Origin of the sequence: Nonlabens dokdonensis, assembly GCF_002162835.1 — a bacterium.
GTDB classification, from domain to species: Bacteria; Bacteroidota; Bacteroidia; order Flavobacteriales; family Flavobacteriaceae; genus Nonlabens; species Nonlabens dokdonensis_B.
Map to the genome: position 1 here is coordinate 1 of NZ_MAAX01000128.1, position 57,671 is coordinate 57,671.

52 protein-coding genes (1 of these 52 running past the window's edge) are annotated in these 57,671 nt (G+C 35.6%); 16 read left to right on the plus strand and 36 right to left on the minus strand.

Translation table 11 applies throughout. The annotated features are described in order from the left end of the window. The 3 genes from A9Q93_RS08535 to tsaB form a co-directional block, all read left to right on the plus strand. Nucleotides 1-225 (plus strand): TolC family protein (locus A9Q93_RS08535; RefSeq protein WP_303686971.1); only part of this gene is annotated, 225 nt, incomplete at its 5' end. A 4-nt stretch (nucleotides 226-229) separates the two neighbouring features. Beyond that, nucleotides 230-1,528 carry an efflux RND transporter periplasmic adaptor subunit gene (locus tag A9Q93_RS08540; RefSeq protein WP_303686972.1) on the plus strand — a complete coding sequence of 433 codons (1,299 nt, stop codon included), beginning with the start codon at nucleotides 230-232 and terminating at the stop codon, nucleotides 1,526-1,528. Further along, entirely contained in the window at nucleotides 1,528-2,211 is a 684-nt protein-coding gene (tsaB, locus tag A9Q93_RS08545) for a tRNA (adenosine(37)-N6)-threonylcarbamoyltransferase complex dimerization subunit type 1 TsaB (protein ID WP_303686973.1), read from the plus strand. Before A9Q93_RS08540 ends, tsaB begins: the two co-directional genes overlap by 1 nt. On the opposite strand, the gene A9Q93_RS08550 is transcribed toward tsaB, so the two are convergent. From A9Q93_RS08550 to A9Q93_RS08560, 3 genes are read right to left on the minus strand one after another with little or no spacing between them, the layout of a single operon-like run. Further along, nucleotides 2,208-2,912 carry a hypothetical protein gene (locus A9Q93_RS08550; RefSeq protein WP_303686974.1) on the minus strand — a complete coding sequence of 235 codons (705 nt, stop codon included), beginning with the start codon at nucleotides 2,910-2,912 and terminating at the stop codon, nucleotides 2,208-2,210. The two genes, tsaB and A9Q93_RS08550, sit on opposite strands and share 4 nt — an antisense overlap. 41 nt (nucleotides 2,913-2,953) lie before the next feature. Next, on the minus strand, nucleotides 2,954-3,154 hold the full coding sequence (locus tag A9Q93_RS08555) for a dodecin family protein (protein ID WP_303686975.1): 201 nt from the start codon (nucleotides 3,152-3,154) through the stop codon (nucleotides 2,954-2,956). 42 nt (nucleotides 3,155-3,196) lie between these two features. Further along, nucleotides 3,197-4,108 (minus strand): NifU family protein, encoded by a 912-nt coding sequence (locus tag A9Q93_RS08560; protein ID WP_303686976.1) that lies wholly within the window; start codon nucleotides 4,106-4,108, stop codon nucleotides 3,197-3,199. A gap of 342 nt (nucleotides 4,109-4,450) precedes the next feature. Between A9Q93_RS08560 and A9Q93_RS08565 the strand changes: the two genes are divergently transcribed. From A9Q93_RS08565 to A9Q93_RS08575, 3 genes are all read left to right on the plus strand, one after another. Beyond that, nucleotides 4,451-5,452, plus strand: a complete 1,002-nt coding sequence (locus A9Q93_RS08565) for a type IX secretion system membrane protein PorP/SprF (RefSeq protein ID WP_303686977.1) — start codon at nucleotides 4,451-4,453, stop codon at nucleotides 5,450-5,452. Nucleotides 5,453-5,574: 122 nt separating this feature from the next. Next, the gene (locus A9Q93_RS08570; RefSeq protein ID WP_303686978.1) at nucleotides 5,575-6,111 is read left to right on the plus strand and encodes an RNA methyltransferase; all 537 of its coding nucleotides are present in this window, start codon (nucleotides 5,575-5,577) and stop codon (nucleotides 6,109-6,111) included. An 87-nt stretch (nucleotides 6,112-6,198) separates the two neighbouring features. After that, complete coding sequence (locus A9Q93_RS08575) at nucleotides 6,199-9,513, plus strand: T9SS type B sorting domain-containing protein (RefSeq protein WP_303686979.1); 3,315 nt, start codon at nucleotides 6,199-6,201, stop codon at nucleotides 9,511-9,513. Between the two features lie 101 nt (nucleotides 9,514-9,614). On the opposite strand, the gene A9Q93_RS08580 is transcribed toward A9Q93_RS08575, so the two are convergent. The 5 genes from A9Q93_RS08580 to A9Q93_RS08600 all read right to left on the minus strand — a co-directional run bounded on the left by A9Q93_RS08580 (nucleotide 9,615) and on the right by A9Q93_RS08600 (nucleotide 16,166). Then, nucleotides 9,615-11,393, minus strand: a complete 1,779-nt coding sequence (locus tag A9Q93_RS08580) for a DNA mismatch repair protein MutS (protein WP_303686980.1) — start codon at nucleotides 11,391-11,393, stop codon at nucleotides 9,615-9,617. A 23-nt stretch (nucleotides 11,394-11,416) separates the two neighbouring features. After that, nucleotides 11,417-11,785, minus strand: coding sequence for an MmcQ/YjbR family DNA-binding protein (locus A9Q93_RS08585; protein ID WP_303686981.1), 369 nt, complete (start codon nucleotides 11,783-11,785; stop codon nucleotides 11,417-11,419). Beyond that, on the minus strand, nucleotides 11,785-12,405 hold the full coding sequence (locus A9Q93_RS08590; RefSeq protein ID WP_303686982.1) for a DUF4230 domain-containing protein: 621 nt from the start codon (nucleotides 12,403-12,405) through the stop codon (nucleotides 11,785-11,787). Before A9Q93_RS08590 ends, A9Q93_RS08585 begins: the two co-directional genes overlap by 1 nt. A 9-nt stretch (nucleotides 12,406-12,414) precedes the next feature. Continuing rightward, nucleotides 12,415-13,233, minus strand: a complete 819-nt coding sequence (locus A9Q93_RS08595) for a cyclase family protein (protein WP_303686983.1) — start codon at nucleotides 13,231-13,233, stop codon at nucleotides 12,415-12,417. A gap of 80 nt (nucleotides 13,234-13,313) precedes the next feature. Next, nucleotides 13,314-16,166, minus strand: a complete 2,853-nt coding sequence (locus tag A9Q93_RS08600; protein WP_303686984.1) for a glycosyl hydrolase — start codon at nucleotides 16,164-16,166, stop codon at nucleotides 13,314-13,316. 177 nt (nucleotides 16,167-16,343) lie between these two features. On the opposite strand from A9Q93_RS08600, the gene A9Q93_RS08605 reads away from it, so the two are divergent. Then, entirely contained in the window at nucleotides 16,344-17,138 is a 795-nt protein-coding gene (locus A9Q93_RS08605; RefSeq protein WP_303686985.1) for a DUF6503 family protein, read from the plus strand. Nucleotides 17,139-17,348: 210 nt separating this feature from the next. After that, nucleotides 17,349-17,705, plus strand: a complete 357-nt coding sequence (locus A9Q93_RS08610; RefSeq protein ID WP_303686986.1) for a hypothetical protein — start codon at nucleotides 17,349-17,351, stop codon at nucleotides 17,703-17,705. Here A9Q93_RS08610 and A9Q93_RS08615 read toward each other — a convergent pair. From A9Q93_RS08615 to mutY, 6 genes are all read right to left on the minus strand, one after another. After that, nucleotides 17,702-18,601, minus strand: a complete 900-nt coding sequence (locus A9Q93_RS08615) for a DMT family transporter (protein ID WP_303686987.1) — start codon at nucleotides 18,599-18,601, stop codon at nucleotides 17,702-17,704. The genes A9Q93_RS08610 and A9Q93_RS08615 overlap by 4 nt on opposite strands. A 115-nt stretch (nucleotides 18,602-18,716) precedes the next feature. Continuing rightward, the gene (locus A9Q93_RS08620; RefSeq protein ID WP_303686988.1) at nucleotides 18,717-19,259 is read right to left on the minus strand and encodes a hypothetical protein; all 543 of its coding nucleotides are present in this window, start codon (nucleotides 19,257-19,259) and stop codon (nucleotides 18,717-18,719) included. 75 nt (nucleotides 19,260-19,334) lie between these two features. Then, nucleotides 19,335-19,904: a gliding motility lipoprotein GldD gene (gene gldD / locus A9Q93_RS08625; RefSeq protein WP_303686989.1), complete on the minus strand. Its 570-nt coding sequence runs from the start codon at nucleotides 19,902-19,904 to the stop codon at nucleotides 19,335-19,337. Beyond that, a complete protein-coding gene (locus tag A9Q93_RS08630; protein WP_303686990.1) occupies nucleotides 19,889-21,217 on the minus strand; it encodes a gliding motility-associated protein GldE in 1,329 nt (442 codons plus the stop codon). The genes gldD and A9Q93_RS08630 overlap by 16 nt, the downstream gene beginning before the upstream one ends. A gap of 19 nt (nucleotides 21,218-21,236) precedes the next feature. Further along, nucleotides 21,237-21,734, minus strand: coding sequence for a single-stranded DNA-binding protein (locus tag A9Q93_RS08635; RefSeq protein WP_303686991.1), 498 nt, complete (start codon nucleotides 21,732-21,734; stop codon nucleotides 21,237-21,239). 108 nt (nucleotides 21,735-21,842) lie between these two features. Beyond that, nucleotides 21,843-22,886, minus strand: coding sequence for an A/G-specific adenine glycosylase (gene mutY / locus A9Q93_RS08640; RefSeq protein WP_303686992.1), 1,044 nt, complete (start codon nucleotides 22,884-22,886; stop codon nucleotides 21,843-21,845). Nucleotides 22,887-23,009: 123 nt separating this feature from the next. Here mutY and A9Q93_RS08645 point away from each other — a divergent pair, with 123 nt between their 5' ends. Then, complete coding sequence (locus A9Q93_RS08645) at nucleotides 23,010-23,300, plus strand: HU family DNA-binding protein (protein ID WP_041567018.1); 291 nt, start codon at nucleotides 23,010-23,012, stop codon at nucleotides 23,298-23,300. A gap of 265 nt (nucleotides 23,301-23,565) precedes the next feature. Beyond that, a complete protein-coding gene (locus A9Q93_RS08650; protein WP_303686993.1) occupies nucleotides 23,566-25,107 on the plus strand; it encodes a ribonuclease E/G in 1,542 nt (513 codons plus the stop codon). 117 nt (nucleotides 25,108-25,224) lie between these two features. Here the strand turns inward: A9Q93_RS08650 and A9Q93_RS08655 are convergent, their stop codons facing one another. Next, nucleotides 25,225-26,016, minus strand: coding sequence for a hypothetical protein (locus A9Q93_RS08655; RefSeq protein WP_303686994.1), 792 nt, complete (start codon nucleotides 26,014-26,016; stop codon nucleotides 25,225-25,227). A 113-nt stretch (nucleotides 26,017-26,129) separates the two neighbouring features. On the opposite strand from A9Q93_RS08655, the gene A9Q93_RS08660 reads away from it, so the two are divergent. Next, nucleotides 26,130-26,639: an acyl-CoA thioesterase gene (locus A9Q93_RS08660; protein ID WP_303686995.1), complete on the plus strand. Its 510-nt coding sequence runs from the start codon at nucleotides 26,130-26,132 to the stop codon at nucleotides 26,637-26,639. Between the two features lie 264 nt (nucleotides 26,640-26,903). On the opposite strand, the gene A9Q93_RS08665 is transcribed toward A9Q93_RS08660, so the two are convergent. From A9Q93_RS08665 to A9Q93_RS08735, 15 genes are all read right to left on the minus strand, one after another. Beyond that, nucleotides 26,904-28,109, minus strand: coding sequence for a murein hydrolase activator EnvC (locus A9Q93_RS08665; RefSeq protein ID WP_303686996.1), 1,206 nt, complete (start codon nucleotides 28,107-28,109; stop codon nucleotides 26,904-26,906). Continuing rightward, a complete protein-coding gene (locus A9Q93_RS08670) occupies nucleotides 28,110-28,865 on the minus strand; it encodes a DUF4292 domain-containing protein (RefSeq protein ID WP_303686997.1) in 756 nt (251 codons plus the stop codon). It lies immediately after the preceding gene. Further along, nucleotides 28,865-30,238, minus strand: coding sequence for a lipopolysaccharide assembly protein LapB (locus tag A9Q93_RS08675; protein WP_303686998.1), 1,374 nt, complete (start codon nucleotides 30,236-30,238; stop codon nucleotides 28,865-28,867). Before A9Q93_RS08675 ends, A9Q93_RS08670 begins: the two co-directional genes overlap by 1 nt. A 19-nt stretch (nucleotides 30,239-30,257) precedes the next feature. Continuing rightward, a complete protein-coding gene (locus tag A9Q93_RS08680) occupies nucleotides 30,258-31,274 on the minus strand; it encodes a sugar phosphate nucleotidyltransferase (protein ID WP_303686999.1) in 1,017 nt (338 codons plus the stop codon). A gap of 197 nt (nucleotides 31,275-31,471) precedes the next feature. Next, a complete protein-coding gene (gene dut, locus A9Q93_RS08685) occupies nucleotides 31,472-31,906 on the minus strand; it encodes a dUTP diphosphatase (RefSeq protein WP_303687000.1) in 435 nt (144 codons plus the stop codon). After that, nucleotides 31,903-33,369 (minus strand): lipopolysaccharide biosynthesis protein, encoded by a 1,467-nt coding sequence (locus A9Q93_RS08690; RefSeq protein ID WP_303687001.1) that lies wholly within the window; start codon nucleotides 33,367-33,369, stop codon nucleotides 31,903-31,905. The genes dut and A9Q93_RS08690 overlap by 4 nt, the downstream gene beginning before the upstream one ends. Before the next feature lie 275 nt (nucleotides 33,370-33,644). After that, nucleotides 33,645-34,139: a hypothetical protein gene (locus A9Q93_RS08695; RefSeq protein ID WP_303687002.1), complete on the minus strand. Its 495-nt coding sequence runs from the start codon at nucleotides 34,137-34,139 to the stop codon at nucleotides 33,645-33,647. 54 nt (nucleotides 34,140-34,193) lie between these two features. Beyond that, nucleotides 34,194-35,330 (minus strand): methionine aminotransferase, encoded by a 1,137-nt coding sequence (locus A9Q93_RS08700; RefSeq protein WP_303687003.1) that lies wholly within the window; start codon nucleotides 35,328-35,330, stop codon nucleotides 34,194-34,196. A 115-nt stretch (nucleotides 35,331-35,445) separates the two neighbouring features. Next, complete coding sequence (locus A9Q93_RS08705; protein WP_303687004.1) at nucleotides 35,446-36,192, minus strand: succinate dehydrogenase/fumarate reductase iron-sulfur subunit; 747 nt, start codon at nucleotides 36,190-36,192, stop codon at nucleotides 35,446-35,448. 55 nt (nucleotides 36,193-36,247) lie between these two features. Then, on the minus strand, nucleotides 36,248-38,251 hold the full coding sequence (locus A9Q93_RS08710) for a fumarate reductase/succinate dehydrogenase flavoprotein subunit (protein WP_303687005.1): 2,004 nt from the start codon (nucleotides 38,249-38,251) through the stop codon (nucleotides 36,248-36,250). Nucleotides 38,252-38,263: 12 nt separating this feature from the next. Then, a complete protein-coding gene (locus A9Q93_RS08715; RefSeq protein ID WP_303687006.1) occupies nucleotides 38,264-38,926 on the minus strand; it encodes a succinate dehydrogenase cytochrome b subunit in 663 nt (220 codons plus the stop codon). Nucleotides 38,927-39,202: 276 nt separating this feature from the next. Further along, nucleotides 39,203-40,186, minus strand: coding sequence for a PKD domain-containing protein (locus A9Q93_RS08720; RefSeq protein ID WP_303687007.1), 984 nt, complete (start codon nucleotides 40,184-40,186; stop codon nucleotides 39,203-39,205). 10 nt (nucleotides 40,187-40,196) lie between these two features. Next, nucleotides 40,197-41,753: a hypothetical protein gene (locus A9Q93_RS08725; protein WP_303687008.1), complete on the minus strand. Its 1,557-nt coding sequence runs from the start codon at nucleotides 41,751-41,753 to the stop codon at nucleotides 40,197-40,199. Nucleotides 41,754-41,767: 14 nt separating this feature from the next. Beyond that, nucleotides 41,768-43,225, minus strand: coding sequence for a RagB/SusD family nutrient uptake outer membrane protein (locus A9Q93_RS08730; RefSeq protein ID WP_303687009.1), 1,458 nt, complete (start codon nucleotides 43,223-43,225; stop codon nucleotides 41,768-41,770). A 12-nt stretch (nucleotides 43,226-43,237) separates the two neighbouring features. Continuing rightward, nucleotides 43,238-46,264, minus strand: a complete 3,027-nt coding sequence (locus tag A9Q93_RS08735) for a TonB-dependent receptor (RefSeq protein ID WP_303687010.1) — start codon at nucleotides 46,262-46,264, stop codon at nucleotides 43,238-43,240. A gap of 438 nt (nucleotides 46,265-46,702) precedes the next feature. Between A9Q93_RS08735 and A9Q93_RS08740 the strand changes: the two genes are divergently transcribed. The 5 genes from A9Q93_RS08740 to rsmI all read left to right on the plus strand — a co-directional run bounded on the left by A9Q93_RS08740 (nucleotide 46,703) and on the right by rsmI (nucleotide 52,784). Beyond that, the gene (locus tag A9Q93_RS08740) at nucleotides 46,703-47,413 is read left to right on the plus strand and encodes a hypothetical protein (protein ID WP_303687011.1); all 711 of its coding nucleotides are present in this window, start codon (nucleotides 46,703-46,705) and stop codon (nucleotides 47,411-47,413) included. 86 nt (nucleotides 47,414-47,499) lie between these two features. Then, complete coding sequence (locus A9Q93_RS08745; protein ID WP_303687012.1) at nucleotides 47,500-49,107, plus strand: hypothetical protein; 1,608 nt, start codon at nucleotides 47,500-47,502, stop codon at nucleotides 49,105-49,107. An 8-nt stretch (nucleotides 49,108-49,115) separates the two neighbouring features. Then, nucleotides 49,116-50,492 carry a LysM peptidoglycan-binding domain-containing protein gene (locus A9Q93_RS08750; protein WP_303687013.1) on the plus strand — a complete coding sequence of 459 codons (1,377 nt, stop codon included), beginning with the start codon at nucleotides 49,116-49,118 and terminating at the stop codon, nucleotides 50,490-50,492. After that, entirely contained in the window at nucleotides 50,489-51,955 is a 1,467-nt protein-coding gene (locus A9Q93_RS08755; RefSeq protein ID WP_303687014.1) for an MBOAT family protein, read from the plus strand. The genes A9Q93_RS08750 and A9Q93_RS08755 overlap by 4 nt, the downstream gene beginning before the upstream one ends. Nucleotides 51,956-52,100: 145 nt before the next feature. Next, entirely contained in the window at nucleotides 52,101-52,784 is a 684-nt protein-coding gene (gene rsmI, locus A9Q93_RS08760) for a 16S rRNA (cytidine(1402)-2'-O)-methyltransferase (protein ID WP_303687015.1), read from the plus strand. An 83-nt stretch (nucleotides 52,785-52,867) separates the two neighbouring features. Here rsmI and A9Q93_RS08765 read toward each other — a convergent pair whose 3' ends face one another. The 6 genes from A9Q93_RS08765 to pnuC all read right to left on the minus strand — a co-directional run. Then, nucleotides 52,868-53,629 carry an exodeoxyribonuclease III gene (locus A9Q93_RS08765; protein ID WP_303687016.1) on the minus strand — a complete coding sequence of 254 codons (762 nt, stop codon included), beginning with the start codon at nucleotides 53,627-53,629 and terminating at the stop codon, nucleotides 52,868-52,870. A gap of 226 nt (nucleotides 53,630-53,855) precedes the next feature. Beyond that, the gene (locus A9Q93_RS08770) at nucleotides 53,856-54,935 is read right to left on the minus strand and encodes an isoaspartyl peptidase/L-asparaginase family protein (RefSeq protein ID WP_303687017.1); all 1,080 of its coding nucleotides are present in this window, start codon (nucleotides 54,933-54,935) and stop codon (nucleotides 53,856-53,858) included. A gap of 51 nt (nucleotides 54,936-54,986) precedes the next feature. Then, nucleotides 54,987-55,385 (minus strand): alternative ribosome rescue aminoacyl-tRNA hydrolase ArfB, encoded by a 399-nt coding sequence (gene arfB / locus A9Q93_RS08775; protein WP_303687018.1) that lies wholly within the window; start codon nucleotides 55,383-55,385, stop codon nucleotides 54,987-54,989. Further along, on the minus strand, nucleotides 55,382-56,938 hold the full coding sequence (locus tag A9Q93_RS08780) for a DUF4301 family protein (protein ID WP_303687019.1): 1,557 nt from the start codon (nucleotides 56,936-56,938) through the stop codon (nucleotides 55,382-55,384). The genes arfB and A9Q93_RS08780 overlap by 4 nt, the downstream gene beginning before the upstream one ends. Continuing rightward, a complete protein-coding gene (locus A9Q93_RS08785) occupies nucleotides 56,935-57,495 on the minus strand; it encodes an ATP-binding protein (protein ID WP_303687020.1) in 561 nt (186 codons plus the stop codon). The genes A9Q93_RS08780 and A9Q93_RS08785 overlap by 4 nt, the downstream gene beginning before the upstream one ends. Beyond that, nucleotides 57,456-57,671 carry the 3' portion of a nicotinamide riboside transporter PnuC gene (gene pnuC / locus A9Q93_RS08790; RefSeq protein WP_303687021.1) on the minus strand. The gene runs 414 nt beyond the window's last position, so only the last 216 of its 630 coding nucleotides appear in the window; the start codon falls outside the window, past its right edge; its stop codon occupies nucleotides 57,456-57,458. Before pnuC ends, A9Q93_RS08785 begins: the two co-directional genes overlap by 40 nt.

The following is a 57,671-nucleotide window of genomic DNA, read 5'->3' on the forward strand; positions in this document are numbered from 1 at the left end:
TCATATGAAGCAGCAAAAACATCTCTAGAGTCACAAGAACTAGCTTATGAGTATGCTAGGGAAAGATATAATGTAGGTCTTACTAACGCATTTGATTTTAGCCAGAGCAAATTAAGATACGACAATACTAAGATTTCTTTAAATCAAGCCAAATACGATTACATTTTTAGACTTAAAGTTCTTGAGCTGTTTTTTGGTATTGACCCTAAAGACCTAAAACTTTAATACCATGAAAAAAGCTATACTTATCATAGTAATTCTTGCTGTTCTAGCCGTATTAGCCTTTATAGGCTTTAAAATGTTTGCTGGTCAAGGAGAAAAAGGAATCACAGTAGAGGTAATGGAAGTTACAACTCTAGATGTGACAGAAACCGTGAGTGCTACAGGTAAAATTAAGCCTGAAGTAGAAGTTAGTATATCGCCTGAGGTTCCTGGTGAAATTATAGAACTTCCTATTAGAGAAGGACAAGCTGTACAAAAAGGAGATCTTCTAGCAAAGATCAATCCCGATCTACTTCAGTCTAGTGTAAGTAGATCTCGCGCCGGACTTGCTAATACTAAAGCTGGATTTGAACAAGCAAAGGCTACTCTAGTAGAAGCAAAAGCAAATTATCAAAGAGCCGCAAAGCTTTTTGAAAAAGGTGTAATCTCTAGAGCAGAGTTTGATACTACGACCGCAGCTTATGAAAGAGCAAAAGCAGCAGAGAGATCGGCATATTTTTCAGTACAAAGCGCTGGCGCAACAGTTAATGAAGCAACTGACAACTTAGGTCGTACAAGTATTTTTGCTCCTATGACTGGTACTATTTCTTTACTCGCAGTTGAACTAGGTGAACGAGTGGTAGGTACACAGCAAATGGCAGGAACTGAGTTATTGCGTGTTGCAGACTTGTCACAGATGGAAGTAGAAGTAGATGTAAATGAAAACGACATCGTTAAAATAGAAGTAGGTGATAAAGCTATCGTTGAAGTTGACGCCTATTTAAAAAGACAATTTGAAGGAGAAGTAACTGAAATTGCAAATACAGCTACTGGTACTCTAAGCGCAGACCAAGTAACTAATTTTAAGGTAAAAGTTAGAATCTTACCAGATAGTTATAAGGAGCTAGTTCAAGGAAAAAGCGAGAATTACAGTCCTTTTAAGCCTGGTATGACCGCAACAGTAGACATCATTACAAGAGAAAAAAAAGATGCCATAGCTATACCTATAAGCGCAATAGTAGTTAAAAACGATACTTTAGAATCTACAAGTAGATCTGCTCGCAATAACGCAAACTCAAATGATGAAAAATTTGAATGCGTGTATCTAGAAGAAAACGGTAAGGCAAAATTGAGAGTGGTCTCCACCGGTATTCAAGATGATAAAAACATCGTAATAACATCTGGCCTAGAAAAAGGTGATAAAGTCATTACCGGTCCTTATAGAACAGTTACAAAAACTTTGAAGTCTGGGAAAGCAGTGACTTCTAAAAGTGAAAAGGATGATGAGTTAGATACTTCAGAAGATATAAACGAAGAAGAGAAATAATGTCTTTAATTTTATGTGTAGAAACGACTTCTACAAATTGTTCTGTAGCTCTAGCCAGTGAAAGCGGCAGTTACCGTAATAAATTAGGTGTTGTGAATTGTCTTGATTTACTAGAAGATAATAGCGATGGATATAGTCACGGAGAACGATTGCATATTTACATTAAAGAAATTTTATCACGCAATAATTTCTCAGAGAAAGATTTAGATGCAGTTGCGGTTAGTGAAGGTCCTGGTTCTTATACTGGATTGAGAATAGGTGTAGCGGCTGTAAAAGGTCTTTGTTTTGTTTTAGATATACCTATGATTGCTATTAGTACGCTAGAATCTTTGAGCAAACAAAATACAATCACAGATAATTTAACCGTTCCCATGCTAGATGCTCGAAGAATGGAAGTGTATGCAGCGGTTTTTGATAAAGAAACTCAATTACTACCAGCAACTGCCGTAGTACTAGAAGAAGGTAGTTTTTCCCGCTTTCGCGAAAGCGAGACCATCACATTTATAGGAACTGGTGTAAATAAGTTTAAAGAACTAATCCAAGAGGAGAAACACAGCTACATCACCTCAAATCCTACATCTTTAACCATGTGTGATATTGCGATTAAAAAATACAAAAAAAGCGACATCGTTGACGTCGCTTACTTTGAACCTTTTTATTTAAAAGAATTTAGAACCGGTTAACTTTTTAAATCTAAGTACTTTCCTACCAAAGCGATAAGTCCCTTATAATCATCTTTGAATTTTATTTTATTCTCCTTAATGTACTCTTTGAGAATAGATTGATCTGATTTAGGAAAAGCCTTAACACTTCTTTTCTTATGGTTATCTAACTCTGTAGAAAATTCATCACTCGTAAAATAGATGGTGCTACTGCTTTTAATTCGAGCTTTTTGAGTTTCTGCTACATATGAGTTTTTTTGTTGAGGTAACACCACATCTTTATCATGGTTAACAAGCAGTAAAGTATTCTCATCAAAAACTTTTACTATTTCATAATAAGTAGCGGGCATATTAGGTAAATTTAAGTACTGCAGGAGTTTACCATTAAGCCTCACAATTAATTTCTCATCTTTAGGTAGCATTTTTAAAGTTTCTACGTCATTTACCTCACTAAATTCAATGCGTTGATGTAAGATATTATAACGCATGAAGAAAGACTGCTCATCTTTCCCATTCAAAACTATTGTGCCTAACTGAAGTTCATCATCCATAAATGGACTGCCATCATAGTTGCTACGATCGAGTTTAATGTTAGTAGATAATTTTTTATAAAAATTAGTTTCTAAATTATTGCCATTATTTCTATACAAGGAAAAATTACCTTGGGCAGATAATGTAAAACATGCAAGCAAAACAAGAATTGCTGGAATAAAATTTTTCATAATTAAGAATTTAAAGAATTAATTACTCTAATGAAATAACTTTATTTCACCTCAAATGTAATTTTCACATTTACTCTATACTCAGAAACCTTGCCATCTTTTACTTGAGCACTTTGCTCATTAACATATACAGATCTAATATTCTTAACACTCTTAGAGGCATGCTCTACAGCATTGTTTGTCGCATCTTCCCAACTTTTTTCACTGTTTGCTAATATCTCGATTACTTTTAAAACTGCCATAACTTATAAATTTAGAATTATCAATCTTAAAAGATACGGATTTTAGCCATTAAGAGCAACAACGCGATCTATTTTACCTGGAATCATGTCTTTAAGCATAGTCTCTATTCCATTTCTCAAGGTCATAGTGGAAGATGGGCAGCCGCTGCATGCACCTTGTAAAATGACACGTACTTCACCATTACTTTCTTCATAACCTTCAAAAACAATATTACCGCCATCACTAGCTACGGCTGGTTTAATGTACTCGTCAAGAATCTCTACAATCTTTTTTGAAACATCGTCTAAATTTTCAAATTTAGGAAGATCAACAGTTTCCCCTTTCTCTTTAACAATTGCAGCACTCTCCAGCTTACTTTCTCCTATCGTAGCGCCGTTTTCAAGAGCCTCTCGTATAAAGGAACGTACCTCATGGGTCACTTCATCCCAAGAGACAACATCGTGTTTCTGGATTGAAATGTAGTTTTCATCTACATAAATTTCTTTAATGAATGGAAAGCTGTATAAGGATCTAGGTAATGTATCTGTTTCAGTATCATTTATGCTTTTAAATTCCTTGCTATTCACGGTAAGCTTTTTATTAGCTACAAACTTCATTGCGTTAGGATTAGGAGTAGCCTCTGCATAAACCGTTACTGGCACTTTCTTTTTAGTGTCATCTGTTTTTACTAATTCTTCACCACTGTTCAAATATGTTGCAATTTGATCAGCAACCTCAGTCTTAACATCGTCCCAAGAAACGATATCGTAACGCTCTATAGCAATAAAATTTTGAGCTAAGTAAACTGTCTTTACAAATGGCAGATAAAATAATTGTTGCGCAAGAGGTGAAGGCTTTGCCTCATCAATGTTCTTGAACTCATAACTATGATTTTTAACCAGAAAATGGTTGCTTTCAAATTTTATAATCGCCTCGTTACTAGTAGGTATAATTGTTATCTCGTGCTTTTTCATACTTCGTTTAATAATGGTGCAAAGATAAGTCTAGAAATAAGGAACTGCACCTATTAAGTGTATTGATAATAACAATCAGAACTGAGTAAAAATTGATTACTCAGCTTTCTCTTCTTTTTTTGATTGTTAAATTATAATTGCTAGCTAACATAATTCGGATTAATTAATTTACTCTAACAAAAATTTATATATTTGAAACCTTTCGTACAAAAAGTAGGTTTTATTTATTTAAAATCTTTGATTTTCCAAAACTATCATAGGTTTTAAAGGGTTTAAAGAAGATATAAATCAAATAAAACAAATCATTAGGTTTGTGCGTTAAGAAGATACATAAAACTTAACATGAAAAAACTATTCATTTTACTAGCTGTTGTTTTTAGTAGTCAGCTAGCCGTTGCTCAAGAAGGTGTCCCAGTTTATATAGACTACTTGACAGATAACTATTATTTGATTCACCCATCAATGGCAGGAGCTGCAGCTTGTGGAAAGGTAAGAGGTACTGTTAGACAGCAATGGTTTGATCAAGAAGACGCACCTAATTTGCAAACGTTAAGTTTCAACACAGGAGTAGGAGAAAATAGTGGTGTAGGTGCTATCTTATTTAATGATAAAAACGGTTACCATTCTCAAACTGGAGCCTACCTTAGTTATGCTTACCACCTTCAAGTAGGCGGTGGTTATGAAGATTTAAATAGATTATCATTTGGTATTAATGCAGGTATGGTACAAAGCAGGTTAGATGAATCTGACTTTGACCTGACTGACTTCGACCCTATTATCACTGGTGTTTTAAGAAGTGATTCTTACTTTAATGTAGATATAGGAATGTCTTATTTCTACAAGGAGTTTTATGCCCACTTTACAGTAAAAAATGCTATTTTTCAAAATCGTGAAATTTATTCAGAAGGATTTGAAAGTACTAACCAGCGCCGTTATGTAGCAACGTTAGGTTATTTATTTGCACCGCGCAACAGCGACTGGCAGTTTGAACCATCAGTACTTTATCAACGTACAGATCGCACTGCAGAGCAATTTATGGACGTTAATGCAAAGGCTTATTACGACCTTAACGATAACAGCGTTCTATACATGGGACTATCCTATCGTCAGAGTTTTGATGGTGCTGAATATCTGGATGGCGATAGCGTTCAAGAACAAAATTTATCACTTCTTTCTCCATTATTTGGTATTAAATATAACGAGTTCACTTTCGGTTATAATTATAGTTATCAATTTGGTGATATTCGCTTTGCAAATGGTGGTTTCCACCAGATTACTTTAGGAATAGACTTCTTATGTAGAAAAGATAGATGGAGCTGTAACTGTCCAGCAGTTAATTTATAATATAATATTACTTTTATTTACTTAAGGAAAGGGCAGCTGTAGAGTTGTCCTTTTTTGTTTCGCTTTCGCGAAAGCGAAATACACAACAATTTTATAAGTAATTTTAAAATCAATTACTAGTCATGCGCAAACTACTCAATGAAGAATTAACACGTCTCACAAACGATGAGTTTAAAAAAAGTGATAAAACACCACTAGTCATTGTGCTGGATAACGTACGTAGTTTAAACAACATAGGATCTGTATTCAGAAGTGCAGATGCCTACTTAATAGAAAAAATTTACTTGTGTGGTATCACTGCCCAACCGCCACATAAGGATATAAGAAAGACTGCTCTAGGAGCTACTGAAACAATAGAATGGCAATATGTAGAAGATACCTTAGAACTAGTTCATAACCTAAATAGTGAAGGCTATTTAACATGTGCTATAGAACAAGCTGAAAACTCTAAATCTCTTCATAATTTTATCCCTGCCAAAAATCAAAAAGTCGCCATAATCCTAGGTAATGAAGTAAAAGGAGTGCAACAAGAAGTAGTTAACGCTTGTAAAGAAACCATTGAATTAGAACAGTACGGCACAAAACATAGTCTCAACATATCTGTATGTGCAGGAATTGTCATGTACGACCTATTTCATAAACTCTACTCTAGTTCATAAATCGTTAAGCTTATAGATAATTGTTAATTAAAGAATAATCTGCATACCATAACATATTCAAGTCTTATTTTTAAGGAAAGTATGGTAATGAATAAATACTTGTTTATCATTTTGGCATTCTTATTTACGCAAATAAGTGTATCACAAATCAGCACGAGCAATTCTACGTTTACAGTTGAAGAGCTTATTGATGGGGTTTTGTTTGAAGGTGGATGTACACCTATTAATAACATTTTATCAAGTACCGGAGTAGGACCAGATAGAAATGGAATAGCTTATTTTGAAAGTAACGGAACTACATTTCCTATAGAAAATGGGATCATTCTTTCCACAGGAAACGCCCTGAGAGCAAACGGACCAAATGACCTTGCAGACAGCAGCGATAATATTCTCTCAGGCAACGATCTAGACTTAGAAATGATTATGGCAGCGGCTGGCTCTCCCTTAAATTCAGTTGATGCTACATGGATTTCATTTGACTTTACACCAGTAGGTAATTTCATTTCTTTTGACTATTTATTTGCTAGTGAGGAATATAATGGTTTTTTTGAATGTTCTTTTGCAGATGCTTTTGCATTTATCTTAACAGATAATGTGACCGGTGATATAGTAAATCTAGCTACTCTTCCGGGCAGTAGCACACCGGTTCAAGTAATAACAGTGCGCAATCCTCCACCTGCTGCCTGTTCACCTATGAATCCCTCATTTTTTGGTCAATACAACTTAGATGCTAATGTATTTGGATCCCCAAATTTAGGATCGTCGGCCGCTGCGAGTCCTATCCAATTTAATGGTCAGACAGATGTGTTAACTGCCTCTAGCGCAGTGGTACCTAATAGAAGCTACAACATTAAACTTGTCATTGCAGACGCGCGTGATTCTGAGTACGACTCTGCGGTTTTTATAGAAGGTGGTAGTTTTGATATAAGCGTAGATCTAGGTGGTAGCAGAGTTATTTCTAGAGGTAATCCTTTGTGCGCAGGAGAGGTTTATACGTTAGATGCCACATTGCCCACGCTGCCAGGTACGACTCTCACTTATTCATGGAGAAGATCAGACTCAATAATAGTGGGAAACTCAGGAACTGTAATACCTGGAGCCACTGGTCCTCTTTTAGATGTTACTGAAAATGGTTTTTATGCGGTTGACATCACCTTTTCCACTGGTTGTGTTGCAAGTACGGTTGTCAATCTTGAGTTTGTTGAATTACCAAGCGCTAGTCCTCCAGACGCAATTTCTTGCGATCCAAATGGTCCTGGCTCTTTTGACCTTACTATTATTGAAAATTTTATGTTAGCCGGTTTAAATGCTACTGAGTATAATGTTTCTTTTTATGAGAGTGAAATAGATGCGCAAAACCAAACTAACGTGATTCCTACGGTCTCTAATTATCAAGGTCTAAGCAATCCTCAAACACTTTATGTGAGAGTTCAAGACAATACTTTTGATTGCGTGGTTATCTATCCTTTCCAGTTGATAGTAGATGATGTGTTTGCTGCTCCAGTACAAGATGTGGTTGCTTGTGATAATGATACTGATGGAATAACAGCAATTACCTTAGCAGATTTTGATTCTCAAGTCGCGCCAGGATATACTCCTGGAACCGTAACCGTAAGCTACTATGCTACACAAAATGATGCAAATACGGACACCAATCCTTTAGGAACGACTTATACAAACACTACATCACCAGAAACTATATTTGCTCGTGTAGTGGCAACTAATGATACTGGATGTTTTGACACTACTAGTATCAATATATCAGTTTTTGCTGAGCCTAACATCGCACAAAACCCAAGTGACTTAACCTTATGTGATGAGAACAATACTGGAGATGGAATAGAGACATTTGATCTTACCTCAGTGGAAAATCAAATAATAGGATCTCAAGACTTTACAGATGTAAGTATTAGTTATCACCTTTCACAAGAAGATGCAAATACAGGCACTGCACCTATTAGCAATCCTACAGCTTATCAGAACGCTCCAGGTAGGAGTCAAAGTATTTATGTACGATTAGAAAACATTATTACTGGATGTTTCAACTCCTCAGCAGTATTTGACCTCAACGTTGAAGAGATTCCTCTCGTAAATAATCCAATGGTTTATGACTTATGTGATGATAACGTTTTAGATGGAAATACAATCTTCGACCTAAACTCTAGAGTAAATGAAATCACTGGCGGCGCTACTAATGTGACTACATATTTCTATTCCTCACAAGCTGATGCTACGGCAAGAACAAATGAGATCAATGGCTTATTTACTAATACTTCAAATCCGCAAACGATCTTTGTAATCATAGAAAATAACAATACGGGCTGTACTAATTCAACAACTCTTGAGCTTGAAGTAAGAGATGCTCCTATTGCAAATACAGCTCCTGCACTTACAGTTTGTGACGAAAATAATACTGGAGACTTTTTAGAAGTTTTTGATCTCACAATCAATGAAGCTACAATTTTAAACGGACAAACTGGAATTAACGTTACTTACCACAGTTCACAGCAAGATGCAGACAGTGATGTGAATCCTATAAATAACACCACCAGTTTTGAAAACAACACTACTCCACAAACTCTTTACGTGAGACTAGAAAATAGTACCGGCTGTTTTGATACTACAACTTTTGATCTCGTGGTTAATGAAATTGCAGTACCACAGCTTTTTGATTTATATTATTTATGCTTAAACAATGATGGTAGTGTTTTAACCGTTGCAGATTCGCCACCTACATTGGACACTGGTGTTGACTCAACAAGTCTAGATTTTACTTGGGAACTTGATGGCGTCATTATTAACGGTGAGACCAATGCAAATTTAACGGCTACTCAGGTAGGAATGTATACTATTACAGTTACTGATCCAGCTACAGGATGTTCAAATTCTCAAACTACTGAAGTAAGACAACTAGGGCCACCAGATCGTTTTGGTGCTGAAGTTGTCACAAAATATTTTGAAGAAAGGCATAGAATAGAAGCATTTGCTGAAGGCCCAGCAGATCAGTACATCTTCAGGTTGGACGACGGCCCATGGCAATTTAATGGCGACTTTAATAACGTCACTCCAGGACCACATATTATAGTGATTCAAGATGCAGAAGGCTGCGCGATGGTAGAAATACCTTTAAATGTAATAGGATATCCATTGTTTTTCACTCCTAATAATGATGGCTTTCATGATACTTGGAACATCATAGGTGTCAATAACGATCCTAGCACTATAATTTACATCTTTGACCGTTTTGGAAAATTATTAAAACAAATAAATCCTAGTGGAGCCGGATGGGATGGTACTTATAATGGACAGCCATTACCTTCTTCTGACTATTGGTTTAAAGTAGAGTACATTGAAAATAATGTTCCTAAAAGTTTCGGAGGACATTTTGCTTTGAAGAGATAAGATTAGAATTATGATGTTCTCGCTTTCGCGAAAGCGGAATAGATAAAACTAAAACCACACGGTTAATCTTATAGATTTATATTCTCAGAATTGAAAAGATTCTACTGATCTACTATCCCCATTTTTCTTAATAAGAAACTCGCATTCATATTAGTCGCAATGCCATCTTTGAATTTATAATCAAAGGTCAACTCATCATTTGTGATGTCTGCATCAAAAAAATAGTTAGAAATAGTATCGTATTCATTTGTGACCTCAGTAAGGCTTAGGTCGTGAGTGGCGATAATTCCTGTGGCGTGCTTTCTGGATAGTTTTTCTATCAATTTACGAGAGCCATTTGCTTTGTCTTGGCTATTAGTTCCTTTAAGAATTTCATCAAGAACTATAAAATACCGATCGGTTTCTATTTTATCTACAATGTATTTAAGACGTTTCAACTCACTAAAGAAGTAGGATTCATCATCTGTTAATGAGTCACTAGTTCTCATGCTTGTGATGAGTTTTATAGGACTATATGTTACATTTTGCGCACTAACTGGTAAACCGGCATTAGAAAGTACGATCTTCATCGATACAGTTCTAAGAAAGGTACTTTTACCAGCCATGTTTGCTCCAGTAATAATAAAAAACTCTCCAGATTTTATAGAGATATCATTACCTATAGATTTACTAGGGTCGAGTAACGGATGGTGCGCGTCAGCAACTTTCAATTGAAAGTCACCTTCAATAATTTTAGGATAAGTATAATCTGGATGATTAAAGGCATAATTACCTAAGGAGCTTAACGCATCTATTTCTGCAGCGGCTTGTAACCAATTTTCTATATGTGTCGCATTTTCTTGCAGCCAGTTTTCAATCGTATGTACTTGTTTTAAATCCCAAAGTCCCAAACCGTTTGCAAGCACGCCAAAAAGCATGTTATTTCTTTGATCTAGTCTTCCTATTGCTCTAGCAAGATTGTGAAACCGCTCTGATGCAGGAGCTCCTTTTGTTGTGATTTGCGATTTCAACTGCACAAGTAAATCACTTTCAAAAGTTTCTTTTTCAATCGCAAAAATTAACTGACTATACTGACTGAAGAACAATTCTAGATTGCTTATGTTACTAGAAAAAGCCGTGACTTGTTTGATATATTTTCCAGTAATTCCAAGACCTATGAAAAATACTGCTGCAGGAATATAACCGGTCACTAGATCATAGAAGTACAATGTAAAAGTTGCTATACTCAAACCTAACCATAACCAGCACAACCAAGAAAATAATTTAGGCACAAAAGGCTTATAATCTTTTACCCAATCTAGCATGGCCTCAGGATCACGCTCGTTGTCCAATAAAGTTGCTGTAGCCCAAAACTCTTGTCTGAAATCTACTTTCTTTGAAAGCTCTTTTATTGCCTCTTGTTTCTTTTCAATATCTATAATGTTATTGCCGTTAAGTTTTCGCGCAAGCGAGATCACACCATCTTTTGTAACACTTCTATTCAAATACTGAAACATAGAACCTATACCAAAAAGATCAATATCACGACTGTATTCATGATCATCTTCTAGAAATTCTTTACCAGTAGGAAAGCCATGAAAATCTCGATCTAGAATCTGTAATTCTTTACCGTTAATATCACGTAAGGCTATTTGAAAATCACGTTTGCGTTTTAAATTTTCATGTCTTGAAACTAGAAAAAGGAAGAAGCCAAAAATTACAAATGCTGCAAGAAGAGCATACTGCCAGTAATCAAATAAAAAATATACTATTACACAACCACCTATGAAGACCAAAAAACGAAAGGTGCTAGATAAACGCAATTGATTTTGAAGTCTATTGCTTGAATCTGTAAATTGAGCAATACGCTCATTATAAAAGTTGTGAAGTTTTGATTGCAATATTTTTAATTTTTATATTAAAACTAGAGATTCTTTAAGGTCTCTTTATCTTTTTTAGTCAATTTAGACACTACAAGATCATAGCTATGATTAATCCAGTGCTGTAACTCTTTAGATGGCATATCTCGATCTGTATAAATCGTATTCCAGTGTTTTTTATTAGAGTGAAAACCTCCTATCACTGTTCCATCGTATTTTTCACGCAATTGAATGGCTTGTTCTGGATCACATTTTAAATTGATAGTTTTTTCTCCTCGTTCCCATTTCTCTAAGCCAGCTAGGCAAAACATCTTATTCATCACTTTAAAAACGAGCGTTACCTCATCAAAAGGAAATTCTTCTGTAACTCCTTTTTTAGAAAGGCAATAGTCTCTAAGCTCGTCTATTTCCATTAGGAATTTAATTTCTTCTTCTCTACTGGTTGATCTAGGACTAATGCATTGTAATCTAGTTTCCATCCTATGGTCGCAGCAAGTCCTTCCATCATTTTGATTGCCATTATAGCTTCTTTTTTGGCTTGTTCCATAAGACCACTTTCTGGAACTTTATCAATGATGTGCTGCTTAGCATTGCGTGTTACTTCGGTAAGATCATCACTGGTGAAATAGTTTGCCCAACCTTCAGATTTATCATAATAACTGAAGTCTGTTTCTATACTTAAAATTTGTGGCTGCGGGAAGTTTCTAAGCGTGATCGTTTTTGCATCTGGATCACTATCCATTTCTATTTTAGTAAGATCAAAGCCTATATGAGCTTTTGCTTTGATCAAGATAATGGCTTTCTTTTTTCCTAAGAGAAAGTTGGCAATTTTATCTTTCACATTTTGATAATGGTAAATTTCAGAAAAATCGCCTTCTACGGTAATAAATTTACATACCGAGCGTATTTTTTCCATTAGGACCACACTCTGCTCCTGACGGTTTTCTTTTTTACCACCTTTGAAAAAAAACTTGAAAATAAAAAATGAAGCAATAGCACCTAAAGCTAGTCCAAGAAAAAATAATAAATCCATAGGCCAAATTTACAATATCTCGTAGAGAATAGGACGTGATGGTGAGGCATCATTTTCAATAGGTGCTACCTGAAGATCCAGCATGTATAAGCCATCTTTGATCACCTCAGGCACGTAAATAAACTCAGTTATTGTAGCATCAAGTCTTTGCGCTCCTTCAAAATTCCAGAAAGCCTTATGTGCCAGTAATTCACCATTATCTTTCTCTTTATCCACACTAGGTAAGTCTATAAGAAAATGTTTGATTCCGCTTTCGCGAAAGCGTAACATCAAGCCGGCATCTACATACGGCGGATTTGTATTAGAATATCTTTTTTGTTTCTTACTCTCAGGATTAGGCATCGTACGTAAAATAACCGCTGTTACACCATCTTTTAAACTGGCAGTGACGGATTCATTAATAACTAAATCACCGTCCATTTCTTGTGGCGTCACACTCATCAATTGGGCTTTAAAAAACGTACCATTCAGCGCATTGTTGACACTATGAAATTCTTCAGAAATATGACCTATACATTCTGTATGTGTACAATGGCTATGCGGATTAAAATTTACATCATTAAAGTTAGTCGAGCCGCCCAATTTTACATTCCCAACATAACCATCTACTTCTACGTGCTTTATTTGCGGTTGATCGATATACCACGCTCCTACTCCAGCGTTGTTTTGAACCGCAATACTGATATCATGAGGTTTTGAAAGATCTATAGCAACTTGCTCGTCTTCTAGTTGGATGGTTGTTTTCATAAAAGATAATTCTTCTTGTTGCGGTTGTTTTTCACCACAACTCAGTATCAAAAGTGCAAGAACTAAAAAGTAGTGTTTCATATTGATGCTTAGGTTAACAGGACTTATTCATAAGGGTAGAATTAATTCTGCCCTTATGAAATATAATAGTTCAAAAAAAATTACTCCACTACCAGCTCCTGAGAAGCCGTTCCACCACTTCCAGTTAATTTTACTGTATAAGTTCCTTTAGGCAAGTAGTATTTACCGTTATCTGCTTTTTTAGGCCTGTTTTCTTTATCAAAACGTTTTAAAGCATACTCACCTACACTACCATCATAAGTATAAAAGTTCAATCCTACACTTGCTGTCATTCCATTTTCATAAATGGTTTTCCCATCTTCATTAAGGACTTCTACTTTTACTTTTCCAGCGATTGGAGTGTAAAAAGTCAACTCAATTTTAGGCTCTCGTCCTTCACTCCACATAAATCCTTGCGATCCGTATCTAGAAGAGGCTCTCATTTTATCGACTTTCGCAAGAGCGAAATTATCATCTTCACCTAATAATTCTAATGCATCCAGATTTGCTGTGTAAATGGAACGACCATGTGTTCCTATCAATAGATCATTTGCCTCAGGCTGTATTTTCATATCATGTACAGCAACAGGTGGCATTCCATTGTTTAGAAGATTCCACGTACTTCCTGAATCAGTACTGATGTAGCTTGCGTTATCTGTTCCCAAAAACAAGATATTTTCTTTCTTAGGATGTTCAATAATCACATTCACTGGTGAAGTAGGAATAGAATTGCCGATGTTAGCCCAAGTCTTACCATAGTCGGTACTTTTAAACACGTAAGGTGCAAAATCGTCAAAACGATATCCATTTAAAGTTACATAAACAGTCGCTTGATCGTGTTGGGAAGCTACCACACGGCTTACCCAAAGGTTTACTGGCCAGTTGCCTTTAATCTTATTCCAGCTTGCACCACCGTCTTTTGTAATTTGAACTAATCCATCGTCAGATCCTGTGTAAATCAAACCAAATTGAAATGGAGATTCACTAATGCTAGTAAGGGTTCCATAAGCTACATTTCCTTCTTTACCACCTTGAGTAAGGTCTGGAGAAATGGCTGTCCAGTCGTCTCCTTGATTCATCGAGCGGTGTAATTTATTACCTCCTAAATACAGGATGTCTTGATTGTGTGAACTCAATAATATAGGAGTTTGCCAATTAAAGCGGTAAGGAGATTCTCCTAATTCGTGTTTTGGCTGGATATAAGTTCCATCTTCGGTGTCGCGATTAATTCTATAATAATTACCAAATTGATAACCGGTATAAACGATATCGCTATTTCTAGAATCTATTTGTATTTGCATTCCATCGCCACCCATAATAGATTCCCATGGATACTGACCTTGTTGATGCCATGATCTATCTTCTCTAGCATTGTGTGCACCTACCCAAACGCCATTATCTTGCAAGCCTCCATAAACGTTATATGGTTTTTCCATATCATAATTAATGGCATAAAATTGTCCTACACTAGGCGAGTTATTTTTGATCCAGGTCTCACCATCATCATAAGATATGTTCAATCCACCATCGTTACCGTTAATTATATGGCCTCTCTTGTTTGGGTTGATCCATAACGCATGATGATCTGCATGGACATTTTCTTTTGAAATGCTCTTCCAGGTTTTACCGCCATCGTCAGATTTAATGATCGGTACACCCATAACATAAACGTGATTTACATCGCTAGGATCTACTCGTACTTGAGCAAAGTAATAACCGTAGCTGTAAAAAACACCATCAATTTGATCTTCATGAGTTTTTTTCCAAGTTTTTCCACCATCGTTAGAGCGATAGAGTTCGGCTCCTTTTACAGGTGTATCAAAAAGTTGAGTATTAGCATTCTCAAGGTATTTTGCAACATCCATAGGTGTTGCGTCACCGGCACGCACCATGTTTTTTACATTTTGCGCTCTATATTTTTCTTGAAAACCGTTTTGCTTCAGGAAGATGTTCAATTTTTTGTCATCAAGTTTTAAGAAGTCCTCTTTAGACATGGACTTAAAATCCTCTTTTGAAAGTTCCTTGTTTTTTCCCGCTTTCGCGAAAGCGGAATCATCATCTTTCTTAGGTCTTCTAAATTGTGAATCGTGGACAGCGTAAACGGTATTGGCATCGTAAACAGCAAGTCCTATACGTCCTACTCCACTACCGACTGGAAAGCCGCTAGATTTTGTAGTGATTTTGGCCCAAGTTTGTCCCGCATCAGTACTTTTATAAATAGCACTTGCTTCTCCATCTCCATCAAAATTCCATGCTTTGCGATCTTTTTCCCAACTTGCTGTGTACATCACATTAAAGTCTTCTGGAGCAACAGCTAGGTCTATAAATCCAGCCATGTTAGTCGCAAAAAGTGTTTTATTCCAAGTTGTCCCACCATCTTTAGTAGTGTAAATCCCTCTTGAATCACTCAAAGAGTACAATGGTCCTGTTACGGCTACTACGACATGGTCTATATTTTTAGGATTTATTAAAATACGTCCTATGTGATGAGAGTCTGTAAGCATAGGCTCACTCCATGTTTTACCCCAATCCGTTGATTTAAGCAAACCTATTCCAGCATAGCTACTACGACTAGAATTATTTTCTCCAGTTCCTGCCCAGATAGTTTTTGAATCCCAATCTACTGCAATATCTCCTAAATTTATAGTACTTGCGTTATCCATAATAGGTGTGAAACTGGTACCGTTATTATTTGAATGCCACAATCCACCGCTGGCGTAGGCAACAAGCATTTCAGTAGGATCATTAGGATTCACATCTACATCTACCACACGACCAGACATTACTGTAGGTCCTATGTTTTTAAATTCTAGATTTTTAAATGGCGATGATTGCGCCATTTGTTCCATTTGTGAAAGCCCATTTTGAACTTTTGTCGTAGGAGTTGCTTTAGGATTTTGGGCAAAGGAAATCAAAAAAGAACTTAAAAATAGAATAGAAAGAAATTGTTTCATAGCTTAATTTTATTGGCGTTTAAAGATAAGCGTTAGATCTTGAACTTAAAATTTTTACAACTGATTCTGTAGATTACTAATTGCAACGATGGGTAAAGGTAAAATGTTCAAGTTCTTAGGTATTATTAATAATCTAGCCTTGAACAGTCGCTGTATATTTACATTTAAAATTGAAATATGAAAAATTTATTTATTGCTTTTGCCTGTATTTTAGTAATCACATCGTGCAAGACGGAGAACGACAGCCCTTCAATAGAGGTACCTTCCACTGAAGCTAAGATCTCAGCAATGGACACATCTAGATATCCAGAAAGTCTATTAGACGTTATCAACGCTCATGGCGGACTTCAAAACTGGAAAGAAATGAAAAGTTTGACCTATAATATGGATGATCAAAGTACGATTACAGATCTCAAATCAAGAGATATTAAAGTAGAAACACCAGATTACAGTATAGGTTCTATTGATGGAAAAGTATGGATCGCTCAAGACAGTACTTATTTTCCTAAAGAACGTGCTCGATTCTATCACAATTTGATGTTTTATTTTTATGCCATGCCGTTTTTACTGGCAGATGATGGAATAGTTTATAGTGATGCGGCACCATTAGAAAAAGGTGACTTAGTTTATCCAGGAATTAAAATAGGTTATGAAGCAAATGTAGGCGACGCTCCAGATGACAATTACATCATGTACTACCATCCTGAAACTAAAAAAATGGAATGGCTTGCTTACACAGTAACTTATGGCCAAGGTAAAAAGTCTAATCAATACAGTTACATTAAATACAATAAATGGCAAGAAGTTAATGATTTACTGCTTCCAGAAGAATTGATGTGGTATAATGTAGAAAATAATAGACCTACCACCGCAAAAGGTAATTCTAGAGTTTTTTCAAAGGTAGACATTGATCGTGGTGGACTAGATAAAAGAACTTTTGCGATTCCAGCAAATGGAATTTATGTAGACTAAATAAAAAAGTCCATCGGTAAATGGATCGATGGACTTATCAAAAATATATCCCTAATAATTTTTGACTAATAGTCAAATTTAGAAATCCTATTTCAAATATTAAATACCCATTATAGGGTATATTATTAACTTGCTGTTCCGCTTTCGCGAAAGCGGAATAAATAATATGATCTAGGAACGAGAACAATTTTCTAGAAGTATCTTTGCACTATGACTAGAGACGAGCAATTAAAAGAAAGATGGATAAAAACTGTCGCCTTTTTTCAATCCAAATTTGCAGATGGAGATGAAATGGATCTGGATGCAATTTTATTTATCATAGGAGTTCAAGAACTAGGACAATTGCATCGTAAATTCAAGAAAGATGAGAAATTACAATTGATGCATATCGCAATTTGCCGTGTTTTAGAACCTTATGGCTATTATGAATTTTCTCATTTTGATGATGATAAATGGCCTCATTTTACGGTAAAGGAAAAACTTCCATCACTTAAGGCTGGAGAACAATCATTATTGATGAAAGAAGCCATTGTAAATTATATGGTCACTAATGAGGTCATTGATTAGGCCTTTTTCTTTTCCCTAGTAACAAGTACGACCGCAAAAATGATCACAGCAGTAGCGATTCCTTGCCATAAATTAAAAAATTCACCATCAAGAACTCCCCAAGTTAATCCTATAACTGGCATTAAATAAGTAACCGATGTTGCAAATACAGGCGAGGTCATTTGAACTAATTTATTGAACATAATTTTTGCAGCAACTGTACCAAAAACACATAAGATAATGATGTATAGGAAACTTTCTTGTACTCGACTATCAGTGAACTCAATAGATTGACCATCTGCACTAAAAAACACAATAATTGCTAGAGGCACGATAAATATAAAATTACCAGTCGCTATAGCTAGAGGTTTAATATTTTGTAAATACTTCTTAATAATATTTACATTACTCGCATAACAAACGCAAGCGATCAATATAAGTCCAGCAAATAAGTAATTTTGATCTGGATGGCTTTCCATTCCAGCAACTACTAAGCCTATAGCACCTGCTAGACCCACGATTACACCTATAAATTGATTGCGTGAAAAGGAAATACCAAAAATAACAGCTCCCATTATCAAAGATATAAGTGGTACAGTAGAGTTAAGTATAGCACTTATAGCACTGTCGATTTCAGTTTGTGCATAAGCAAATAGAAATGCTGGAAAAAAGGTACCTAACAAACCTGACACTGCTAACCAAGGCCAGTCTTTCTTATCTGTAGCGGCAAAAGATTTCCAGCCTATGGCAATAAGTATCACACCAGAAATCATGGTACGAACAGCTCCTAATTGTAGTGGCTGTAGGACTAACTCGCCATTTTCTCCTCCTAAGGCTTTCTTTATCAAAATAAATGAAGAGCCCCATATAAGACTCAAAATAATAAGGTAAAGATATTTTAATCGCGAGTTATCCATAATATTTCAAACCGCAAAGGTGCTACTTTTTAAAGTCTGATAGTTCATAAAAAAACATAAAAAAAACCGACCTGAAGTTTATATCAGGTCGGTTTCTTTATGGTTGAAACTAAAATTATATATCAGAAAAAGATCTTAGAGACCCATTGTAATTTCCTGTGATAAGTTCGCCTGTATTAGTGGTAAAGTTGAAGATCAAGTCATAACTATCTCCATTTTTATTAATGGTAACAGATCCTGTTCTTGCAGCATCCTCAAATGTACAAGTACCATTTTGATTGCAACCTATTCCTACATCTGCAATAGTAAATGTAAAGTCTGATCTGGAAGAAGCGTCAAAATTATAGGTACCACTTTTAAGTCCTGATTGCTGATCAGTCCATAATTCAAAATATACCACTTCACCTGTTCCATCAAAATCTCCAAATTGATCTAATGTCAAACTAGGTGAGCCTAAGGTAATATCAAAATTAAAAGAGTTACCTGACCCACCATAATTGATAAGGGAACCTTTATCTAAGGCATACTCATTACCGTCATAACTTAACGATCCAGTGCCGTTGCCAGAGCCCATAGTGTCATTATCATCATCACTATCACAAGAAATAGAGGCCACAATTACAAATGCTAATACTAAAATTGATTTAAAAGTTTTCATACTGTCTACAGTTTAATTAGTTATGCCAATGATAACCAGAATAGAAACGGTAGAAAATACTCAATAAGGAGTATATTAATTCTTCCAGGAAAGAGTTTCCATCATTTTAACCATATCACTTTTTATGTAATCCACTGCAGGCAAGATAGAATCATAATTAGGCTGCGCATTGAAGTATAACGCAGCTGTTAAAAAGTGTTTAGTACTATCAGTTACATAGAATTGTGCGTTTGAAGCTGCATCACCTTCTATCTCGTACATCATCCCGTAGGAGTTTTTAAGTTTGTTGACAAAAGGATAATCTGCGATAACGTCTGCTTTTTGATTATGCTCATAAGACAACTTTTGACCATCTATAAGCAACTGCCTTAAATTATTTTTTACTGGTCTATAATTAAGATAGATGGTGGCGTCCATTCCTGGATACTCTATTTTCATAGAGCAATCACGCTTTGCAAGAACCCTAGCATATTCATTAAGCTCAAATGAAAAGGGACAGTTTTGATTTTCTGTAAATACATAATTACCCTTAGGAAAATCTAAAGCAAGCTGTCCATTAGGTTTAGGTAAAACCTCATTATCATTACAACTAGAAAATAAGATAATTAGAAATAATGCTAGTATAAATCTTAAGCTATAGTACATTTAATTTGTTTAATTCTTTTTTTATCCATGACCTCAACTAAGAAGGTGATGTTGTGAAAAACAATAGAATCTAACTTACGTGGAAAATATCCTGTTTGCTCTAAAATGAATCCAGCTAGTGTTTCAGACTCGCCTTTTGCCGTTTCAAAAATTAAGATGTTATCTTCTTCAAGATCAAGAACTCTATAGAAATCTTTTAATTGTGTTTTGCCATCAAATATATAGTTTTTATCATCTAGCTTAGAATACACAATGTCTTCTTCATCAAATTCGTCACTTATATCTCCTACTATCTCCTCGATTATATCTTCAAGAGATATTAGCCCACTAGTACCACCATATTCATCCACTACTATAGCAATGTGTTTTTTCTTCTCTTGAAATTCTTGTAGAAGGTCATCTAGTTTCTTGTTTTCTGGAACAAAATAGGCTTCTCTCAACAACTTTGTCCATTCATAGTTTTTCCTATCTATATAAGGAAGCAAATCCTTTACATAAAGTACTCCAGTAATTTGATCGATACTTTCTTTATAACAAGGAATACGAGAGTATCCATTTTCTATGACTTGAGGAATAATTTCTGTAAAAGGCAAGCTTTCATCGAGAGCAAAAACATCCATACGGTTGCGCATTACGTTTTTAGTATGCGTATTACCAAAACTTACAATTCCCTGTAACAGCTGTTGCTCCTCATCAGTAGTATCATTATCATCAGTAAGTTCCAAAGCTTGAGATAATTGTGATATTGTAATGTTAGATTTTTTACTACCCAAACGTTCTTGAATTTGTAGTGTAACATAACGCATAGGTAAACTAAGAAAGCTAAATACTTTATCTAAAATATTAAGCGGTACAGCCATAAAACTGGCAAAACCTTTAGGATTACGGTTTGCATAAACCTTAGGGAAAATCTCGCCAAAGAGCAATATTAAAAAGGTAACAACTACAACCTCTAAAATAAAACGTACATTAATTTGAAAATCAAACAATTTGAAAGACGCAATGTTTTCAAACCAGGTATCACTCAAAATACTGAATATCAAAACTGATGTTATATTAATAGCATTATTTGCTATTAATATAGTTGCTAGTAATTTTTTAGGTTTCTGTAAAAGATTGCGTACTATTTGCCTTCTGGAAAAATCCTCATTTTCATCTTCCAGCTCTGTATTAGAGAGGCCAAAGAACGCGACCTCTGCACCGCTTATTAAAGCACTGGCAATGAGAAGTAGTATGAATATACAGATATATAGTAATTGATCTCCACTAGAAATCGTTGATATGATAGAAAGTTGTGATGGGTCAGGATCCACTTAAAGAATGCTTAGTTTTTTAAAATGGTAAGTCATCATCCTCATTCACAGCTGTATTACTAGTAGCTGGCTGGCTATAAGTATTACCTGATGCAGGATGTTGTGGTGAATTAGATGACGTGTTTTGAGAAGCGCCATCATTAGGTTGCCCCATAGGCTTACTAGTTGTAGAAGCTTGATTTTTAGGAGTCAGAAATGTAAACTCAGCCACCTGAATTTCAGTAGTATATCTTTGCTGACCATCTTCTCCAGTCCACTGACGGTTTTTGATGCGTCCTTCTATATATATTTTATCACCTTTTTTAAGGTATTTCTCACATACCTCTGCAGCTTTGTTTCTTACTACACAATTATGCCACTCAGTATTAGAAACACGTTCTCCGGTATTGCGGTTTACGTACTCTTCATTTGTAGCAAGGGGAAACCTTCCTATACAATTGCCTCCTTCAAAGTACTTCATTTTTACTTCATCTCCTGTGTGTCCTATAAGTATCACTTTGTTTACCGTACCTGCCATAATTAGTTTGTATTGAATTTATTGTCTTGTATCGTTTTAAAAAAGTCGTCAAAGATATGAAAAAGCACGTGTCACATGCTTCAATACTTCTAAATTACAAAATTGTTTTTACTTCTTTTGCCAAAATTCCTTTATAAAACGTTCCATTAAAACATGGACAGGTTTAGTTTTTACCTCTATAATGTCTATGCTATGACTTAGCTCTTCATCGACTTCAATAATCCAGAAATAAGCATGAACCTTTCTATGAGATAATTTATGTACGATAGGCTGTTGATTATAAACGCTTTCGCGAAAGCGAGATCCACCTACTAACTCTCTAAACAATTTATTTGTAGTAATTTCCTGAGGCAGTAACGCTCCACTAGATTCTATATAAGGAAATTCAAATAGACCAGCCCAGATACTACTCGTATCGCGCTGCGATAGCACCGTTTTACCAGAAGGCGTCTGAATAACGAGATAATGATGAAATAAATTTTTAACCTTAGTTTTTTTAATCTTTACCGGTAACTCTGTTATCCTATTTTCCTGGTAAGCCACGCAGTTATTTATAAAGGGACAGATATTACAATTGGGATTCTTAGGAACACACTGCAGCGCACCGAATTCCATGATCGCTTGATTATAAGTTGCAGGATCATTTTTATCTAACAACTTGCCAGCAAGTGACTTGAACTCTTTCACTCCAGCAGGTATATTTATAGGTGTAGCCACGCCATAAATACGTGATAAAACGCGATACACATTTCCATCCACAACTGCAACAGCTTCACCGTAGGCAAAACTTGCTATTGCAGCGGCTGTATACTCGCCTACACCTTTTAAACGAAGTAAATCTTTATAATTATCTGGGAATTTTGAGTTGTTATCGATAATCTGCACAGCGGCAGTTTGTAAATTTCTTGCTCTGGAATAATAACCTAAACCTTGCCATAATTTGAGCACCTGATCTTGAGGTGCGTGAGCGAGATCTTCTACCGTAGGATACTTTTTAACAAAACTTTTATAGTAAGGTAACCCTTGATTAACGCGTGTTTGCTGTAAAATCACTTCACTTAGCCAGATGTAATAAGGATTCTTAGTATCCCGCCACGGCAGTGATCTTTTGTTAACTATATACCAATCAATGAGTTGCTGTGAAAAGTTCATAAAATGCGTTAAAATGCTAGTCGCAATATATATCTTCTTAAATTTTAATCAATTAGAGATTTCATATTTAGTTTTTTAAGGTATATTTGCGCCCTATTTAATAACCCTAATTAAATTTAAAAAATGACTAAAGCAGATATCGTATCTAAAATTTCAGACAAACTTGGAATGGAGAAGAATGATGTACAAGCAACTGTTGAGTCTTTCATGAATGAAGTGAAGGATTCTTTAGAAACTGGAGAGAATGTTTACCTGAGAGGTTTTGGAAGCTTCATAGTTAAAACTAGAGCTGAGAAAACTGGACGCAACATCTCTAAGAATACAACAATTAAAATCCCTGCTCACAATATTCCAGCATTCAAACCTGCAAAAGTGTTTGTAGATGGAGTAAAAACAAACGTAAAAGTTAAGTAAAAATATAAGAGATATGCCAAGCGGTAAAAAAAGAAAAAGACATAAGGTAGCAACGCACAAACGTAAAAAACGTCGTCGTGCTAATCGTCACAAGAAGAAAAAGTAGTCTAGGACTACTTTTTCTATTTTTAAGTTCATTGACATAGGGTTGCATATGACAGCTCGTTCATAGTATAAACTAACCTAGTTTATACACTATTATTATAAACATACTTTGCTGTTTCTAATCGTTAGAAACTGTGAAGTTTTAAACATTACAGGAATTATGGATAAAGAAATTATTATCCGTTCCAGTGCTACAAAAATCGATTATGCCCTTACTAAAAACGGTAGGCTGGTCGAATTACACAAAGATGAAGAAGAAAGTAAGTTTGCTGTAAGCGATATATTCATTGCAAAAACACGCAAGGTACTCTCTGGTCTTAACGCTACATTTGTTGATGTAGGCTATGAAAAAGATGGTTTTTTACACTATCACGACCTAGGAGTTAAATACCTTACTCAACTTAAATTCACTAAACAAATTTTAAGCGGCAGACGTAAAAATTACGCGCTTAAAGATATCAAGTTGGAAAAAGATCTAGAAAAACATGGTGCGATCGAGAAAATGATCACTCCAGGACAACCAGTTCTTGTTCAAGTTGTTAAAGAACCTATCTCTACTAAAGGACCTCGCCTAAGTGCAGAGCTTTCTTTACCAGGTAGATATGTCGTTCTTGTTCCTTTTTCTGATCGCATTTCTATATCCCAAAAAATAGAAGATCGTGAAGAAAAAAGCCGTCTTAAAAGACTTGTAAAAAGCATTAAACCTGAAGGATTTGGCGTTATTGTACGCACAGTCGCAAAAGGTAAATTAGTAGCAGATCTGGACCAAGATTTACAAAATCTTGTTACAAAATGGGAAAACATGTGCAGTAAAATGTATAAAGCTCCTTTCCCAACTAAAGTTATGACTGAAGTAAGTCGTACTAATTCCCTTATGAGAGATGTTTTTAACGATACGTACACCTCTATCATAGTAGATGATCAAGAAGTATATGAAGAAATTAAAGACTATTTAAAAACTATTGCCCCACATAAAGAATCTATTGTAAAATACCACAACCCAAAAACATCCATTTTTGAGAAATACGGTATAGAACGACAGATTAAAACGTCATTTGGCCGTACTGTATCCATGAGTAAAGGTGCTTACCTTGTCATAGAACACACTGAAGCCATGCATGTTATAGATGTGAACTCTGGTAATAGATCTAATAAAGCAGATAGTCAGGAAGACACCGCACTAGAAACAAACATGATCTCAGCAACAGAAATTGCACGCCAGTTAAGGCTTAGAGACATGGGCGGAATCATAGTGGTAGATTTTATCGATATGCGCAAAGCAGAGAATCGCAAGAAACTCTATGAACACATGCGTGATGAAATGGCTGACGACCGAGCAAAACACAAAATCTTGCCGCCTAGTAAATTTGGTTTAATCCAGATTACAAGACAGCGTGTAAGACAAGAAGTTAATATCAAAACTCGTGAGGAAAACCCTGATGGCAATGGAAATGAGATACAAGCTCCTATCCTAGTCATACAGGAAATCAAAGAAAATCTAGAAAGACACCTCAAGGCTGGCCATAAAAAGGTAACGCTACATGCGCATCCTTTCATTGCCGCCTTTATTACAAAAGGTTATCCTTCTATACGATCTAAGTGGTTTATGAAACACAAAAAATGGATCAAGGTAATGCCTCGAGACGCCTACACTTATCTAGAATATCATTTCAAAGATAAAGACGGTAACGAGCTTACTTAAAAACTTAAAACGCCTACAAACATAAATTTGTAGGCGTTTTTTTATGGGTTGTATTTAGGTTTCGCTTTCGCGAAAGCGCAAGGTAGAAAGCTACTTTTAATATTACTTACAATTGAGTTAGAAATAAGCGTATTCCATTTTCAAAATTGTATCTGGTTGATCATTTACAAGAATCAGTATTTTGATACAATTGCCTTTTTTATCGAATTCAAGATACTGCCTTTTAGAAACTTCAGTCTCATCTCTGTCATTATATCGAGTAGTAATCTTAACTGGGTAACCATCTTCATTATATTTAGTCATTATGATCTCTGCAATCTCGTTCTCAGAGTAAGAAATAGTTTGTTTTACAACTCTACCATTTTTATCATTATCAAAAACTCTAATTTCAACAGGAGTGTCATCGTCGGGATAATAAAGCTCTTCTTTTATTTTAAAGCCATTTTTAAAGTGACTACTTATTCTAAAAGAATCATTTTCATCATCTCCGCGTATTTGTTTCTGCTCTATAATTTGTCTTTTCTCATCTAATTTATAACTGTAATTTAATGTAGTGTCTAACTCTCCTCTAGAATTATATTCTTTTTTTGTTATTAAGAATGCCTTATTGTCATACTCATAAAGAAATTTTCTATTCAAAACGTTATTTATCAACCAATGACGCTCTATGGTATTCCCCTTTCTATCAAAGTAAAAATGGTTATCAATAGCTCTTGAATATTTATTGGGTTTTATCTTTTGGGCTATAATTGTTCCATTTTGTTCAACAGCATTGAATTGAGAGATTTTTACAGAGGAAACCTTTCCTTTTAAATTGAGTTTTTTATAATGGTTCACTACTTGTGAGCTGGAACAACTACTGCATGAAATGAGAACTAATATGAGTAAGAAAAAGAAATTATATTTCATAAAGTATGATCAAGAATTAGTTGCGATCAATTATTAAATATAATAACAATCTTTTCTAAAATAAACTACCTCAACACAAATTACAAAGTACCTTTGCAAAAAAATTGAGCAGCATGCAGCCTAAAACACCTTCACAATCATTTACTACCGTAACCGATATGGTATTGCCTAGTGAGACAAATCCGTTGAATAACTTATTCGGTGGTGAGTTGCTGGCACGTATGGATCGTGCAGCTAGTATCGCTGCGAGACGTCATTCCAGGCGTATTGTGGTTACCGCGTCTGTAAATCATGTGGCTTTTAATAGAATGGTTCCTCTAGGAAGTGTGGTAACTATAGAAGCACAAGTGACTAGAGCTTTTAACACCTCCATGGAAGTTTATATGGACGTTTGGGTAGAAGATCGTGAAAGCGGTGAACGCACTAAAGCAAATGAAGCTATCTATTCTTTTGTAGCGGTAGATGAAACTGGAAGACCAGTACAAATCGCTCCTATCCAACCAGAAAGCGAGATGGAAAAAGAACGATATGATGCGGCCTTAAGGCGTAAACAATTAAGTCTCGTTCTCGCTGGAAAAATGAAGGCTAAAGATGCTACCGAGTTAAAAGCGCTTTTTGAGTAATTTTTATTAATTGAGAAAGCTTTGAAGCTAGCTCAGTTTACCAGCATTTTTAACCTTTCCGACCAAATTTCCGTAAACTCCAATTTGCCCACCTTTCCCATAATTAGGAAAGGAGTTTTTTGAAATGTTATATTAAAAATAGGTTTTGACTGTCGTTCAACCTTGCATTGAGTTTATTTGAGTTATAGTAATCTCTTTATCAAAAAGTTTTGAACTTTAATTCAATCTAGCATATTTGATTTAAAATTCAAGTTGAAGTTCAAACTACTTTCTAGCAATCCAACTTGCCGGATCTACAGTTTCAGTATCTTGCATGAGAACAAACTTTAACTCGGTCTCGCCGGAATTAGAAGTGAAAATCTCACCTATTATATCTTTGGTATTTACTTTATCTCCTTTTTCAACACTTACGATTTTTAAATTATCGTAAATAGAGGTGTAATTACCATGTCTTATGTGCACGGCTAGAATACCGTACCTGCTTTTTGTAATACGTATTACCTCTCCTTCAAATACGGCGCGTACTTTGGCACCAGCTGGACTTTGTAATCTTATACCGTTAGATTCAATCGTCAAGGATCTTACTACTGGATGCGGTTGTCTCCCATAACGCCTAGAAACAAAACCTTCTTCTACTGGCCATGGCAGCTTTCCTTTGTTACTTTTAAAGTTATTGGCTAATATTTTTGCCTCTGGTGTTAGGAAAAATTTATTAGCAACCGCTCCGGTTTTTCCTTTGTTAGAAGCTTTTATATCGGCAGCGATTAAGGCTCTAAGTTCTCTGTCTATCTTATTGCGCTCCTTTGCTTTTTCTTTAATATCCGCTGCGTACTCTTTCTCATTTGCTCGTACTACGGCAAGCAAATTCTCTTGCTCTATTTTATCGTCTTTTAAAGCGGCTCTTTGCTTTTTGTTTAACGCAATCACTTTATTTTTCTCCTCTTTTTCTTGAGCGAGTAGTTTATTCTTTTCAGACAAGGCGTCTGATTTTACAGTGATTTCTTCTGCCTGTTTTTTGCGGTAATTTGCATAGGATTGCAGATATTGTACTCTTTTATAAGCTTGTAGAAAATTTTCTGAACTTAATAAAAACATCAGTCGGCTTTGATCGTTTTGAGACTTATAAGCTTTCACGATCATCTCAGCATATTCTGCTTTGAGAGATTTGATCTCTTCTTGTAGTTTTTTAATCTGGGCAGTATTTGCCTTAATATTTCTCGTCAGATTATTAGCTTGTTTATTTGTAATGTTGATTATTTCTTGAGTGCGGGCAATTTTCTTGTCAATAGTTTCAACCAGCAAAACCATTGTTTTCTCTTCTTTTCTTACGCTTTTGAGCAGCCTATCAAATTGGTTGATTTCTTTTTGAATCTCTGCTTTACGTCGTTCTAGAGCAGCTTTACTTGTTTGCGCTTTCGCGAAAGCGAAACACAAAACAAACACTATAAATAAGAGACAATGCTTTTTCATTTAAAATTCAAATGTGCTATAGCCTTGTGGCATACTAAATGGAAACGTAACTTGTTCATTAAACTCAACGTTTTTAAACTCCATTTCTACTTTAGAATCTCGATTACGTTGTTTTGCCTCAATTCTAACTTCTAATGGTACTATTTTGCCATCTACGATTTGATATTCTGGGTAATTCATCTTGAGATAACTACCTTCAGATGGTTTTGAAATGGACTGTTCTGACACCTTAAAATCTGAAGGTCGTAGGCTGAATAACTTTGTAACTATCGCATCTTCTCTAAACTGATAATTGTTATTTGCAATATTAAAATCTTTGTTATCTAGAGATTCTACAGCCTGACCTAATAACAAATCTTCTAGTTGTGTAAATGTAATTTCTTCTCCTAGAAAATCACTGATCAGGCTAAAATCGCCATCAAATGACCTGCGATTCAATTTTTCATAGAACTGTACACGATCTGGAGTTATATAGACTTTTGCTCCTGTAAAACCTAGTATACTAGCACTCATCCAGATTTGCTTTCCTTTTTCCATACGCAAATTCATGGTAAAAGATCTAGTGGTTTGTGAGTTATCATAACTAACAGAAAGTCGTGCCTTCATGGTTTTAAAATCAATGCGGGCTGCTTCATGAGCTTTAACAACTTTAGACTTCTTTGCCGTGGCTACAGCATCATTTGCAGCTCTTTGTGTGCTACCACATGCCATTAAAACAAATGCGGCTGCTATATATAGGTACTTAAGGTATCTCATTATGATTTATTAGACAATGTCTTTACTTTAGAACGCATTTTTGCGGCTTTAGTTGTATCACCTTTTTTATCGTAACTCACAGCGAGTTGCTGGTAAATATCGCTCTCTAATTTAGGCTCATCAAGTAAAAAGCTCAATCCAGTTTCTAATTGTTCAATAGCTGCATCTGGGTCATTGAGGTTATTGTGGGCAACACCATTGAGAAGATATAACAAAGCTTGGGCAGGAAAAACATCAAGTGCATTCTCCGTAATTTCTATAGTTTTTTTATAGTCTTTTATGTCTATGCTTAAAAGAGCTACTTTTTTGATGAGTTCATAATCCTTATCATTGATTTCAAGACCTTTTTCATAAAATGAAATAGCTTGTGGAGCATCCTTTCTCTTTAAATAATAATCACCTAAAGCGTTAAAGGCTTTTACATCTTCAACCTCATCTGCAAAGCTGTCTATGGCATCTTGAATCTCATCATCTTCTACATTAGTAGCATCTGACTGGATAAAATCATTAAGAACATTGATCTTAGTCTCAGTATCAAATTGAGTCGATTCAAAAACCTTGCGCATGCTTTTTATTCCTTTGCGCGTTTTACCATTTTCTAAGTATATTTTATAAAGTGCCAGTTGTGCTTTATCACTATCGGGCAAATTCTTATCCAGTAATTCTGCTATTTCTTGAACTTTATCGGTGTTGTTTTTCTTGCTGTACAAGTAAATCAAATTGATGTAGGATCTTTCATCTCTTGGATTTGCTTTAATTGCCGCTTCTAGATCTACAATATTACCGTCTCTAGCTTCATTTGCATCAAGTCTCGCTTCTATTTGCCTTTTAATGGCAGTACGCCTTTGATCTTCTCCTAATCGTTTATCAAGTTTCTCAATGATTGCAAGAGACTCTTGATTTTTACCAATTCTAAAGTACTGATAAGGCAATAATTCCTCATAGTTCTCATTGATATTCGCTAGTTTTTCTAATGTAAAAACTGCTTTCTCATAATCTTTTTGCTTTTCATAAACATCGTACAATGTTTCTAGTAGCCATTCATTTTCTCCAGCAAGGTCGATGGCACGGTTTATTTTTTGTTCCGCTTTCGCAAAAGCGTCACTCATCAAATAATTCTTACCCAATTCATATTGCACCGCGCCGTTTTCTGGCTCCATCTCTTCACAAACCTCTAAAAAAGCAATCGCTTTATCATGATTTCCAATGGCCTTTGCTGAAAGTGCATTAAAAAAATTATCCTTGAAGCTATCAGAAACATCTCCTAAATCATCTACATTAACTTCATCAGAAAAGACTTCTTCCTGAGCAAAAAGATTTTTACCAAGCAAAAAGAATACTATTAAGAATGCAATTTTTAATGATTTAAACATGTGTTTCTTTTTTCAACAACTATTCCATAATGGTATAATCTCCTATACTTATTCTTGTAAACTTCCCATCGTATTTAACGTGGTTACCTATCATCGCTTCTTCTAATGTAGCGTTTTTAATAACAGAATTTTTCTGTATCAATGAATTTGAAATCGTACAGTTTTCAATTACCGATCCTGCACCTATAGAAACGTGAGGCCCTACAGTACTATTTTTAAGTACCACACTGCTATCGATCACGCAAGGTGGAATGATTTTGGAATCTTGCAACGTAGGCTGAGAATTTAACTCTTCACTACCGTCTTTTTCCATAAAACTCATGATGCACTGGTTAGTCTCAATAGCAACTACTTTATTACCGCAATCCATCCACTCGTCTACCGTTCCTGTTTTAAAAACATTTCCAGATGCCATCATTCTCTTAATACCATCGTTAATCTGGTACTCGCCACCGTTAATAATCTCGTTATCGATTACAAACTGAAGTTCTTTTTTGAGATCTGCAATTTCTTTGAAATAGTAGATACCTATAACTGCTTGATCGCTTACAAATTGTTGTGGTTTTTCAACTAGCTCTACAATTTCTTCTTTTTCATTTAGTTTTACCACTCCGTAAGCCTCTGGCTTTTCCACTTGTTTAGTCCATATTACCGCATCTGCTGCAGGATCAAGCTCAAAACTTGCTCTTATCAACGTATCTGCATAGGCAACAACTGCAGGCCCAGAAAGTGAAGGTTCTGCGCACATAATCGCATGTCCAGTTCCTAAAGGTTCTAACTGACGGTAAATGCTAGCTTTAGCGCCTAAGCCTTGAGCCAGTTCTTCCAAACTTTTTACAACATCGTCACCAAAGAATGCCGGATCACCAAGAATAAAGGCAATTTCATCTACTGGTTCTGAAAGTATGCGTGCAATATCTTTAACCAATCGATGCACGATAGGCTGGTTTGCAATAGGAATTAACGGTTTAGGAGTTGTTAATGAATGTGGGCGTAGTCGTGAACCACGACCTGCCATAGGTACTATTATTTTCATAAGCGTCATAACCGCATAAACGGCTATCTGATTATTATATCGAGATTTACAAGCAACTTAAAAATCTCTTTATTAATTTATTAGACTAATTTATTATCTTATTATAATTAAAGTTGCTAAGTTAAAAACTTATAAGAGGTTTGAGCGGTGATCTTAAATTAACTTTAACCTCTTCACCATGCACAAAGTCGATCTACCTATTTCACTCCTGTACTACCAAAACCTCCTGCACCACGCACCGTAGAACTAAGCTCTTCAACTTGTTGCCAGTCTGCTCGTTCGTGTTTTGCAATGACTAATTGTGCGATACGTTCACCATTTTTAACGGTAAAAGTTTCATTGGAAAGGTTAACTAGAATTACACCTATCTCTCCACGATAATCGGCATCAATGGTCCCTGGAGCGTTAAGGACTGTGATTCCTTTTTTTGCTGCGAGGCCACTTCTAGGTCTTACTTGAGCCTCAGATCCTATAGGTAATTCAATAAATAATCCTGTTTTGATAATCGCTCTTTCTAGCGGCTGTAAAACAACCGCAGTTTCTAAGTTTGCTCTCAAATCCATTCCTGCACTAGCTTCTGTTTCATAATGCGGTAAATCGTGAGATGATTTATTGATGATCTTTATGGTCATTTTCTTTTGATAATTTTGTTAATGATCTCGCTTTCGCGAAAGCTAACCACTCCTAAAACTACTAGAGTCATTGCAGCTCCTACTAAATAAGTAGCTAGGCTTTCTACTCCTAATTCTTCTCTTACATAATAGAAAAAAAACAGTGATAGCGTGATTGATATTCCTAAATATAAGAGAATATTTTTGAGATCGTAGGGAACGGCAAGGTGTTTCTTTCCAATAGAATAAGAAACTACCATCATGAGTCCATAAGAAGCGCAAGTGGCATAAGCACTTGCCATATAACCAATATGTGGAATCAACAGCACGTTTACAATAATTGTTAGAATCGCGGCAGTGATAGAAATGTAGGCTCCATATCGTGTTTTATCCTGAATTTTATACCAAACGGATAGGGTTTGATAAATCCCAGAGAAGAAATAAGCGATTAAAATTAATGGCACGACTTCCATTGCTGTTTCAAATCCTTCTTTAACGATAAAGGGTTTGATAAAATCTACTAGAACTACATAAGCCATCAAGGCAACCGCACCTAGAGCGACAAATGCTTTAGTAATCAATGCGTATTGTTGGGTCGCATTTTTATCGCCAGACTGGCTAAAAAAGAAAGGTTCTACTCCTAATCTAAATGCTTGTGCGTACAAAGTCATTCCTACCGCAAGTCGGTAACCTGCTGTGTAAACACCTACTATACCTTCAGCCTCTTCTTCACTTACCGGAAGTAGTTTTTGTAATAAAATCTTATCTACCGTTTCATTGATCGCAAAAGCAAAACCAGCTAAAAGAATAGGCCAACCGTAAGAAAGCATCTTCTTCCATAAAACTTTGTCAAATTCCCATTTCATGAAATAAGGCTTGATCACAATTAAAAATGTGATAAAACTCGCAGCAAGAAAGGCTATAAAAAACAACTCTATTCTATCGCCTGGAAGTGCTTTTTTTACTACTGGAAAGTGCTGTAAAGCTGTAAAAAAGACAAATGTCATTCCTACAGAAACTACCACATTAAATAGTTTAATCAACGCATAATTAGTAGACTTTCCTTGCGCTCGCATATAAGCAAACGGAATAACCATTAAGGTATCAAAGATTATGATAGCAAGCACCCATTTCCAGTAATGAGCAGATAAATCTGTAATAGTTTCAATATCAAATATAAATACATAGCTTAAAACTCCAAAAATTATAGTTGACACTAATAAAGATATAAGTGCTGTTCCTAATGTTTTCGATTTGGTAGTTGCATCGTTATAAAATCTAAAGAATGCTGTTTCCATTCCGTAAGTTAAGATCACATTTGCAAAAATGATGTAAGAAAATATGATAGAAACCTCACCAAATTCTACTTTCCCTGGTAAATACTCCGTAAGTAGTTTTGTTAATAATACGGTAAGTAATCGCGGTAATACAGTCGCCAGACCGTAGATGAATGTATTCTTAAAAAGGTTTTTTATAGAACTCAAAAATGTGGTTGTAATATAATATCAAAGGTAGGATTATTTTCTTTTTGAAATGTTGGAAATTCCATCTGCCTTTGGTAAAATAGAAAAGCTGTAATAGTATACAATACTACTTCTGACATGTTGCGATAGTGATATCAACTTACTTCTATAACTAGGTAATTGTTTACCATCGTATATCTGGTGATAGGTATTTTTTTACCTTCTTTTTTTTAAGTTGAGCTATTCGTAAAACTTATTAGATCGATAACTTAAATCGTCAAGTAGCTATTCCGAATTTAATTAATACCATTTTGTGCTGGTGCACTAGGAAAAGCGATACTTTCCTTTTTAATAATATTGTTGAGCTGAACAAACTTTAGCTTACCATCAGCCTGAAAAGCAATTACAGCTTGATCATCTAGTAGTTGAAAAGGTATGGTATCTAATTGTGGAGCTTCATTTCCAAATTCTTCTTTTGAGTCACTTGACATATTTGTTATTGAAGATGAATACCTGAAACGTGTCACTAACATCTTCTTATCATTAGAAATAAAATTAGCAATATTATTTTCCATTCCCTGAAAATAGATCGCTTGTAGAGTATGCCCTTCCATAACAGAAGTGGGAAAATATAAAGTCACTCCACTTCCTGAACCTGGCGCACCACCAGACCACTCTTCGTAATAAGGTTGCTGTTCCACACTGAAATCTTGACTAGAGAACGTTTTGGAAATTTTCTTTGAGCTACAAGAGGTTAATATTGTAGCTAAGAATAGAATAAAATATCTCATAATAAGTTTTTTTTTAAAGGACAACAAATAGGTTAACTACTCAAAAAAATATTATCATAAACTATTGAGAATTTTTGCCGCTTTGATGATTTCTTCGTCTTTTTTGGCAAAACAAAAACGTAACATTTTAGGGTCTCTTCCATTCATAAATACCGATATGGGAATACTAGCTATTTTATGTTCCATAGTGAGTCGTCTAGCAAAATCTACATCGTTCTCATCTGTAATTTTTGAATAATCTAATAGCTGAAAATAAGAACCATGAGCAGGTTTAAAATTGAATTTACTATCTTTTATAAGACTCAAGAACAAGTCTCGTTTATGCTGATAAAAAGAACCTAATTCGGTGTATCGCTTTGGTTGCGATAAGTAATTTGCAATAGCGTCTTGAACCGGATGATTCACACAATACACCACATATTGATGGACTTTATAAAATTCTTCCATGAGGTGTTTTGGAGCAAGACAATAACCCATCTTCCATCCGGTAACGTGAAAAGTCTTCCCAAAACTTCCAGTAATAAAACTGCGTTCCCGCAATCCTTCATACCTAGCAGCACTTAAATGCTCTTTACCGTCAAAAGATATGTGTTCATAAACCTCGTCGCTTAACAATAATAAGTCGTTTTCCACAACTATTTTCTCAAGTTGAATCATATCTTCATAAGTTAGCATATTACCGCTAGGATTATGAGGTGAGTTGATCATGATCATTTTAGTCTTGGAAGTAACTTTATCAATTACTTCCTGCCAGTCTATGGTAAATTCTGGTAAATTCATGGAAATCTCAACAACTTTCCCACCTGCTAATTCAATCGCCGGTACATAACAATCATAAGCTGGTGTAAAAACAATCACTTCATCACCAGAATGAATTACCGCTTGAATAGCTGTAAAAATTCCTTGCGTTGCCCCAGCTGTAAGGCAGATTTCATTTTCTGGATGATAAAAAACCTCGTGTTGATGCCGTGTCATGTTAGAAATAGCAGCACGCAACGACATCAATCCTGCCATAGGCGCGTATTGATTTTTATCGTCGTGAATAGCTTTTATGATCAGCTCTTTTAAAGCTGGATCTACAGGAAAATTAGGAAATCCCTGAGATAAATTTAGAGCATTGTGTTCATGCGACAGCACACTCATTGTTGTAAAGATAGAGTCTGTGACGTTGGGTAGTTTAGATTTACGCATGCTGTAAATTACTGAAAAGGAAATAGAATCAAAAGTTCCTGCTGTATATATCTCAATAAAAATCCCATTTCAAATAAATTGAAATGGGATTTTCTAATTGTTTTAAGTATTGAAACTATGAAACTGTCTCCGCTTTTAAATATTCACGGTTCATACGTGCAATATTTTCTAACTTAATTCCTTTAGGACACTCGATCATACAAGCTCCTGTATTAGTACAGTTACCGAATCCTTCAATATCCATCTGGCGTACCATATCTTGAACACGTTTAGTTGCTTCTACTTCACCTTGTGGCAATAACGCATATTGAGAAACCTTTGCACTTGTGAATAACATTGCACTTGCATTTTTACAAGCTGCTACACATGCTCCACAACCGATACAGGTTGCACTATGGAATGCCTCATCTGCTTTTTCTTTTTCTACAGGAATAGAGTTAGCATCTTGGGTATTTCCAGAAGTATTTACCGATACGTAAGCACCTGCTTGCTGGATTCTATCAAAAGAAGAACGGTCTACAATCAAATCTTTGATTACCGGAAAAGCAGCTGCTCTCCATGGTTCGATAGTGATCGTGTCTCCATCATTAAACTTTCTCATGTGCAACTGACATGTAGTAGTCAGTTTTTGCGGTCCATGAGGTTGTCCATTAATCATCATGTTACAAGATCCACAGATTCCTTCACGACAGTCATGGTCAAATTCTACTGGCTCTTCACCTTTGTTGACTAATTCTTCGTTTAAGATATCCATCATTTCAAGGAAAGACATATCACCATCTACACCGTCAAGTGGATAAGTAACCATTTTCCCTTTGGCCTCAGGACCAGCCTGTCTCCATATTTTTAAAGTAAGTTTCATACTTTTTATATTTAGGTTGTCACGCTTTCGCGAAAGCGGAACATTTAAAATTCAATTATTTGTAGCTACGAGTTTTCAATTCTACATTTTCAAAGACTAAGTCTTCCTTATGTAACTTAGCATCTCTAGGGTTCTCGTTGTATTCCCATGCACTTACAAAAGCAAAGTTTTCATCATCTCGTAATGCTTCACCTTCGGCAGTTTGATACTCCTCACGGAAGTGACCACCACAACTCTCATTTCTAGTTAAAGCATCTTTTGCAAACAACTCTCCTAATTCAAGGAAATCTGCCACACGACCTGCTTTTTCTAGTTCTTGATTCTTAGTATCAGCACTTCCTGGAACTTTTACATTCTTCCAAAAATCTGCTCTTAATTCAGCAATTTCATCCATCGCCGCTTGTAGATCTGTAGCATTACGGGACATACCACATTTATTCCACATGATCAATCCTAGCTTCTTGTGATAATAATCTACAGAATGCGTTCCTGCTCCATTCATCAATTTTTCGATGCGAGCACGAGTATCTTTTTCTGCCTGTTCAAATTCTGGTGTTTCAGTAGAAATCTCTCCAGTTCTTATTTCATTTGCTAGGTAATCTCCTATAGTATAAGGAAGTACAAAGTAACCATCTGCCAGACCTTGCATTAATGCACTGGCTCCTAGACGGTTTGCACCATGATCAGAGAAGTTTGCTTCACCAGCGGCAAAACAACCTGGTACTGTAGTTTGTAAGTTATAATCTACCCATAATCCTCCCATAGTATAGTGAACCGCTGGGAAAATTTTCATAGGTACTTCATAAGGGTTTTCATCTGTAATGTTACGGTACATGTCAAATAAGTTACCGTACTTTTTCTCAATTACTTTTTTACCTAGTGCAATCATTTCTGCTTCACTAGCATCTTTATTACCACTTGTTAAAGCTTCAACTTTTCCATATCTTAAGAAAGATGCCTCAAAGTCTAAGTAAACTGCATTACCTGTTTTATTAACTCCATATCCTGCGTCACAACGCTCTTTTGCTGCTCGGGAAGCAACATCACGAGGCACTAAGTTACCAAAGGCAGGATATCTTCTCTCTAAGTAATAATCTCTATCTTCTTCTTTAAGATCTACACCTCTTAATTTTCCTTCACGTATTGCCTTTGCATCTTCAAGATTTTTAGGAACCCAAATACGACCATCATTACGTAACGATTCTGACATTAAAGTCAGTTTAGATTGATGCTCACCACTTACAGGAATACAAGTAGGGTGAATTTGTGTATAACAAGGATTTGCAAAGTATGCCCCACGACGGTGTGTTCTCCACGCAGCCATTACATTACTTCCCATTGCATTTGTAGAAAGGAAAAATACGTTTCCATAACCACCAGAAGCGATTACAACAGCATGCGCTCCATGTCTTTCTATCTCACCGGTAACTAGGTTACGAGCGATAATTCCACGAGCTTTACCATCAACCTTAACAAGGTCTAACATTTCATGACGGTTAAATGGTGTTACCTTACCACGATTGATCTGTCTATTTAATGCGGAATATGCTCCTAACAACAACTGCTGTCCTGTCTGTCCAGCGGCATAAAAAGTTCTAGAAACAAGAACACCACCGAAAGAACGGTTATCTAATAAACCACCGTATTCACGTGCAAAAGGAACTCCTTGTGCAACACACTGGTCTATGATATTTGAAGAAACCTCTGCAAGTCTATGCACATTTGCCTCGCGAGATCTATAATCACCACCTTTAATTGTATCATAGAATAAGCGGAAGTTTGAATCTCCGTCTCCCTGATAGTTTTTGGCAGCATTAATACCACCTTGTGCAGCAATAGAGTGCGCACGACGTGGTGAATCATTATAACAAAATGTCTTCACGTTATAACCTAACTCTGCAAGTGTAGCAGCAGCACTACCACCAGCAAGTCCTGTTCCCACTACGATAACGTCTATATTACGCTTGTTAGCCGGATTAACTAGGTTAATAGTATTTTTATGTTTTACCCACTTTTCAGCAAGTGGTCCTTGAGGTACTTTAGAATCTAATACTGACATAATCTATTATTATTAGTGAGTAAAGTGGTGATACAATGCGATAAAAATGAAACCAGCAGGTATTAATACTGACCATGCATAGGTTGCTTTTCTTAAACCATCACCTTTATTAATCGCCTTTGCACCCATAGATTGAAATGAACTATTAAATCCATGCCATAAGTGAAGGGCTAGCAAAACAAAAGAAACAACGTAAATCCCTACTCTTACAGGGCTTACAAACTTCTCTTTTAATTCTGGTAAATATCTAGTAGCATCTTCAGGCTGCACATCAATGTACTTAACAGTCATTTCATGCACCCAAAAATCATACATATGCAATCCTAAAAATGCAAGAACAACAAGACCTGTAATAATCATATTACGAGATACCCATTGTGAATTTGAATTCCCAGAAAACTTTGCATATTTTATAGGACGGGCTTTTCTGTTTTGAATATCTAAAACAATACCCATAACAAAATGAACAATTAATCCACCTATTAAAATAGGCTGTGCAACAAATTGAACAAGAGGATTATACCCCATAAAATGTGACCACTCGTTAAAAGTGTCTGGAGCAATAACTGATGTAATATTAATTACAAAGTGCTGCGTTAAAAATATAACCAGAAATAATCCTGAAAGTGCCATTACCCACTTCCTAGCAAGCGATGATTTTACTAATGCGCTCATGTATAATTTTTTAGTTTACCGCAAAGATAACTTTCAGTTGTATCAATTTCAATCGTAAGAGTCAAAAGGCTTTGTTAACAGGCTTATTTGGATTGAGTCTTAATAGTTTTGCTTATTATCTCCCATGTTTAGTAGTACTTCACCTCTTTACCTTTCAACTGTATTGTTAATATAGTGTTTCAATTTTGTTGTAGTGATCTCGCTTTCGCGAAAGCGGAAATAAAAAAAGCCACTTCGTTAAAAGCGGCTTCTCATTATTACATAACAATTAGAATTCTAAATGCAATTAGGATTAGGATTTACAGGAACCTCAGTTGTTAAAACATGATACCATGCTAGTGCTGGATCGTTTGCTTGAACAGTTCTGAAAACCACTCTATTTGCTGTTATTTCTAGAATCTCATATTCACTACTACCTACATACCAGCTAAGGAAATTATCATTTCCAAGAATTATACTAGTTTTTCTAGACTCTGTTTCTGGAACATCAGTATCAAGAGTAGGCGTAAATGTAACTAAACCTGGCGCTGGTGCGGTAAAAGGTAAACATTCATCAGAATTGTTTGGATTATTTGCAGATGGACCACCAAATTGTGATAAATAGGTGTTGTGAAAATAGGTACTTCCAAAATTTTTCAATTCAAAAGTTACATCGTTCCCAGTTTTTGTAAATATCATTTCGTCTTCATAGAAACATTCAGTTAGATCCACACAATATCTTCCAAAAGGCGACACTCCAAAAAAGGCAGGAGTATAATAAGCTTCTGGAGATTGCCCACCTATAAGATTAGTAGGACCTACACCCCAGTGCGCATTCTCTGCTACTGACCAATACCATGTTTTACTTGAGCCTCCAGTTAAAAAGTCCTTTGCCTCAGAGTCATCAAAGGTACTCAGTACATCTATTAAAATAGTTTGAGTTGTGGCAGCACCACCGGTTCCTGTAGCAGTTACTGTAACACTATAAGTATTAGTACCTAATTCTACAAAACGGTGTTCTATCTCACCATCAAAAGTTGATCCCTGGCGTCCATCACCAAAATCATAAGTGTAATTTAATGCATTATCTGAAGCGGCGTTAAATATTACTATACCTGTACCATCTCCATTAGGCTCTGCAGCACTTTGACCTTGTATGCTAGCCGTAAGAGTTAAATTTGAAGGTGCTATAACAGCTCCAAATTCAGCATCATCATCCTGACATGATGAAACTGAAACAATAACTATGAGCATCAAAAAAAGTTTGCTGATATATTTCATAACTCTTATTTTAATTTGTTTTTATTAAGTCATCTATATAAATAGTCTCCGGAGCAGAAGTTGCTTGCAACGGATCAAAGAAGATGACTACATTTCTTAAATCGTCCATTGTATTACCTGTAAAACCTGTGAAAGTTAACTCTTCCCATCCGTTTGCTACTGTCGTAGTTACATTTGTAACCTCTTGAAATAATCCACCATTACCTATGCGTTCTACCTTGAGCCAAACCGGTAAACCTGCTCGAGGCGAATATACTTTCAAGGTAAATGATGTGGTTGCATTAAAAACCACTGGTTGATCTAATACAATTGCCACTAAAGCAAAGTTGTTAGGTCCAGTTGCATTTCTATCAAATTGCAACACTGTACTTGAACTATTAACTGGGTCTGGCGTAGCATTAGGAACTATAGCAAAACTACCGTTATTAGTCCCGATGTTGTAGACTCTATTTGAGTCTTCAAAATCGAGAGGTAAAAGTATAGGCGCACCTTCTGCCAATTCAATATCGTCAAAATAATTTGTATCTCCAGTAGGAGCTCCACCTAAATCAAAAAACACAACGAAGCGACTGAATGGTTGGGTAGTATCTAATCCTGCAGTGTTAAAAAACAAGGTTTCCCACTCATTTGATACTGTAGTAAACGCTTCATAATCTGCAGATGCGATAGAGCCGTCTGCATTTTCTAACTTGATAGTCACTTTAGTTCCGACTGGCATCGGAGACCAAGTTTTCATTCTAATATTTTGCGGTCCAGCAAAATCTATAGGTCCACCTAGCGGCACTACAACTCCTCCAAAGGTTTGTGTTCCTGTTTTTTGAATACTTACTACGCGAGAACTATTGTTACCTACACTCACATCGGGATTACTTATAATAGACACTGCAGATTCAAATCCTATAAGATTATAATTTAAAGTAGTCGATTCAAAGTCTAATGGTAAAACAACTGGATCTTCAATCATAACAACTTCAGTGGTCTCAGTAGTAGCAGCACCACCGCTCAAAGCTGTTACGGTAACTGTATAAGCACCAGTATTAGAATATTCATAATCTACTGTATCGCCTTCCATAAAAGTTACTGGAGCAAGTAAGGGATCTTCGCCAAATGCTACTTCAAAGGAGGTTTCAAAATCTGCAGTAGCACTAACTGAAATTCCAAAATTAGATGCAGCACTTTCTGTTATAGTAACTGCTAAATTTTCTGGAGCTCTAAAAGAAACATCTAAATTCTTTATAAGCTCAGCGGTATCTCCATTCAGGTTAAAGGCAACAATTCTAATAGGATAACTACCTTCAGGATAAGCACGCTCTGCATTTTCTCCTAAAGCTAGCACCTCAGATTCTCCGGATCCATCAGCAAAAAACACTTCAAAACTACTAACATTTGTTCCTGAAGGTGAAATAGTAACTACCCCTGAATTATCTTGTGTAATATTAAACAGCACATCAAGATTAGACGGAGCCTCAATACCGGCGCCTAAGTCCGTATCTTCATCACTTTCACAACCTGATAATGACACAAATACTACCATTATACTGACAAACAAAAATTTTAAATTTTTCATCTCAATTCGTATTATTAATAATTAGGATTTTGTGCCCATCTATTTCCAGAAAGAAGTATTTCTTCTAATGGGATAGGAAAAACCTCATGTTTACCTGCAACAAAGCCATCAATTTGTGCAGCTGCACGTCCAGTTCTTACCAGATCAAAAAAGTGATGTCCTTCACCTACAAGTTCTAATCTACGCTCTAAAAATATGGCATCACCCAGTGCAACTCCAGAAAGTTGAACATCTGGTAGATTTACTCTAGTACGTACTGTATTTAAATAAGTTCTAGCCTGACCGTCGCCTAAATTGCCACTATTGTAGGCTTCGGCAGCCATTAAGTAAACATCAGCTAGTCTAATAGCTCGGTAATTATTAGGGTTTGTAAGGTTAGCATCTCCTGTATTTAAGTCACCTTGTCTTGCTATATATTTTCTATTATAAAATCCAGTATGTTCAAATCCTATACTGAAAGTTGCTCCGTTTGCAGCAGCAAAAGTATCAATGTCTAGTATTGCTACATCTCTCCTTGGGTCTGCAGCATCAAAAAGATCGAACACTTCTTGAGTTGGAACATTAAAACTAAACCCAGATTCAAATTCTGGACCATCATAGTTTCTTATTCCATTAAATCCTACTGCGACATTTCCTTCACTACACTGTAAACAACCAAAACCGGCTCCTTCTAGATCTGAATATTGAATTTCAAATACCGACTCAGAATTATTTTCATTATCATTTTCAAAAATGGTTGAATAGTCAGTAACAAGACTGTATTCATTTGATAAAATAAGGTCATCTAGCACATCAGCAGCCTCTAAATATTTTTCTTGAAACAAGTATACTTTACCTAATAAAGCCTGCGCACTTCCTTTAGTTGCTCTACCTACATCTGGTGTAGTGTACTCTAAATTATCTATTGCAAATATTAAATCTCTTTCGATCTGAGCGTAGACATCTGCTTTAGGCGTACGATCTATTTCAAATTGATCTCCAAACAAGAATCTTTGATCAACTACTAATGGCACATCTCCAAAAAACTTAACCAATTCAAAATAGTAATATGCTCTTAGGAATCTCGTCTCACCTAATACCCTAGGCTTATCAGGAAAATCTGTTTTATCTTGAAATTCCATAATATAGTTTGCTCTATTTACACCTGCAAACATCCACCTCCAAATATCAGATAGCTGATCGTTTACCGGAGTGTGAATCATGTCATCGATTTGTTGAATCCCAATAACATCAGTAGCACTTTCTCCACCGGCTAATGTATTATCAGAAGCAATTTCACCTAACATAACGTTTAAATAGCTAGATTGTAATAAGTCATATGCAGCAACTAAAGCGCTTTCATAATCTTCTTGCGAGTTAAAGAAGTTCTCTGAGTTAGGATCTTCACTTTCTATGTCTAAATACTCTTCACTGCAAGCATTAAAACCGATCGCAATGACGAATAATAAAATATATACTTTAAAAATTTTCATCTTGATTCTTTTTTAAAATTTAGCATTTATTCCTAATAAAAATGTTCTTGCCACTGGATAAAAACCATTATCTATACCACTAGCTAAAGGGTCTCCAGAGCTAGCGCTTGGGTCATAACCTTGGTATTTTGTCAAAGTAAAAGCATTGTTAACAGAGGCATATACTCTAAGACCACTAAGCTTAAGATTATCTAAGGCGCTTTCATTTACGGTATATCCTAATTGCATGTTTTGAGCTCTTAAAAAAGAGGCATCTTCTACAAAAAAGTCTGAAAAAACTTGGTTTGCAGTGGCACCGGTAGTTACTCGAGGAAAAGAATTAGTACTTCCTGGACCAGTCCACCTATTGAGAACATTAGTAGTCAAATTTGTAAGAGGTTGATTACGCTCATAATTACGCACCATATCATTACCAATAGAAGCATACAAATAAGTTTGAAAATCCCAATTCTTATAATTTACACTAAGATTTAATCCCATAGTATAATCCGGTAATGGATCTCCTAATTCCACACGATCATCCAAATTTATAGCTCCATCTCCATTTACATCTCTATATCTAAAATCACCAGGTTGCGCCTCAGCTCCTAGAGCAATCTGAGATGGATGGGCTGCAACTTCAGCCGCATTTTGAAAAATCCCATCAGTTTGATAGCCATAAAAATAGCCGATTGTGAAACCTTCTTCAAATCTTGTTATAGGAGGCTGTCCTACTCCAAAACCACCAGCTTCAATAAATCCGTTGTCATTATTTACAAAAAGCACTTCATTATCTAAGGTGGAAGCATTGAAACTTACATTAAAGCTTAAGTTATCTGTTAATTGATCAGCATATCCAACAGAAAACTCTAAACCTTTATTACGAATATCACCACCATTTATAAATGGAGCGCTAGATCCAGGAGCTCCTGATCCTAATATTCCAGAAACTTGAGGAGCTAGCAATAGATCTTTTGTCTCCCTATTAAAATAATCTAAGGTTAGGTTTAATTTATTGGATAGAAATGCCATGTCTAACCCAATGTTTGTAGTATACTGCTCCTCCCACTTGATTTCAGGATTGCTTAGAGCTCCACCAGCCGTACCATTAATAATTTGATCATTAAATACGTACTGACCTTCACCAGTGAGTAATGATACATATCCAAACGCCGGAATTCGATCATTACCTATCACGCCGGCAGACGCTCTTACCTTAAGGAAATCTATAAAATTATTATCCTTAAGAAAAGATTCTTCACTTGCAATCCATCCTACACTCGCTGACGGGAAAAAACCGAACTGATTTTCTGGTCCAAATATGGTACTACCATCTCTTCTCAACACACCAGAGAACAAATATTTCCCTTGATAATCATACTGCACTCTCAAGAAATGAGAAAGTAGTCTTTGATCAAATCTACGCGCACCATTTTCATCTCCATTTATTACTCGATCTGCATCGGCTATACTTACTTCATTATAATCATTACTAACATTTCCAAAACCGGTAAACCCATTAAAATCTCCTCTTGTCCTAAAAGCACTCATACCTAAAGTTGCCTCCAGATTATGCCTATCGTTAAATGTATTATCATATTTTATAAATGCATCATAAGTATAATCACTAAAATAGTTTTCATAAGTAGAAAATACATTTTCAGTTAAGTTAAAAACCTTACCTGAACCATAAAAAGCTCTAGGATTAAAATTATTTCCATAGGCCTCAGAATAATTGGCTTGAATACGAGCTGTCGCTTCAAAGTGATCTAAAAAGGAATAAGTGAGTCCAAAGTTACCACTGATCTTTCCTACCTTATTTTTATTATATGTGTTCGCTAATTGTGCTTCTGGATTTATCACCTCATTACCTAACCCTTCTGCTAGACTGAATTCACCAGTAGCATCTCTTACTGGAATGGTAGGAGCCATGTTTAAGGCATTAAATAATACAGATCCTAATCCACCGTCGTTAATACCTTTATTACTAGTGTAAGAATAAAGGAAACCAGTTTTCATCTCTAAGTTTTTAGTCCATTTATGGTCAAAATTTCCTCTCATCGTAAAACGATCAAAATCTGACTTTTGACCTCCTACAATTCCGTCTTGAGCAAGTATTGCCATTCCTACTGCATACTTAGACTTTTCAGTTCCTCCTCTTACAGAAAAATCATTGTTAAGAATAAGTGCATCTTCAAAAACCTCATCTTGATAGTTTGTATTTGAAAGATTTGAAATATCAGTAAATGGAATAGCCTCTCCATTATTTGCAAAAGCCTCATTTTTAATTAAAGCATATTGTTGGGCATTCAAACTAGGCAACTTTCTCGAAGTTTCTTGAAATCCACCCCAAGAGTTGAATTCTAATTGCAATGGTTGATTTTTACGCCCGCCTTTTGTAGTTATTATAACCACCCCATTTGCAGCTCGCACACCATAAATACCTGCTGTAGCATCTTTAAGAACTGAGATACTTTCAATATCTCCTGGATTTATAACACTTAAATCCTCAATAATGTTGCCATCAACTAAAATTAAAGGTCTGTTATCACCATTTGTAGATATACCTCTTATTCTAATGTTTAAACCAGCACCAGGAGACCCAGATGAAGAGGTAACATTTACTCCAGGAACTTGTCCTTGAAGTGCTTGTTCTACACGAGTAGGTTTAAGATTTTCAATAACTTCACTGTCCACAATACTAACAGCACCAGTAACCTCGCGTACGGCTTGAGTACCATATCCTATCACAACTACTTCTTCTAGAGCAGCAACATCTTCCTCCATCGTTATAGTGATAGGTTCAAAATTTACTACAGTGTATTCTTGAGCTACAGTACCTATAAAAGTAAACTTTAACACATCACCAGTAGAAGCCGCAATAGAGAACACTCCATCAAAATCTGTTGTGGTAGCTGTTTTTGCATTCACGTTTTGAACGGTAACACCTAGCAATGTTTCACCTGTGGTTCCTTCAAGAACCTTTCCTGTTACAATACCTTGTTGTGCATAACTTATAAAAGCCACAAAATAAAAAAGGAGTAAAGTAAATTTATTCATGAATATTAATTTAATTACAAATTATAGAAATCCTACTACAACGTTGTATGTTAACTTTATAATAAAACTATCTTGTAAAATTACAATACAATATTCTAAGCGTTGGTTTTTGTTTACTCAAAGAAAACACATCACATTTAAATCACTCATTTACAATGAATAATATTTTTAAACTCTAAGTTTTTGATAGAAATGTTGTGGTTATGTATAGTTATTATAATCACGTAGTTACCTTATCATTTGAGATAATATTTTAATAAACACCTAAAAAACTCTAATAGAAAATCTTAATCACGTTTCTAGAAAGAGGTGCATTTGCTTTGATTATCTCGCTTTCGCGAAAGTGAAACAGTAATATAAGTAGGTTACAACCGTTACCTTGATACGAGAATTTTAATACTATTATTTGCACTAACAGTTCCTTTATTAGCAGCTGGCATGACAGAAATCAAAACAATCCATGTTTATGTGGCTTTATGCGATAATGCTAATCAAGGAATAGCTCCAGTACCTGAAAAACTAGGTAATGGTCAGAATCCTATTTATAATTTATATTGGGGAGCAGGTTATGGGGTAAAAACATACTTTCATAACAGTAATGACTGGAATGTTATTAAAGTTAGTAAAAATGTGGATTTACTAATCTTAGAACGCATTCTATATAAACATAAGACCAGTAACACCTATATGCTAGCCGATGCATATGATGGGGCACAGATTGCGCAAACTACCATAGATTTTCTAGAAGCGAGTGCAGGCCGCAATGGGTTTCAAATAGATTATGATGGTGAGCTACTCTGTTTTGGTGGAGATGCAAATTTGCTAAGCTATATAGGTCATAACGCTTTAATGAATTTTGAAGTTACTGGTGCATTTACTCCAGCTTCAACTAACAAAATAGAAACTATTATTCTAGCGTGCTACAGCAAGTACTATTTTTCTAAAAAGCTCAAAGAAACTGGAGCTTATCCTCTGTTATGGACATCACATCTCATGGCTCCAGAAGCATATACACTTAAATATGCAATAGATGGGTGGATTAAAAAAGAAGATAATTATGCTGTGGCAGAGCGAGCAGCACAAGCCTATCATCAATATCAAGGTTGCCGTATAAATACAGCTAGAGAATTACTTGTCACAGGATTTTAATAAACTGTAAAAGTTTTTCTATCAAGTTATAGCTCTTATTCTTAAATTACACCTTTTCACTCGATTTTATTAGGGGAATATTTATCATGAGTTTTAAAGAGCAAAAGCAATTTATTTATGCATTTACCATCATCGCTGCTGGCAGTATATTGTTCTTTATAAGCAAGCCCTACTTACCTAATAAAATTTTCACCAAACAACTAAGCGCAAATAATATCATAGTAGACAGTCTCATGCTAGAAGCTATAGACATTGAAGAGGTTGAAGAAGAAAAGGAAGTAGTTCTACAAGAAACACTAAATAAAGATAGCATTCATAAAACATCAGAAATTGATAAAACTATTACTCCTGATGATGAAAATAAAATTAAAACGGCCCATACCCATCCATTTTCATTTATAGACATAGGTAGTTTCAACCTAGATCTAACTCATGAAGTAGACTCGTTAGGAAAATACATCTTACCTAAACCTAAAAAACTTACCTCATATAGCGGTAAAGAAAATCTTAAACACTTTTTTGAAAAGCTCTATGAACTAGAAAAATCTACAGAAGGTAATGTGCGTATTGCTTATTACGGCGACTCGATGATTGATGGAGATTTAATAGTCCAAGATTTTAGGAGTGCGTTACAAACAAGATTTGGTGGTAGAGGTGTTGGTTTTGTACCCATAACTTCAGAGAGTGCACGATCTCGTTACTCGATAAAGCATTACACTAGCGGCAACTGGAACACTAAGAATTTTATGAAAGGTCGTGCAGACAGTATTCCTTATGGCATTAATGGAGCAGTTCATTTTTCTCAAGATTCTACAGCTGGAATCAAATTTTTAGCCAGTGGTATTAAAAACTCATATAATCTTAACTCGCCAAGGCTGTATTACGGTAAGGGAAATCCTAATGGTGTAATTCAAATTAAAATTGATAAGGACAGTATAAAGCAAACTATAAAGTTAAATGGAACAAGAAGTCTCAACACAGCTACACTTACAAATAAAGATATAAAGAAAATCAAATTGGAATTTACTCAATCACAAGGCCTTCCTATTTATGGTGTTGATTTTTCTAACAATTCAGGAGTACATGTAGATGGGTTTTCTAAGCGCGGTAACTCTGGACTACCATTAAGCCTGCTTCATACTGCGCAAATGAAAGAATTTGATAAGACATTGGCTTACGACCTCATTATATTACAATTCGGTGCAAATGTGCTCACAAGAAAATCTAAAAATTACACTTGGTATTCTAATCGCATGACCAAAGTGGTGGAACACTTAAAAGCTTCTTTTCCAGAAGCAGACATTCTTATTCTAGGTACTGCAGATAGAGGTACAAAAATGGAAAACCTTATAAAAACAGACAGTGGAGTCGTAAAATTATTGCGATCTCAACAAATTTATGCAGCAAACACTAACTCTGCTTTCATGAGCCTATTTCACCTTATGGGCGGTGCAAATACAGCACAAGTATGGAACGCACATAAATTCATGAATAATGACTACACACATTTTAGTCCTCGAGGTTCGCAAAAAATAGGACGCATGATTTATAGAGATTTGATGGATGATTATGACGCTTTCGCGAAAGCGAGATCACAACAAAAAGAAGAAATAGAGCAGAATTTAAAAGAGGAACTTGCAGCACTACCAGTCAGCGATAGTCTAAAGGTCAAAAACGACAGCTTAAAAAATTAAAACCATTCATGATCAAAAGTTTTTTTATCCTTCTCATAAGCTCAATGACTACAGTTGCCTTTACGCAAGAAATTGCCGACCTACAAATCAACCCTTTGCTTGTAGATAGTAACTTTCAAGTTATCAAAAACGCCCAAGTTCTTGATGATTTTTATAAAAAAGCTGAAGAACTAGAAAGTGGTACCAGAGAAAAGTTAACTATAGTTCAAATAGGCGATTCTCATGTTCAAGGACCTTATTTTCCACAGTACATCAGACAAGGATTACAATCTAAATTTGGAAATGCAGGACGCGGCTTTGTTTTTCCCTATCGAGTTGCAGAAACTAATGGCGCAATTGACGTAAAATTTAAAACCAACAGCGAGTGGAAAGCGGTGCGTAATGTGAAAAGTGATGGCAGCGATGACGTAGGCTTAAGTGGTATCAATCTAGAAACTACAGATACTAATTTCATATTAGAAATGAATTTAAGCGATTCATTAGAACCGGTTAAAGAAATACAAATCATATCGCAACATCCAGAACGCTTTAAAATTTGCACCAGCGACCAACCTCATCTTTTAGAACAAGTAACTGCAACTAAAACCTATAAAATCAAGAGCGGTGATTATTTAGGTAAAATAGCGAGTAAATTTAATACGACGGTAAAGGCTATTCAACGAGCTAACGGTATGAAAAATACTCGCCTCAACGCAGGACAGTCTATTAAAATACCTACAGACGCATCTGAAAGTAAAAAAATAAACGATGAGGCGTTTACTAAGCTATCTACTAAAGATGGTACCACTTATCAAATTCCTGCTGGAACTACAAAATTGTATATAAAAGCTCGTGAAAAAGCGTCAAAGTATGTTTTAGACGGTTTACTCTTGAATACTGGCAAAAAAGGAATTCAATTTCACGCTATAGGAGTAAATGGAACCAAATTTAGTGACTACAATAAGTTTCCTCGATTTTTTGATCAGCTTGCTTCTTTAAATCCAGATCTTATCATCATTTCGTTAGGTACCAATGAAAGTTTCTATGATAATTATACAGAGCAACAGCTTAAGAAAGACATGGATGTTTTTAATCGCGAGATGATCAAACGAGCTATGACAGGAAGCGTGTTGTTAACTTCTCCACCGCCATCGATGAAAAACCGCAAAAACATCAATTCTACAGCTACAGTTTATGCTTATGAAATGGGAGTTTTTGCAAATTTAAATTCGTGGGCATTTTATGACCTTCATGCTGTTTCTAAAACCAGCGCAGCAATGCCAGACTGGTACGCTGCAAAATTGACTTCTAGAGACAAAATTCATTTTCTAGAAAAAGGCTATCAGTTACAAGCTCAATTGCTCTTGGAATCTTTACTTAACTCTTACAACGATTATAAAGAATGATGGAATGGAATGTAATATGGGACTGGCTCAGTTATGATCCACAAAAACCTCTACTGTTTAACAGTGAGGCTTTTTTGTATCTGTTTTTGGGCTTTTTCTTTATTTATATTTTATTGAAAGATGTATGCAGGTTGCGCATTCTTTATGTCATCGCTTTCTCTTTGTTTTTTTATTATAAGTGCAGTGGTATCTACTTTATATTACTCATACTCTCTTCTTTTGTAGATTTTTACATCTCAGATTTAATTTACAAGAGTCAAAAAACGGTCACTAGAAAATGGTTACTCGTTTTATCTTGTGTCATCAATCTAGGTGTCCTTGCTTATTTTAAATACACCGGTTTTCTAACTGAAAACTTCAACGCTCTCTTCTCAGGTGACCTAAGTTTTGACACGATCTTTTTACCTATAGGAATCTCTTTCTACACCTTCCAGACCATGTCATATACGATAGATATTTATAGAAGAGAATTAGAGCCTGCTAGAAATGTATGGGATTTTATGTTTTTTGTTTCCTTCTTCCCACAATTAGTTGCTGGTCCTATTGTAAGAGCAAAAGACTTCATTCCGCAGATCTATGAAAAACTACACCTCACAAAAAAAGAATTGAGTTATGCTTTTTACCTCATCATAGGCGGATTGATTAAAAAAGCCGTGATATCAGATTACATAAGCGTCAATTTTGTAGATCGAGTTTTTAATTTCCCAGATAACTACACTGCTTTTGAGAATTTGCTTGCCGTTTATGGTTATACATTACAAATTTATTGCGATTTCTCCGGTTATTCAGATATCGCAATTGGACTAGCGTTACTACTCGGCTTTCAGTTACCACCTAACTTTAGAACGCCCTACCAAAGCACTAGCGTCACAGAATTCTGGCGCAGGTGGCACATCTCGCTATCGGGCTGGCTGCGTGATTACCTATATATTTCTATGGGTGGTAATCGCAAAGGAAAACTGCGCACTTACTTTAATCTTTTTATGACCATGTTATTAGGTGGTTTGTGGCACGGTGCATCATGGAAGTTTGTTCTTTGGGGCGCGATGCATGGAAGTGTTCTTGCCATAGAAAAAGCTTTTAGAATTCCCAAACTAACCAATAAGGATGTTGCTTTAAAACTCATGGCTGGAATTCTAACTTTTCATTTTGTCGCATTTTGTTGGATATTTTTTAGAGCTTCAGATTTTGCTAATGCTTTGAATGTCATTGATAATATCGGTATGCTAGAATGGAGCCCGCAAAATTGGTGGAGCGTCATTGCTGGATATCAAAATGTGGCCATCGTAATGCTCATAGGCTTTTTATGGCATTTTATACCACAAAATTGGCAAGATCAACAGCTCTTATCTTTTCATAGAATCCCAGTTGTAGGCAAGGTGGTTCTTTTTGCTGTCACTATTTGGATTATCAGTGCAACGGCTAGTAGCGAGGTACAACCGTTTATATATTTTCAGTTTTAAAAGAGGAAGGAATGCTGGATGAAGATGGTATTTATTCCGCTTTCGCGAAAGCGAGATATAAATAAACTACTTCCTTATCCAAGTTCTCCTGCTCGTGCTTTTACTCCAGCCCTACTTCTTTATCTTTGCATTATATATCGCATCTATGAAACTTTACCTTGTTCCTACGCCTATCGGTAATTTAAAAGACATGACTTATCGTGGTGTTGAAATACTGAAAGAGGTGGACCTTATTCTTGCTGAAGACACACGGACAAGTGGTAAATTATTACAACATTATAACATCGCTACTCCTATGCTTTCTTATCACATGCATAATGAACATAAGATTAGTGATGGGATTGTAAAAAGGATCAAAGCCGGAGAAACAATAGCTTTAATAACCGACGCTGGTTCTCCAGGGATAAGCGATCCTGGATTTTTAATTACTCGCAAGTTAATAGAAAATGAAGTTACTGTAGAGTCACTTCCTGGAGCGACTGCTTTTGTTCCTGCACTAACCGTTTCTGGATTGCCAAGCGATAAATTTATTTTTGAAGGATTCTTACCAGTAAAAAAGGGAAGGCAGAAACGACTTGAATTTCTAAAAGAAGAAACTAGAACTATCGTTTTTTATGAATCGCCTCATAAATTATTAAAAACTCTAGCCGACTTTAAAACGCACTATGGTGAGCAGCGACAAGTTTCCATCTCCCGTGAGATTACTAAACTGTACGAAGAGCATTTTAGAGGAACTGTTACCGAAGCCATCACTCATTTTGAACACAAAAAACCTAAAGGTGAATTTGTTGTGGTTTTAGGAGGAATGACTTCCCAGAAAATTGGGTAGTAATATCTATCTTGTTTACTTAAATACATTTACCCAATTTATCTGGGATCTGTTACTACCTTCAAGATGTTTTTTGACAGGAATTACTCTATCTCCACCATAACTGGACAGTGATCACTATGTACTGCCTCACTTAAAATGACTGATCTTTTTACTCGGTCTTTTAAAGGCTCGTTTACCATGTGGTAATCTAATCGCCATCCTTTGTTTCTTGCTCTGGAACCACCACGGTAACTCCACCATGAGTATTGATCTGGTTGATCATTAAACATTCTAAAAGCATCTACAAAGCCGCTTGCTACAAATCGATCCATCCACTCGCGTTCTTCTGGTAAGAAACCTGATGTATTTTTTAATCGTACTGGATCATGAATATCTATAGCTTTATGACAGATGTTATAATCGCCACAGACAATTAAGTTAGGATGCTCTTTGCGCAATTCTTTAGAATACTCTAGAAATTGCTCCATATAGTCAAATTTAAAACTCAATCGAGCATCATTTGTACCGCTAGGTAAATACATAGACATTACAGATATATCTCCAAAGTCAGCTCTTATATTTCTGCCTTCAAAATCGATAGTTTCTATTCCAGTTCCATACTCTACATGATCTGGTTTTATTTTGGAAATAATCGCGGTTCCTGAATAGCCTTTCTTTTGTGCACTGTAATAATACTGGTATTCATATCCTGCCGCCGTAAAAGCCTCTGTATCCACTTGATCTTCTTGAGCTTTTATCTCTTGTAAGCAAAGCACATCTGGATTTGCAGCTACTAACCATTTGATAAAGTCTTTTTTCATCGCGGCGCGTATGCCGTTTACGTTATAGGATATAATTTTCATTTTTTTCTTTTTCTATGTTTATTTCCAAAAAAAAGGAACGCATTCCGAATTTTTCTCTTGCATTTCTACTGACATTACCAGCGGACTGAAATCCACCGCTATGGATAATTTTGTCGCCTCACGGCGTTCTTTTTATTTAGCCGAATTAATTCCGCTTTTTCTTGTAAGTTTATTTCAGAATTTTCATTTTTCTCACAAACTCACAAACTCACAAACTCACAGCTCATTACTCCTTATACATCCCAACAGTAAGCTCACCTTGATCGTCCATCATGGCTCTATACATTCCAGCCGTATTGAACTCCATAGAAACATTTCCTAGATGATCAAGAGCGACGATACCACCAGTTCCTCCTAATTCTACTAATTTCTCCTGTATCACTTCTTTAGTCGCCTCCTTAAGAGTTTTACCACCATATTCCATTAATGCACTTATATCATAAGCCACTTGAGCCCTTATAAAATATTCTCCATGTCCAGTGCTAGAAACACCACAAGTACTATTATTTGCATACGTACCACTTCCTATAATAGGAGAATCACCTATGCGACCATATTTTTTATTAGTCATTCCGCCAGTACTGGTTCCTGCTGCAATGTTACCGTTCTTATCTAATGCTACACAACCTACTGTTCCATATTTAGAATCCTTCAAAAACGGATCTTCCAGTTCTAGAACTGCAGCTGTTTTTTGGTCTTTAGCTTTTTCTCTTTCTAGAACACGCTGTAGAGATTGGTATCTGTTTTCAGTAAAAAAGTATTTGTTGTCTACTATTTCTATGTTGTCATCTTGTAATGATTTTGCAAAGGCATCTGCTCCTTCACCGCTTAATAGCACGTGTTCTGAATCGGTCATTACTTTTCTAGCTAATGAAATAGGATTTTTTACTGTGGTAACACCAGCTATGGCTCCTGCATTTAAAGTTTTGCCATCCATAAAACTTGCATCTAACGAGTTAATTCCATCATGAGTAAAAACCGCACCTTTCCCAGAATTGAAAAGTGGCGAATTTTCCATGATACGTATGCTCGATTCTACCGCATCCATGGCATCACCACCATTTGCCAGAATTTCATGTCCCGCTTTTATAGCTTCAGTAAGTTTTGCATTGTATTGAGCCTCCAGCTCTGGAGTCATATTTTCCTTTTTAATTGTTCCGGCGCCGCCATGAATTACTATGGCAAATTCGTTAGTTACCTTATCTGTAACCTTTAGTACGTCAGATGGAGTTAGCTCTGTATTCTGAGATTGCTCATTACAACTTACAAGAATAATCGCTAGTAATAAATAGATAATATTTTTCATGGGATGTGATTTTATGTTTGCTCTTAAAACTAATTTGTATGAGAAAGGCAATTAATAACGATAGTTACGGTCCTTCTTTTTCTCGCTTTGTTTTTTCTTATCATTGAGCCGTTTACGTTTTACGGCTTTAGGAATTGTTCTTTTCTTCCTTATTTTAGGTTTTAATGCTGCTTTAGATAAGGTATTTATGAACTTTTTAAAAACCAGTTCTTTGTTTTTGGCTTGACTTCTCGACTCTTGACAACCTAGGATCAATATACCGTCGTTAGTGAGTTGGTTCTTTAATTTTGATATGATTCTTTCTTGTTCCGCTTTCGCGAAAGCGAGACTATTTACCACATCAAAATACAACTGTACTTTTGTAGCAACCTTATTAACATTTTGACCGCCGGGACCACTACTAGCAACTGCTTTATACTGAACTTCCTTATGAAGAATCTCTACATTCATGAGTGCAACTGGTGAGCAGGTTTGAGCAAATCGTTTACTGTTTTTACTGGATTAAATGTTTCTAATGGTACTTCTACAAAAATAGTGTTCCAGCAAGCCATGCCGCCATTCCATAAACCAGGAAGTTCTTGAGCTTTAATCTTTATACCGTTGCGAGTTTTATAAGTTATAAAGCCCGTTTCTGGATCGCAATAATTCATCAAATTAAATTTGTTGCCTTGATAATCTCTTACACCACATATGAGATCGACCGGATTAAAATGAGTAGCTTTTTGGGCAATTTCCTTTTGCTTTTTATTATTGTTATCAATTTGTGCACTTTCTACTATTTGAAGAGAATGCTCACCTTGATTATTAATCACCCAAAAAGGACCGCCGCCAGGTTCTCCTTCATTTTTTACCATACCGCAAACACGCAAAGGTCTATTGAGTTGATCAAATAGGTATTCTAATTGATACTCTTGAGCATACTTGTTATAACTACTAGGTAGAACTGAATCTAATTTTTCAGTCAAAAAGTCTTCTATCTCAGATTTTTTAACTGCGTCTACTGTTCCTGATTTTAAGTGGCGTAAATAATTAAAAACTTGTTCTTGAATTTTAAGCAGATACCCTGCTAATGTTTTTTTATAACGTCCTACATGTTGCTCATGAGCAGATGTGGTGACATTATCAATGTTTTTTATGAAAATGACATCGGCATCTAATTCATTAAGATTTCTTAATAAAGCGCCATGGCCTGCAGGACGGAAGAATAAGGAACCGTCATCTAATACAACGGCTTTATTATCTTGATCTACTGCAATAGTATCAGTATTTGAGGATTGATAAGAAAAGCTAATATCAAATGTTGCATTTGTTTTACGTTCTACAATTTGCTGGATACGAGAAAATTCTTCTTTGAAATGATCTTTAAATGCCGGAGCTATGGTGAAGTGTAATCGAGCTATTCCTTCACTTTTTGCGTAAATACATGCTTCAAATAAATGTTCTTCAAATGCGGTTGCTATATGATCTTTGTATTTATGGAAAGGAACTAGACCTTTAGGCATTGAAGCAAAATTAAAACCTTCTTCTAATAGCATTTCTTCTATAAAAAGAAGTTTTTTTGCCTGTACAGGCTTAGATAACCAGTCTTTATGTTTACTTTTTAAAGACTTTATAACTGCTTTATAGAATGGGAATTTCTCCATCCCTACTAGAAATGTAAATAAATCTTGTGCTTTATTACTATTTATATAACCATTTAAAGAGTCCTCTTGCTCATCAAAATTATTGAGCAATTCGTGTAAAAATTTAAACATACGAGTAGCCGCACCACTTGCAGGCACAAACTTGATCAAATTTAAATTTGAGATGCGGTTTTCATAATGATTAATTAATTCGTCATAATCTAAATCTCTGGATGACACAATGCCATCATTCACAACTGCTGGCCGATCCAATTTAACAAGTGGAAATCCTTTTGCAAATCTTTCTAATTGTAAATTAAGGAGTTCTTCAGAGATTCCCTTTTTCTCTAATTGCTCTTTCTGTTTATCTGTAAGAATCATTTAATTATCAAATTTTGAATTGCTTTTAAAGCATTCTTAAATCGCATTTCACCTTTTCCATTTATAATTGCGTAGCTCTTTTCAAATTCTTTTAATCCTCTTTTAAACAGTAAAAACATCTCTTTCCTGTCTTCTGGCTTATCTCTCAAATCATCTGGTGTCCATGCAACATCTACATCAAGTAGTAAATATAAGTCATAATCGCTTTTTCTTACAGCATCTTTTATTTCATGTGGTACTTTGTTGAAATATGCATGAGAGTAAACATAAGTTTCTAGTGCATCAGTATCACAAAATAGGAGCTTATTTGCTTTTTCAACTGCGTTATTTTCTGCAACTCGTTGCCCTATTGCTATGGGTAGTAAATCTTCATAAGAACAGATCTCGCCTCTAGTATCATATTTTTCTTGTAAATAGTCTCTAGCAAACTCGTCAACTTTTACCGTTTTGAAATGAGTAGCAAGCTGGCGTGCAAGTGTACTTTTACCAGTACTTTCTGGTCCGTAAAGGACTATTTTTAAACCGTCAAAGGTTTTTTGTTCAGGTATTTTTTCCATTGTAAGTAGCCGAAGATGGCAAAAATCAATAACAAAACATACAGAATAGCACTAAAACTGTAACCTTTGTAAAAATATAGTGGTATGGAAATAAGATTGCCGAGACCCAAAATCAACCAATGTTCTAATTTTCTACGAGCCATTAACCACATTCCTACAAAAAAGATACCTGTAGT

Bases quoted from the DNA above. Each gene is read 5' to 3' on its own strand.
- A9Q93_RS08540 (WP_303686972.1), top strand. From the start codon at position 230: ATGAAAAAAGCTATACTTATCATAGTAATTCTTGCTGTTCTAGCCGTA.
- tsaB (WP_303686973.1), top strand. From the start codon at position 1,528: ATGTCTTTAATTTTATGTGTAGAAACGACTTCTACAAATTGTTCTGTA.
- A9Q93_RS08550 (WP_303686974.1), bottom strand. From the start codon at position 2,912: ATGAAAAATTTTATTCCAGCAATTCTTGTTTTGCTTGCATGTTTTACA.
- A9Q93_RS08555 (WP_303686975.1), bottom strand. From the start codon at position 3,154: ATGGCAGTTTTAAAAGTAATCGAGATATTAGCAAACAGTGAAAAAAGT.
- A9Q93_RS08560 (WP_303686976.1), bottom strand. From the start codon at position 4,108: ATGAAAAAGCACGAGATAACAATTATACCTACTAGTAACGAGGCGATT.
- A9Q93_RS08565 (WP_303686977.1), top strand. From the start codon at position 4,451: ATGAAAAAACTATTCATTTTACTAGCTGTTGTTTTTAGTAGTCAGCTA.
- A9Q93_RS08570 (WP_303686978.1), top strand. From the start codon at position 5,575: ATGCGCAAACTACTCAATGAAGAATTAACACGTCTCACAAACGATGAG.
- A9Q93_RS08575 (WP_303686979.1), top strand. From the start codon at position 6,199: ATGAATAAATACTTGTTTATCATTTTGGCATTCTTATTTACGCAAATA.
- A9Q93_RS08585 (WP_303686981.1), bottom strand. From the start codon at position 11,785: ATGGAAATAGACGAGCTTAGAGACTATTGCCTTTCTAAAAAAGGAGTT.
- A9Q93_RS08590 (WP_303686982.1), bottom strand. From the start codon at position 12,405: ATGGATTTATTATTTTTTCTTGGACTAGCTTTAGGTGCTATTGCTTCA.
- A9Q93_RS08595 (WP_303686983.1), bottom strand. From the start codon at position 13,233: ATGAAACACTACTTTTTAGTTCTTGCACTTTTGATACTGAGTTGTGGT.
- A9Q93_RS08600 (WP_303686984.1), bottom strand. From the start codon at position 16,166: ATGAAACAATTTCTTTCTATTCTATTTTTAAGTTCTTTTTTGATTTCC.
- A9Q93_RS08605 (WP_303686985.1), top strand. From the start codon at position 16,344: ATGAAAAATTTATTTATTGCTTTTGCCTGTATTTTAGTAATCACATCG.
- A9Q93_RS08610 (WP_303686986.1), top strand. From the start codon at position 17,349: ATGACTAGAGACGAGCAATTAAAAGAAAGATGGATAAAAACTGTCGCC.
- A9Q93_RS08615 (WP_303686987.1), bottom strand. From the start codon at position 18,601: ATGGATAACTCGCGATTAAAATATCTTTACCTTATTATTTTGAGTCTT.
- A9Q93_RS08620 (WP_303686988.1), bottom strand. From the start codon at position 19,259: ATGAAAACTTTTAAATCAATTTTAGTATTAGCATTTGTAATTGTGGCC.
- gldD (WP_303686989.1), bottom strand. From the start codon at position 19,904: ATGTACTATAGCTTAAGATTTATACTAGCATTATTTCTAATTATCTTA.
- A9Q93_RS08635 (WP_303686991.1), bottom strand. From the start codon at position 21,734: ATGGCAGGTACGGTAAACAAAGTGATACTTATAGGACACACAGGAGAT.
- mutY (WP_303686992.1), bottom strand. From the start codon at position 22,886: ATGAACTTTTCACAGCAACTCATTGATTGGTATATAGTTAACAAAAGA.
- A9Q93_RS08645 (WP_041567018.1), top strand. From the start codon at position 23,010: ATGACTAAAGCAGATATCGTATCTAAAATTTCAGACAAACTTGGAATG.
- A9Q93_RS08650 (WP_303686993.1), top strand. From the start codon at position 23,566: ATGGATAAAGAAATTATTATCCGTTCCAGTGCTACAAAAATCGATTAT.
- A9Q93_RS08655 (WP_303686994.1), bottom strand. From the start codon at position 26,016: ATGAAATATAATTTCTTTTTCTTACTCATATTAGTTCTCATTTCATGC.
- A9Q93_RS08660 (WP_303686995.1), top strand. From the start codon at position 26,130: ATGCAGCCTAAAACACCTTCACAATCATTTACTACCGTAACCGATATG.
- A9Q93_RS08665 (WP_303686996.1), bottom strand. From the start codon at position 28,109: ATGAAAAAGCATTGTCTCTTATTTATAGTGTTTGTTTTGTGTTTCGCT.
- A9Q93_RS08670 (WP_303686997.1), bottom strand. From the start codon at position 28,865: ATGAGATACCTTAAGTACCTATATATAGCAGCCGCATTTGTTTTAATG.
- A9Q93_RS08675 (WP_303686998.1), bottom strand. From the start codon at position 30,238: ATGTTTAAATCATTAAAAATTGCATTCTTAATAGTATTCTTTTTGCTT.
- A9Q93_RS08680 (WP_303686999.1), bottom strand. From the start codon at position 31,274: ATGAAAATAATAGTACCTATGGCAGGTCGTGGTTCACGACTACGCCCA.
- dut (WP_303687000.1), bottom strand. From the start codon at position 31,906: ATGACCATAAAGATCATCAATAAATCATCTCACGATTTACCGCATTAT.
- A9Q93_RS08695 (WP_303687002.1), bottom strand. From the start codon at position 34,139: ATGAGATATTTTATTCTATTCTTAGCTACAATATTAACCTCTTGTAGC.
- A9Q93_RS08700 (WP_303687003.1), bottom strand. From the start codon at position 35,330: ATGCGTAAATCTAAACTACCCAACGTCACAGACTCTATCTTTACAACA.
- A9Q93_RS08705 (WP_303687004.1), bottom strand. From the start codon at position 36,192: ATGAAACTTACTTTAAAAATATGGAGACAGGCTGGTCCTGAGGCCAAA.
- A9Q93_RS08710 (WP_303687005.1), bottom strand. From the start codon at position 38,251: ATGTCAGTATTAGATTCTAAAGTACCTCAAGGACCACTTGCTGAAAAG.
- A9Q93_RS08715 (WP_303687006.1), bottom strand. From the start codon at position 38,926: ATGAGCGCATTAGTAAAATCATCGCTTGCTAGGAAGTGGGTAATGGCA.
- A9Q93_RS08720 (WP_303687007.1), bottom strand. From the start codon at position 40,186: ATGAAATATATCAGCAAACTTTTTTTGATGCTCATAGTTATTGTTTCA.
- A9Q93_RS08725 (WP_303687008.1), bottom strand. From the start codon at position 41,753: ATGAAAAATTTAAAATTTTTGTTTGTCAGTATAATGGTAGTATTTGTG.
- A9Q93_RS08730 (WP_303687009.1), bottom strand. From the start codon at position 43,225: ATGAAAATTTTTAAAGTATATATTTTATTATTCGTCATTGCGATCGGT.
- A9Q93_RS08735 (WP_303687010.1), bottom strand. From the start codon at position 46,264: ATGAATAAATTTACTTTACTCCTTTTTTATTTTGTGGCTTTTATAAGT.
- A9Q93_RS08740 (WP_303687011.1), top strand. From the start codon at position 46,703: ATGACAGAAATCAAAACAATCCATGTTTATGTGGCTTTATGCGATAAT.
- A9Q93_RS08745 (WP_303687012.1), top strand. From the start codon at position 47,500: ATGAGTTTTAAAGAGCAAAAGCAATTTATTTATGCATTTACCATCATC.
- A9Q93_RS08750 (WP_303687013.1), top strand. From the start codon at position 49,116: ATGATCAAAAGTTTTTTTATCCTTCTCATAAGCTCAATGACTACAGTT.
- A9Q93_RS08755 (WP_303687014.1), top strand. From the start codon at position 50,489: ATGATGGAATGGAATGTAATATGGGACTGGCTCAGTTATGATCCACAA.
- rsmI (WP_303687015.1), top strand. From the start codon at position 52,101: ATGAAACTTTACCTTGTTCCTACGCCTATCGGTAATTTAAAAGACATG.
- A9Q93_RS08765 (WP_303687016.1), bottom strand. From the start codon at position 53,629: ATGAAAATTATATCCTATAACGTAAACGGCATACGCGCCGCGATGAAA.
- A9Q93_RS08770 (WP_303687017.1), bottom strand. From the start codon at position 54,935: ATGAAAAATATTATCTATTTATTACTAGCGATTATTCTTGTAAGTTGT.
- arfB (WP_303687018.1), bottom strand. From the start codon at position 55,385: ATGAATGTAGAGATTCTTCATAAGGAAGTTCAGTATAAAGCAGTTGCT.
- A9Q93_RS08780 (WP_303687019.1), bottom strand. From the start codon at position 56,938: ATGATTCTTACAGATAAACAGAAAGAGCAATTAGAGAAAAAGGGAATC.
- A9Q93_RS08785 (WP_303687020.1), bottom strand. From the start codon at position 57,495: ATGGAAAAAATACCTGAACAAAAAACCTTTGACGGTTTAAAAATAGTC.